The 55,120-nt window shown below is 60.2% G+C and carries 57 protein-coding genes (1 of these 57 cut by a window edge); 23 read left to right on the forward strand and 34 right to left on the reverse strand.

The genetic code is table 11. From position 1 onward, the window contains the following. The first annotated feature begins 49 nt into the window (after nt 1-49). Both RUESEDTHA_RS20255 and RUESEDTHA_RS20260 read left to right on the forward strand, forming a co-directional pair. A complete protein-coding gene (locus tag RUESEDTHA_RS20255) occupies nt 50-967 on the forward strand; it encodes a LysR family transcriptional regulator (protein ID WP_180888406.1) in 918 nt (305 codons plus the stop codon). Between the two features lie 221 nt (nt 968-1,188). Continuing rightward, nucleotides 1,189-2,091 (forward strand): alpha/beta hydrolase, encoded by a 903-nt coding sequence (locus RUESEDTHA_RS20260; protein ID WP_180888407.1) that lies wholly within the window; start codon nt 1,189-1,191, stop codon nt 2,089-2,091. 81 nt (nt 2,092-2,172) lie between these two features. Here the strand turns inward: RUESEDTHA_RS20260 and RUESEDTHA_RS20265 are convergent, their stop codons facing one another. From RUESEDTHA_RS20265 to RUESEDTHA_RS20275, 3 genes are read right to left on the reverse strand one after another with little or no spacing between them, the layout of a single operon-like run. Then, entirely contained in the window at nt 2,173-3,318 is a 1,146-nt protein-coding gene (locus tag RUESEDTHA_RS20265) for a hypothetical protein (protein ID WP_180888408.1), read from the reverse strand. Next, complete coding sequence (locus RUESEDTHA_RS20270) at nt 3,315-3,755, reverse strand: hypothetical protein (RefSeq protein WP_180888409.1); 441 nt, start codon at nt 3,753-3,755, stop codon at nt 3,315-3,317. The genes RUESEDTHA_RS20265 and RUESEDTHA_RS20270 overlap by 4 nt, the downstream gene beginning before the upstream one ends. Then, the gene (locus tag RUESEDTHA_RS20275) at nt 3,752-4,228 is read right to left on the reverse strand and encodes a hypothetical protein (RefSeq protein ID WP_180888410.1); all 477 of its coding nucleotides are present in this window, start codon (nt 4,226-4,228) and stop codon (nt 3,752-3,754) included. The genes RUESEDTHA_RS20270 and RUESEDTHA_RS20275 overlap by 4 nt, the downstream gene beginning before the upstream one ends. A gap of 211 nt (nt 4,229-4,439) precedes the next feature. Here RUESEDTHA_RS20275 and RUESEDTHA_RS20280 point away from each other — a divergent pair, with 211 nt between their 5' ends. Next, complete coding sequence (locus RUESEDTHA_RS20280) at nt 4,440-4,934, forward strand: helix-turn-helix domain-containing protein (protein ID WP_180888411.1); 495 nt, start codon at nt 4,440-4,442, stop codon at nt 4,932-4,934. 9 nt (nt 4,935-4,943) lie between these two features. Here RUESEDTHA_RS20280 and RUESEDTHA_RS20285 read toward each other — a convergent pair whose 3' ends face one another. After that, nucleotides 4,944-5,870 (reverse strand): alpha/beta hydrolase, encoded by a 927-nt coding sequence (locus RUESEDTHA_RS20285; RefSeq protein ID WP_180888412.1) that lies wholly within the window; start codon nt 5,868-5,870, stop codon nt 4,944-4,946. A gap of 183 nt (nt 5,871-6,053) precedes the next feature. On the opposite strand from RUESEDTHA_RS20285, the gene RUESEDTHA_RS20290 reads away from it, so the two are divergent. The 6 genes from RUESEDTHA_RS20290 to RUESEDTHA_RS20315 all read left to right on the forward strand — a co-directional run bounded on the left by RUESEDTHA_RS20290 (nt 6,054) and on the right by RUESEDTHA_RS20315 (nt 12,049). Next, a complete protein-coding gene (locus tag RUESEDTHA_RS20290) occupies nt 6,054-6,968 on the forward strand; it encodes a LysR family transcriptional regulator (RefSeq protein ID WP_180888413.1) in 915 nt (304 codons plus the stop codon). Nucleotides 6,969-7,071: 103 nt separating this feature from the next. Continuing rightward, entirely contained in the window at nt 7,072-7,776 is a 705-nt protein-coding gene (locus RUESEDTHA_RS20295) for an NAD(P)H-dependent oxidoreductase (protein WP_180888414.1), read from the forward strand. Between the two features lie 82 nt (nt 7,777-7,858). Continuing rightward, the gene (locus RUESEDTHA_RS20300; protein ID WP_180888415.1) at nt 7,859-8,824 is read left to right on the forward strand and encodes an LLM class oxidoreductase; all 966 of its coding nucleotides are present in this window, start codon (nt 7,859-7,861) and stop codon (nt 8,822-8,824) included. A gap of 24 nt (nt 8,825-8,848) precedes the next feature. Beyond that, nucleotides 8,849-9,424: a DUF1330 domain-containing protein gene (locus RUESEDTHA_RS20305; RefSeq protein WP_180888416.1), complete on the forward strand. Its 576-nt coding sequence runs from the start codon at nt 8,849-8,851 to the stop codon at nt 9,422-9,424. Beyond that, the gene (locus RUESEDTHA_RS20310; protein WP_180888417.1) at nt 9,411-10,055 is read left to right on the forward strand and encodes a peroxiredoxin-like family protein; all 645 of its coding nucleotides are present in this window, start codon (nt 9,411-9,413) and stop codon (nt 10,053-10,055) included. The genes RUESEDTHA_RS20305 and RUESEDTHA_RS20310 overlap by 14 nt, the downstream gene beginning before the upstream one ends. A gap of 134 nt (nt 10,056-10,189) precedes the next feature. Continuing rightward, the gene (locus RUESEDTHA_RS20315; RefSeq protein WP_180888418.1) at nt 10,190-12,049 is read left to right on the forward strand and encodes a sigma-54-dependent Fis family transcriptional regulator; all 1,860 of its coding nucleotides are present in this window, start codon (nt 10,190-10,192) and stop codon (nt 12,047-12,049) included. Nucleotides 12,050-12,139: 90 nt separating this feature from the next. Here RUESEDTHA_RS20315 and RUESEDTHA_RS20320 read toward each other — a convergent pair whose 3' ends face one another. The 10 genes from RUESEDTHA_RS20320 to RUESEDTHA_RS20365 all read right to left on the reverse strand — a co-directional run bounded on the left by RUESEDTHA_RS20320 (nt 12,140) and on the right by RUESEDTHA_RS20365 (nt 20,321). Further along, entirely contained in the window at nt 12,140-12,502 is a 363-nt protein-coding gene (locus tag RUESEDTHA_RS20320; RefSeq protein ID WP_180888419.1) for a putative quinol monooxygenase, read from the reverse strand. Nucleotides 12,503-12,557: 55 nt separating this feature from the next. Next, on the reverse strand, nt 12,558-13,235 hold the full coding sequence (locus tag RUESEDTHA_RS20325; protein ID WP_180888420.1) for a hypothetical protein: 678 nt from the start codon (nt 13,233-13,235) through the stop codon (nt 12,558-12,560). Further along, nucleotides 13,232-13,912, reverse strand: a complete 681-nt coding sequence (locus RUESEDTHA_RS20330; protein ID WP_180888421.1) for a 2-oxo acid dehydrogenase subunit E2 — start codon at nt 13,910-13,912, stop codon at nt 13,232-13,234. The genes RUESEDTHA_RS20325 and RUESEDTHA_RS20330 overlap by 4 nt, the downstream gene beginning before the upstream one ends. Continuing rightward, a complete protein-coding gene (locus tag RUESEDTHA_RS20335) occupies nt 13,909-14,142 on the reverse strand; it encodes a biotin/lipoyl-containing protein (protein ID WP_180888422.1) in 234 nt (77 codons plus the stop codon). The genes RUESEDTHA_RS20330 and RUESEDTHA_RS20335 overlap by 4 nt, the downstream gene beginning before the upstream one ends. Before the next feature lie 62 nt (nt 14,143-14,204). Further along, nucleotides 14,205-15,224: an alpha-ketoacid dehydrogenase subunit beta gene (locus tag RUESEDTHA_RS20340; RefSeq protein ID WP_180888423.1), complete on the reverse strand. Its 1,020-nt coding sequence runs from the start codon at nt 15,222-15,224 to the stop codon at nt 14,205-14,207. A 17-nt stretch (nt 15,225-15,241) separates the two neighbouring features. Next, entirely contained in the window at nt 15,242-16,228 is a 987-nt protein-coding gene (locus RUESEDTHA_RS20345; protein ID WP_255431845.1) for a thiamine pyrophosphate-dependent dehydrogenase E1 component subunit alpha, read from the reverse strand. 327 nt (nt 16,229-16,555) lie between these two features. After that, on the reverse strand, nt 16,556-17,368 hold the full coding sequence (locus tag RUESEDTHA_RS20350; protein WP_255431846.1) for an IclR family transcriptional regulator: 813 nt from the start codon (nt 17,366-17,368) through the stop codon (nt 16,556-16,558). 31 nt (nt 17,369-17,399) lie between these two features. Then, nucleotides 17,400-18,737, reverse strand: a complete 1,338-nt coding sequence (locus tag RUESEDTHA_RS20355; protein ID WP_180888425.1) for a TRAP transporter large permease — start codon at nt 18,735-18,737, stop codon at nt 17,400-17,402. Beyond that, nucleotides 18,734-19,240 (reverse strand): TRAP transporter small permease, encoded by a 507-nt coding sequence (locus RUESEDTHA_RS20360; protein WP_180888426.1) that lies wholly within the window; start codon nt 19,238-19,240, stop codon nt 18,734-18,736. The genes RUESEDTHA_RS20355 and RUESEDTHA_RS20360 overlap by 4 nt, the downstream gene beginning before the upstream one ends. 31 nt (nt 19,241-19,271) lie before the next feature. Then, nucleotides 19,272-20,321, reverse strand: a complete 1,050-nt coding sequence (locus tag RUESEDTHA_RS20365) for a C4-dicarboxylate TRAP transporter substrate-binding protein (RefSeq protein ID WP_180888427.1) — start codon at nt 20,319-20,321, stop codon at nt 19,272-19,274. Nucleotides 20,322-20,440: 119 nt separating this feature from the next. Between RUESEDTHA_RS20365 and RUESEDTHA_RS20370 the strand changes: the two genes are divergently transcribed. The 8 genes from RUESEDTHA_RS20370 to RUESEDTHA_RS20405 all read left to right on the forward strand — a co-directional run bounded on the left by RUESEDTHA_RS20370 (nt 20,441) and on the right by RUESEDTHA_RS20405 (nt 27,599). After that, the gene (locus RUESEDTHA_RS20370) at nt 20,441-20,896 is read left to right on the forward strand and encodes a hypothetical protein (protein ID WP_180888428.1); all 456 of its coding nucleotides are present in this window, start codon (nt 20,441-20,443) and stop codon (nt 20,894-20,896) included. A 35-nt stretch (nt 20,897-20,931) separates the two neighbouring features. Continuing rightward, complete coding sequence (locus RUESEDTHA_RS20375) at nt 20,932-21,741, forward strand: enoyl-CoA hydratase/isomerase family protein (protein ID WP_180888429.1); 810 nt, start codon at nt 20,932-20,934, stop codon at nt 21,739-21,741. Between the two features lie 31 nt (nt 21,742-21,772). Further along, complete coding sequence (locus RUESEDTHA_RS20380) at nt 21,773-22,675, forward strand: alpha/beta hydrolase (RefSeq protein ID WP_219635917.1); 903 nt, start codon at nt 21,773-21,775, stop codon at nt 22,673-22,675. Nucleotides 22,676-22,685: 10 nt separating this feature from the next. After that, nucleotides 22,686-23,417, forward strand: coding sequence for an alpha/beta fold hydrolase (locus tag RUESEDTHA_RS20385; RefSeq protein WP_180888431.1), 732 nt, complete (start codon nt 22,686-22,688; stop codon nt 23,415-23,417). A gap of 37 nt (nt 23,418-23,454) precedes the next feature. Beyond that, on the forward strand, nt 23,455-25,005 hold the full coding sequence (locus RUESEDTHA_RS20390; protein WP_180888432.1) for an AMP-binding protein: 1,551 nt from the start codon (nt 23,455-23,457) through the stop codon (nt 25,003-25,005). Between the two features lie 203 nt (nt 25,006-25,208). Continuing rightward, entirely contained in the window at nt 25,209-26,210 is a 1,002-nt protein-coding gene (locus tag RUESEDTHA_RS20395; protein ID WP_180888433.1) for a zinc-binding alcohol dehydrogenase family protein, read from the forward strand. A gap of 48 nt (nt 26,211-26,258) precedes the next feature. Then, nucleotides 26,259-27,041, forward strand: coding sequence for an SDR family NAD(P)-dependent oxidoreductase (locus RUESEDTHA_RS20400; RefSeq protein WP_180888434.1), 783 nt, complete (start codon nt 26,259-26,261; stop codon nt 27,039-27,041). Nucleotides 27,042-27,053: 12 nt separating this feature from the next. Further along, nucleotides 27,054-27,599, forward strand: a complete 546-nt coding sequence (locus RUESEDTHA_RS20405) for a thioredoxin family protein (protein WP_180888435.1) — start codon at nt 27,054-27,056, stop codon at nt 27,597-27,599. Here RUESEDTHA_RS20405 and RUESEDTHA_RS20410 read toward each other — a convergent pair. Beyond that, complete coding sequence (locus RUESEDTHA_RS20410) at nt 27,586-27,948, reverse strand: helix-turn-helix domain-containing protein (protein WP_180888436.1); 363 nt, start codon at nt 27,946-27,948, stop codon at nt 27,586-27,588. The genes RUESEDTHA_RS20405 and RUESEDTHA_RS20410 overlap by 14 nt on opposite strands. A gap of 100 nt (nt 27,949-28,048) precedes the next feature. Here RUESEDTHA_RS20410 and RUESEDTHA_RS20415 point away from each other — a divergent pair, with 100 nt between their 5' ends. From RUESEDTHA_RS20415 to RUESEDTHA_RS20425, 3 genes are all read left to right on the forward strand, one after another. Continuing rightward, the gene (locus tag RUESEDTHA_RS20415; RefSeq protein WP_180888437.1) at nt 28,049-29,179 is read left to right on the forward strand and encodes an NADH:flavin oxidoreductase; all 1,131 of its coding nucleotides are present in this window, start codon (nt 28,049-28,051) and stop codon (nt 29,177-29,179) included. Nucleotides 29,180-29,197: 18 nt separating this feature from the next. Beyond that, the gene (locus tag RUESEDTHA_RS20420; protein ID WP_180888438.1) at nt 29,198-30,526 is read left to right on the forward strand and encodes an MATE family efflux transporter; all 1,329 of its coding nucleotides are present in this window, start codon (nt 29,198-29,200) and stop codon (nt 30,524-30,526) included. A 205-nt stretch (nt 30,527-30,731) separates the two neighbouring features. Continuing rightward, on the forward strand, nt 30,732-31,736 hold the full coding sequence (locus tag RUESEDTHA_RS20425; protein ID WP_180888439.1) for an NAD(P)-dependent alcohol dehydrogenase: 1,005 nt from the start codon (nt 30,732-30,734) through the stop codon (nt 31,734-31,736). Nucleotides 31,737-31,774: 38 nt separating this feature from the next. Here the strand turns inward: RUESEDTHA_RS20425 and RUESEDTHA_RS20430 are convergent, their stop codons facing one another. From RUESEDTHA_RS20430 to RUESEDTHA_RS20470, 9 genes are all read right to left on the reverse strand, one after another. Then, a complete protein-coding gene (locus RUESEDTHA_RS20430) occupies nt 31,775-32,236 on the reverse strand; it encodes a GFA family protein (protein WP_180888440.1) in 462 nt (153 codons plus the stop codon). Nucleotides 32,237-32,267: 31 nt separating this feature from the next. Continuing rightward, entirely contained in the window at nt 32,268-33,494 is a 1,227-nt protein-coding gene (locus RUESEDTHA_RS20435) for an NADH:flavin oxidoreductase/NADH oxidase family protein (RefSeq protein WP_180888441.1), read from the reverse strand. Nucleotides 33,495-33,538: 44 nt separating this feature from the next. Further along, complete coding sequence (locus RUESEDTHA_RS20440) at nt 33,539-34,150, reverse strand: glutathione S-transferase family protein (protein WP_180888442.1); 612 nt, start codon at nt 34,148-34,150, stop codon at nt 33,539-33,541. Nucleotides 34,151-34,240: 90 nt separating this feature from the next. After that, on the reverse strand, nt 34,241-35,131 hold the full coding sequence (locus RUESEDTHA_RS20445) for a bile acid:sodium symporter family protein (protein ID WP_180888443.1): 891 nt from the start codon (nt 35,129-35,131) through the stop codon (nt 34,241-34,243). 59 nt (nt 35,132-35,190) lie between these two features. Next, entirely contained in the window at nt 35,191-37,122 is a 1,932-nt protein-coding gene (locus RUESEDTHA_RS20450) for an acyl-CoA synthetase (protein ID WP_219635919.1), read from the reverse strand. 31 nt (nt 37,123-37,153) lie between these two features. Continuing rightward, nucleotides 37,154-38,806: an FAD-dependent oxidoreductase gene (locus tag RUESEDTHA_RS20455; protein WP_180888444.1), complete on the reverse strand. Its 1,653-nt coding sequence runs from the start codon at nt 38,804-38,806 to the stop codon at nt 37,154-37,156. After that, on the reverse strand, nt 38,803-40,272 hold the full coding sequence (locus tag RUESEDTHA_RS20460) for a coniferyl aldehyde dehydrogenase (RefSeq protein ID WP_180888445.1): 1,470 nt from the start codon (nt 40,270-40,272) through the stop codon (nt 38,803-38,805). The genes RUESEDTHA_RS20455 and RUESEDTHA_RS20460 overlap by 4 nt, the downstream gene beginning before the upstream one ends. 29 nt (nt 40,273-40,301) lie before the next feature. Next, entirely contained in the window at nt 40,302-40,718 is a 417-nt protein-coding gene (locus tag RUESEDTHA_RS20465) for a 4-oxalocrotonate tautomerase (RefSeq protein ID WP_180888446.1), read from the reverse strand. Between the two features lie 12 nt (nt 40,719-40,730). After that, nucleotides 40,731-41,180 (reverse strand): hypothetical protein, encoded by a 450-nt coding sequence (locus RUESEDTHA_RS20470; RefSeq protein ID WP_180888447.1) that lies wholly within the window; start codon nt 41,178-41,180, stop codon nt 40,731-40,733. A 102-nt stretch (nt 41,181-41,282) separates the two neighbouring features. Between RUESEDTHA_RS20470 and RUESEDTHA_RS20475 the strand changes: the two genes are divergently transcribed. Further along, the gene (locus RUESEDTHA_RS20475; protein WP_180888448.1) at nt 41,283-42,320 is read left to right on the forward strand and encodes an AraC family transcriptional regulator; all 1,038 of its coding nucleotides are present in this window, start codon (nt 41,283-41,285) and stop codon (nt 42,318-42,320) included. Between the two features lie 8 nt (nt 42,321-42,328). Here RUESEDTHA_RS20475 and RUESEDTHA_RS20480 read toward each other — a convergent pair whose 3' ends face one another. The 10 genes from RUESEDTHA_RS20480 to RUESEDTHA_RS20525 form a co-directional block, all read right to left on the reverse strand. Continuing rightward, nucleotides 42,329-42,805: a thioesterase family protein gene (locus RUESEDTHA_RS20480; RefSeq protein ID WP_180888449.1), complete on the reverse strand. Its 477-nt coding sequence runs from the start codon at nt 42,803-42,805 to the stop codon at nt 42,329-42,331. 30 nt (nt 42,806-42,835) lie between these two features. After that, the gene (locus tag RUESEDTHA_RS20485; protein ID WP_180888450.1) at nt 42,836-43,621 is read right to left on the reverse strand and encodes an enoyl-CoA hydratase; all 786 of its coding nucleotides are present in this window, start codon (nt 43,619-43,621) and stop codon (nt 42,836-42,838) included. Beyond that, nucleotides 43,622-45,514, reverse strand: coding sequence for an acyl-CoA synthetase (locus tag RUESEDTHA_RS20490; RefSeq protein WP_180888451.1), 1,893 nt, complete (start codon nt 45,512-45,514; stop codon nt 43,622-43,624). It lies immediately after the preceding gene. A 69-nt stretch (nt 45,515-45,583) separates the two neighbouring features. Further along, entirely contained in the window at nt 45,584-47,764 is a 2,181-nt protein-coding gene (locus tag RUESEDTHA_RS20495; protein WP_180888452.1) for a 3-hydroxyacyl-CoA dehydrogenase NAD-binding domain-containing protein, read from the reverse strand. 23 nt (nt 47,765-47,787) lie between these two features. Further along, the gene (locus tag RUESEDTHA_RS20500; RefSeq protein ID WP_180888453.1) at nt 47,788-48,999 is read right to left on the reverse strand and encodes an acetyl-CoA C-acetyltransferase; all 1,212 of its coding nucleotides are present in this window, start codon (nt 48,997-48,999) and stop codon (nt 47,788-47,790) included. 39 nt (nt 49,000-49,038) lie between these two features. Beyond that, on the reverse strand, nt 49,039-50,817 hold the full coding sequence (locus RUESEDTHA_RS20505; RefSeq protein WP_180888454.1) for an acyl-CoA dehydrogenase C-terminal domain-containing protein: 1,779 nt from the start codon (nt 50,815-50,817) through the stop codon (nt 49,039-49,041). Between the two features lie 104 nt (nt 50,818-50,921). Then, nucleotides 50,922-51,899: a nitronate monooxygenase family protein gene (locus RUESEDTHA_RS20510; protein ID WP_180888455.1), complete on the reverse strand. Its 978-nt coding sequence runs from the start codon at nt 51,897-51,899 to the stop codon at nt 50,922-50,924. 95 nt (nt 51,900-51,994) lie between these two features. Further along, nucleotides 51,995-52,417, reverse strand: a complete 423-nt coding sequence (locus RUESEDTHA_RS20515; protein WP_180888456.1) for a nuclear transport factor 2 family protein — start codon at nt 52,415-52,417, stop codon at nt 51,995-51,997. After that, nucleotides 52,414-53,037 (reverse strand): 2-hydroxychromene-2-carboxylate isomerase, encoded by a 624-nt coding sequence (locus RUESEDTHA_RS20520; protein WP_180888457.1) that lies wholly within the window; start codon nt 53,035-53,037, stop codon nt 52,414-52,416. The genes RUESEDTHA_RS20515 and RUESEDTHA_RS20520 overlap by 4 nt, the downstream gene beginning before the upstream one ends. A gap of 10 nt (nt 53,038-53,047) precedes the next feature. Continuing rightward, on the reverse strand, nt 53,048-53,785 hold the full coding sequence (locus RUESEDTHA_RS20525; protein ID WP_180888458.1) for an SDR family oxidoreductase: 738 nt from the start codon (nt 53,783-53,785) through the stop codon (nt 53,048-53,050). Nucleotides 53,786-54,000: 215 nt separating this feature from the next. Between RUESEDTHA_RS20525 and RUESEDTHA_RS20530 the strand changes: the two genes are divergently transcribed. Then, complete coding sequence (locus RUESEDTHA_RS20530; protein WP_180888459.1) at nt 54,001-54,546, forward strand: helix-turn-helix domain-containing protein; 546 nt, start codon at nt 54,001-54,003, stop codon at nt 54,544-54,546. Between the two features lies 1 nt (nt 54,547). Then, a protein-coding gene (locus RUESEDTHA_RS20535) for a nitronate monooxygenase family protein (protein WP_180888460.1) crosses the window boundary here: on the forward strand, nt 54,548-55,120 show its 5' portion. Its footprint extends 405 nt past the window's final position; 573 of the gene's 978 nt are visible here — the first part of the coding sequence; the start codon lies at nt 54,548-54,550; its stop codon lies off the right edge, out of view.

The following is a 55,120-nucleotide window of genomic DNA, read 5'->3' on the forward strand; positions in this document are numbered from 1 at the left end:
CAAACAAATCCAATGACTAATCGAGTCACATGATATAAACAAAATTAATATGAGACCCATCTCCGACATCCGTATTCTCAACGCTTTCGTCGCTGTCGCTCAGGAAGGCAACATCTCACGCGCCGCTAAAAGATTGCACCTGACGCAGCCTGCGGTCAGCCTTCAATTGAAGCGGCTGGCCGAAGATACCGGTCTTGAGCTGTTTCATCGCACCTCCAAGGGTGTGGAGCTGACGCGCGACGGAGAAGCCCTTGTTGCCAAGGCGGAAAAAGTTCAGTCCGCCCTGTCCGAATTCGGCCTGACTGCGCGACGGATCAACGGTAATGTGCGCGGCTCTTTGCGGTTAGGAACCATTGTCGACCCGGATTTCATCCGTCTTGGCACGTTTTTGGCGGCCTTGCTTGACGGGTATCCAGACCTGCAGACAAAACTGGTGCATGGTATAAGTGGCGACGTCGTGAACCGCCTGATCAACGGGCAGGTGGATGTGGGTTTTTTTCTGGGCGAGCTGGATGACTTTGAACCCAACCGGGAAGAGGATGCTGAACCGATTTTCTTTCAACGGGAACTGACCAAGTTTACCTATCGGGTTATTGCGCCTGCTGGTTGGGGCAAGCGTCTGGTTGGGAAAGACTGGACAGCCCTTGCTGCGCTGCCCTGGATTGGAACGCCCGAAAACTCGGTCCACAATCGTCTGCTAACTCGGGTTTACAAAGATCTTGGTTGCCAACCCGAACCGGTGTGCCTGGTGGATCAGGAACCCTCGATGCTGGCGATGGTTCGTTCGGGCATCGGGCTGAGCCTGTGCCGCGAGTCGATTGCGCTTGAGGAAATGCAATCCCGAGGGATTGCGATTTCGGAAAAGGTGAAAATTGAAACCTGCCTGCGGTTCGCGACCCTTGCGGCCCGGAAGGAAGAGCCGAATGTTCAGGCCGCGTTTGACGCCCTAAGCACGGCCTGGAACTAGCCGGCTAGAACCGACGCCCCACAATTTCGCCCCAGATCCGGAACAAAGAGCGCTCGCGCCGCTCTTAACCTTGCTCAACATGTCATGCAGGTCACCGGATATCCCGCGTGAAACGTCCCGTAACTTACCTACAAACCGCTGGTGGATGTGGCCAACTCCGGGTACGAAGGCGGCGATCAGTTGGTACTGATTTGCTACCAAAATGTTTCAACGGAGTGGAAATGACGATGCAAGAGGTAATGGTCCCGGTTGGCGACGGCGTCGAGCTGCACACATGGGTTTTCAAGCCCGAAGGGTTCGACGGCCCCCGGCCCGCAATCTCCATGGCGCATGGCTTTGGCGGTGTGAAATATCGCGGGTTGCGCAACTATGCTGAAAAATTCGCGGCGGCAGGTTTTGTTGTCACCGTACACGACCACCGCGGCTTTGGCCTGAGTGGCGGCGTAGTACGCGGTGATATCGACCCGTGGCAACAGATAGCCGACTGGAAGCGCGTGATCTCGTATGTCGAAACGATCGACGGGGTGGATACGGCGCGTATCGGCCTGTGGGGATCCAGCTATGCGGGCGGGCACGCGATCGTGCTGGGCGCGACCGACCGACGGCTAAAAGCGATCGTATCGCAGGTGCCGACAATCAGCGGCTATCTGCAAGGTCAGCGCCGCGTTCCGCCCGAATACCGCGCCGCACTTGAGGAACGGTTCAACGCCGACGAACGCGCGCAGTTCCAGGGCCAGCCCCCCGCGATGCAACTGATGCTGAGCATGGACCCGCAGGTGCCCGCCGCCTACAAGCTGCAAGAGGCGCAGGATTTCAAGGACACGTTCCCCCTGCCCGAGGGTATCCCTTCGGACGAGATGATCACCTTCCAGTCCTCGCGCAAGGCAATGATGTATGAACCGGGCAACTGGATCAAACGCATCTCGCCCACGCCTGTGCTGATGGTTGTGGCGACACGGGATGTCGTGACCCCAACCGATCTGGCGCTGGATGCCTATGAACAACTGCTGGAACCCAAACGCCTGCAAATGTACGACGGCAACCACTTTGAAGCCTATGCCAAGGATTTCGACGTGACCGCAGGGGCCGCGACCGAATGGTTTGTCGAGCACCTGAGGCCTTGAACGTAAAAAAGGCGGGGTCGCCCAGCGACCCCGCCCTGTGATGTCAAAACTCCGCCGGTTCACACTCGGCGGGGTTTTTTGTCAGAAATTCGCGGCGGCCTTGCGGCTGGCGAACATCTTGTGATCCAGCGACCGGCGCAGCCCGGCGGGCAGCAGGCCAAAGATCTTCTCGATCCGGTTGTTGAACAGCAGGCGATGGGTTTCACCGAACAGGATGAACGTGCCGATATGCAGGGCCGAGACATGGCCCAGATCGGGATAGAGATCCTGCATCCGCGCGATCACCTCATCCGAGGTCGCGGAACTGTCCAGAACGTCCTCATAGGCGTCGATATAGTCCAGCGAGAACTCCAGCACGCCCTGCGCCGTCATTGACGGGCTTTCGGCGCGCACCACATGGCCGGGGATGACCACATTCAGATCCATCTGCATCCACTCGCGGATCTGCTGTTTCCAGCGCGCGCGGCTGTCGGGGGTCGAGCCGCCCATCATGATATGGCCCTGCCAGTAACAGATATCGGTCGGCAGCAGCGCCTTGAGGTCGGGGATGTAGATGACCGTATGCGGCTCATCAGGTTCACCGATGCCGACATCGCCGAACTGATCGTGCCACAGCTGAATCTCATGCCCTTCCAGCATCAGCTTGCCCGCGTCCAGCGCCTCGAACGGGACCGAGGGCACGGCTGCGTTGTCGCCATAGCGCGCCCGCGCCATCTTGTCGTCCGCCTCCATCCGCAGATGTTGCAGCGCGACCACGTTCGGGGCACCGACAAACTTTGCATCGGGGAACCGTTTGATCAGCACCGCCGCGCCCTGCGAATGGTCCAGATGCGCGTGGTCCAGATAGACATAAGTCAGCTTCAGCCCGGTTTCCTCGATCATGTCCGCAAGCCGTTCGGCCGCGAATTTGGTGGGCTGTGCGGTGACGCAGATCACCTCATGCGTGCCCATGATCAGGCTGGACGACACGTTGATCTCTTCGGGTTGCGAGATGAAGTGGCGCAGCCGCAGGGGGCTGCCGGACCCGGTCGATTCATAGGTGCGAAAGGCGGGGCCATCCAGCGATTTGGGGATCGAGGCATCGGCGGGCTGACTGCCGCCCTTGACCCAGACAGCCAGAGCGACCAGCGCCAGCAGCAGGGCCAGAACGATGGCAAAGGCGGTTTTCGACAGCAGGAACAGGCCCACCAGAACCGCCAGAGCGATCAGAGGTTTCACGAATTTCATGACAATGCGCCTTTCATCTGTTGCAGTGTCAGGCCAAGCGCCGCGCCAATGGCGGCCCCGGCCAGCGTTTGCGGGATCGACGGTGCAAAAACCAGCGGCGACAGATCTCCGCCAAGGCACAGACCCATCACGTCGAAATTTTGGATCACATTGGCGCCCCAAAGCGCGTTGAGCCCACCCAGCAGCGCGGCCCCCGATGGGCCGGGCCACACCAGCAGCATCAGCATCACAAAGATCGCCCCCTGACCCAGCCCGGCCACGATCAGATACCAACCGGTATTCGCAATCGCCCCGCGCAGCGACATCGCGGCATAGGGCATCGCATCGGGCAGCAGCGCCAGTTCGATCCCGGCCTTGGCGATGAACCCCAACAGGGCTAGCGCCATCAGGCCGGGCAGCGTGACCTGCCGCGGCTGCGTCAGGATCAGCGCGGTCACAGGCGCAGCGCCTTCAGCATGGCGCGACCGCGCTGGGTGAACAGCAGCGAGGCAATCAGCAGCGACCCAAAGAACGAGATCACAAGGTTCTTGGCCACAAACAGCAGCCCCATCTCGCGCGCGCCGTAATAGCCGGTATTCAGCGCGATCTCGTAACAGAAATAACCGCAGGCCGCATAAGGCACAAAGGCTGCAAGCGTGCCAGGCAGGATCGCCTTTTGGTCCTCAAACCGGTCAACCACGAACAGGTTCAGCGCGATACCAGCCGCGCCACCCATACCGATGCCGCAGAAAACACCCCAGAACATCATGACCGAGACCGGCTTGCCCGGGTAAAGCAGGACCCCCTGAACGAACAGGAACATGGTTTCCGCAAACAGCCCGCCGATGATCCCCAGAAGGATAGGCCGCATATATTTCTGACGCAGTTGGGCCAGATTGATGGTGATGTCGGTCTGAGCTTGGGCAATCATGCCTGTTCTCCTCGCAAGTTTCTGCCGGACCCTTGGGTCCATAGATTCGATAGTTGTCCCGTGCGTTTAATCTGCTCGTTATTTGGTAGCAATATGCTACTAAATAACGTTGCGGCAGAGTTGACATCCGACGCGTTTGCCTATGTCATACCGGTCAGACGAATGCGGGCTTTTTGCGCCCCAGCCAGACCTGTTTCGAAAAGGGATCAAGATGACCGCTGCCACCCCCCTGCCCCTGTCCGAGCGCAATTGCAGCTGGGCCCGGTCGCTGGACATCTTCGGCGACAAGTGGAGCATGATGATCATCCGCGAGGCGTTTGGCGGAGCCTCGAAATATACCGAGTTTCAGCGCAATACCGGGGTGGCCCGCAACATCCTGACCTCCCGGCTCGAGTCGCTCTGCGACCACGGCATATTTCAGCGCGTTCCCCAACGCGAAGGCAGTTCGCGCGTGCGTTATGTGCTGACTTCCAAAGGTCAGGGACTGTTCCCGATCATAGTGGCCTTGGGCCAGTGGGGCGACAAATGGATTTTCGGTACGCAGGGCGAACCGGTTCAGATCGTGGACAAGACCAGCAGCGCACCGGTGCAACAAGTGGCCGTGTTCTCTCGGGACGGTCAACAGGTGAGCCCGCAGGATGTAACCGTGACCCCCGGCCCCGGAGCTTCGGACACCACGCGCGCTTACCTGGAGAAACGCGGCTGAACGCCGCCTTTAGCCTGAAGGGTTTTGCAAATACCGACGCAGAAACCGCGCCGTGCTGTTGAGGAACTGCACCGAGCCTGACCAGTCGGGGGCCATCACCTCGAACACATGCGGTGCGCCTTCTAAGTAAAGCGAGTCAACCGACACCCCGGCCCGTTCCAGCCGGGTGGCATAGTCGCGGGTTTCATCCGCGAACAGGTCGTAGGTGCCGCCGCCGATCCACGTGGGAGGCAGGCCCGACAGATCTTGACGGCGCGCGGGTGCGGCATAGGGGGGCACCCCGTCAGCCCCTGCCCCAAGCGGATGCAGATAGGCATTCCACGCCACGCGATTGCAACGGTTGTTCCAAATCCTGTACCGCTCTGCATCCCGGCCGAGATCTGCGGCGGTGCGATCGTCCAGCATGGGATAGTGTAGAACCTGCGCCACCGGTTGCTGGCCGCCCTCATCATGCAGGCGCTGCACCAGACCGGCGGCCAGACCACCACCCGCGCTTTGACCCAGAATGGCGATGCGCGCCGAGTCGATATCCGGTGCGTCCAGCATCCAGCGCCACGCCGCGTGAACATCATCCAGCGCGGCGGGAAACGGATGCTCGGGTGCCCAGCGATATTGAACTGTGACCACTGCCGCCTTGAGCCGTCGGGCAAAGCCCGAAACCACGTCATTCACCTGCTCGGTCGCCCCGGCGATGAAGCCGCCGCCATGGATCCACAAGATACCCGCACCCGATGCACCCTCGATGGGCCGGAACACACGCAGCGACAAGTCGCCCAACATGACTTCCTCAACCGTGACACCGGGGCCGGTTTTTGTTGGGGTGGCCTTGTTATACATCATCCGCCCCAACGGAATCGTCCGAGGACCGTAATAGGGAAATACCGGCACCATTCGAAACGCATCGCGCAGTTCGGGGTTCAGATTGTCAGCTGTCATATGTACGGTCTTCCTATTCGCCGTGGGTCGGCATTTGGTAGCAAATTACAACCAATTTCCCAAACTGCAATGGAGATTGGGCAAGTATTGCAACTAATGCCGCAACGTTGCGCACAGCCTCGACGCCGACTGAACCCCGCCTACCATTGAACCACCGGCAGATTGTGTATTAATGCCGAAGCCATGTCCTTCGATCTGAAAAACCTTCATCTTTTTGTCCGGGTTGCCACGCTGGGCGCGATCGGTCGCGCCGGGGCCGAGTTCGGGTTTTCGCCCACAAACACCTCGCAGCGGATTCAGGCGCTTGAGGATGAGTTGGATGTTAAACTGTTGAACCGCACCACCCGCGCCGTGTCCCTGACCCCGGACGGAGAGCTGTTTCTGGATCACGCCCGCCGCATTCTGGAAGATATCGAGGACGCGCGCACCGCTTTGTCGCACAATTCGGCCTCGGTTTCGGGGCGTCTGCGGGTCACGGCTTCGGCCTCGTTCGGACGGTCGCATATCGTGCCTTTCGTGCCGGAGTTTCTGCGGCTCTATCCGGATGTGCAGCTTGACCTGCATCTGACGGATACGGTGGTCGACATCATTGAACAGGGGTTCGATCTGGCCTTTCGCATCGGTGATCTGGCCCCGTCCAGCCTGCTGGCGCAAAAGCTGGACGACGATCCACGCATGTTGGTGGCCGCACCCGATTATCTCGCGCGGATGGGCACGCCCGAGACACCACAGGACTTGGCCCGCCACGCCTGCCTGACCATGAAGCAGCGTGATATCTGGCACCTGATCGACGCGTCCGAGCATGTCCATGACGTCCGCGTTTCCGGCCCGGTGACGGTCAGCCTGGGGGATGCGGTGGTCGATTGGACGCTTGCGGGTGTCGGTATCGGCAATGCCTCTCTGTGGCACACGGGCCATCACATCCGTGCAGGACGGCTGGTGCCGGTTTTGCCTGAACTGCGCGCATGGCCCGCCTCGCGCATCTGGGCGGTGCGCCCGCCGGGCCGCTTGATGCATGCCCGGGTCAAAGCATTCCTCGACTTCATGCGCGACCGCATCGTCGAGACCAACAAAACCTGTTACGCTGATCTAATTTGACGCATTCTTTTATTCCACGGGATAATCTTTCCCGCACGCCGCAGATAGTCTCAGCGACCGTGCCGAAATAGATCGGGCTCATCACGAACGGAGCCCGAGACCCATGAAAGACACAATCGAAAACACCGAAATCCAAAGCCAGATTGTCGACGCATTCAACTTCCGTCACGCGACGAAAGTGTTCGACGACACCCGCAAGATCAGCGACAGCGAATTCGACACCATTCTTGAGGCCGCGCGCCTGTCGCCGACCTCGTTCGGGACCGAGCCGTTTCAACTGCTGGTCGTTCAATCCCCTGAAAAGCGCGAACTGTTCCGCGACTTTACCTGGGGCGCGAATGGCGCGACCAACGGCACGGCCGGTCAACTTGGCACCTCAAGCCACTATGTCATCGTGCTGGCCCATACCGGTGCCACCATGAAAGCAGGGTCCGAGTATCTGGCCAAGCACAACCGCGAGATCAAGCAATTCCCCGAAGAAGTCATCGAGTTCATGAACGGTGCATTCACCAAGTTCCAGGAAAGCGATTTCAAACTGGAAACGGATGCGCAGATTGCGGAATGGTCGGCCCGTCAGGCCTATATCGTGCTGGGCAACATGATGACTGCCGGTGCGCTGATGGGCATTGATTCCTGCCCCATCGAAGGGTTCGAGATGGACAAGACCGAAGCGGTCCTGCGCGACCATTTCGGCATCGACACCGCGGTTTACAAACCCGCCGTCATGGTGGCGTTCGGCTACCGCGCCGATGGCCCGATGTTCCCCAAAACGCGCCGCGCGATGGAAGACATCGTTACCTGGGCCTGATCACCCGACCCTGCGGCGGCACCACTGGTGTCGCCGCAACACCTTGCCCCCCTTGCTGCGCAGTGCACGAAGGCGTGACCCCATGCTGAAACAACCGGACCCGGCTTTTGATCCGATCAATGCAGGCTTTGATGCGGTGTTTGCACCGGGCAGGCTGACCCTTGGGCTGGTTGCGCCAATCGAAACCTATGCCCATGGCCCCGTTCCCACGCTGGACGACCACGCGGCGCGGATTCAACTGGCCGAACAATTGGGCTTTGCCGCAGTCTGGCTGCGCGACGTGCCCTTCACCGTGCCCTCGTTCGGGGATGCGGGGCAGGTCTTTGATCCCTTTGTTTATCTGGGCTATCTGGCGGCGCAGACCAACCGGATCGCCCTTGGCGTGGCCAGCATCATCCTGCCGCTGCGCCATCCGGCGCATGTTGCCAAAGCCGCCGCCAGCGTCGATCAGCTGTCCGGTGGGCGGCTGGTGCTGGGCATCGCCTCGGGCGACCGCCCCGAGGAATACCCCGCCCTGAACCAACCCTTCGCCCAAAGGTCCGAGGGGTTCCGCGACAGCTATGACTATATCCGCGCCATGGCGCAGCCCCACCCGCAGTTTCACAACGCGCGGGGCAGCGTGACGGCAGGGATGGACATGCTGCCCAAGCCGGTGGGCACGCGGCTGCCGCTGCTGACCACGGGGCTCAGCCAGCAATCGCCGGACTGGTTCGCGCAGCATTCCGACGGCTGGATCACCTTCCCGCGCCCGGCCCCGCAACAGGCCCGGCTGATCGCCCAATACCGCGAAGCCATCGCCGCCCATGGCGGGCGCGACAAACCGGTGATGGAGCCGCTTTACGTCGATCTGGCCGCCGATCCTGACACTCCGCCGCGCCCGATCCATCTGGGCCTGCATCTGGGGTTGAACGCCCTGCGCGCCTATCTGCGCACCCGGCAGCAGATCGGGGTCAACCATATCGCCCTGAACCTGCGCTTTAACGGGGCCGATATCCCCGACACTTTGACTAGGCTGGCCGACACGCTGCTGCCCGAGTTTTCCGCTTAATACCCGATCCAAGGACCCAAGGACATGAAACTGAAACTGCTGATCACATCCATGATGCTGGCTCTGGGCCTGTCCATACACGCCAAAGCGCAAGAGGCCGAAAGCCCCGTCTATATGGTCGCCAGCCTGCGAGTCGATGACATGAAACCGTTCCTGAACGGCTATGTCTTTCCCGTCACTCCGATGCTGGAACAGGCCGGGGCCGAGATTCTGGTGGCCACCCCACAGGTCCAGTTGCTGGAAGGCCACTATAGCGCCAACTGGAGCGTCATCGTCCGCTTTCCCAGTCAGGCCGCGGCGGATGGCTGGTATCAGTCGCCCGAATATCAGGCCATGATCCCCCTGCGGCAGGGCCTGACGGACACCGACGTCTCGACCCTGTTTTTCGCGCCCCAGTTTCTGATGCCCGGCCAAAAAAAATTGCGCGCAGGGGATTATACAGAATTCCGGGATTGTGATTGTCCAATCCGCCTCGTTATCATCCCCGGCCCGATCGTTATCTGTACTGTAGCCGTTGCGCAAAGGGCCCGCCCGACCAGCGGCGCAAGACGTTCAAATCTGACCCCCGACCGAAAGGTTATGACCAATGTCGCTACATGAAAACATCGCCGCCCTGAAATCGCAGTTCGTTAAGCAATTGCCCCAGAAAACACTTGAAACCATGGCCCGCGCCACCGAAGAGCTGGCCGCTTCAGGCATTCTGGAGAAAACGATCAAACTGGGCGACACCCTGCCCGCCTTTACCCTGACAAACCAGGACGGTGAGGCCACAAGCTCAGCCGATCTGCTGAAAGACGGGCCTCTGGTCATCAGTGTCTATCGCGGCCAGTGGTGCCCCTATTGCAACCTCGAACTTGAGGCGCTGGAACGTAGTGCTGCCCAATTCCGCGCGGCGGGTGCGAACGTAGTCATCATCTCGCCCCAGACCACCGAGAAATCGAAGGTCACGAAATCGGAAAGATCACTGTCATTCGACGTGCTGTCCGACCTTGGCAACAGCTACAGCCGCGAACTGGGGCTGGTGTTCGGACTGTCAGAGGAATTGCAGGCGCTTTACAAGGGTCTGGGCATCGACCTGCCCGCCTTTAACGGTGACGAAAGCTGGGAACTGCCGATGCCCGCGCGTCTGGTGATTGATGGCACAGGCAAGGTCGTCTACGCCGATATCAACCCCGACTATACCCTCCGCCCCGAGCCCGAAGACACGCTGGCCGCGCTCAAGGCGCTTTGAGAAACCGATGACCCCGTCGGCAACTGGACCGGCCCATTCGGGCCGATCCAACCCTGCGGCAAGGGCCGCAAAAACCTTTATGCAAATCGGCAAGCCACCAGCCGTTTGCTTAGCATGACCCAGGGAGGGGGATCGTGTTCAATACCCAAGACAAAGCCACCCCAGATGCGGCAATCAAAGCGTCGTGGGAGCGTTGCAAAGATCAGTTTAATCTGACCCCGAGCACGTCCCGCCCTATCCTGCGCCTGCGCTCAGCCGAGGTTGCACCCCGACTTGAGGAATTTACCGAACGCTCGGGCGGGCGGCTTGGGATTATCAGCGAACTTTCGAATATCGCAGCCAATGCAGGGCACTGTCTGGTTGTCACCGATCAGGACGGCGTTCTGGTGCGGCTGGAAGGCATCGGGCAGGATCAGACCGAGTTTGAACATAACGGCATCGCGCTGGGGTCATGCTGGGACGAACGCATTGCGGGCACCAATGGCGTCAGTATGGCACTGGCGCAGGGAGCCGCCTTTACCGTCAGCGGTCAGGATCACTTTTTCACCTCGCTGCGGCATTTCGCCTGTACCGCCCTGCCATTGTTTGACGCCGAAAATACGGCTCTGGGTGCGATCAGCCTGTCGATGGTCGACCGGCGCAACACGGCGGATTATCTGTTTGCAACGCAGCTTCTAGGCGCGGCAGCCGATCGGATTCAGCGTGCCCTGTTCGAACGGCGCTTTGCCGAGTCGATGATCGTGTCGGTGGCGTCCTCAAACCAGCGCGATCTTCTGAAACGGGACGAGCTGGTGGCCGTGAACGAGGCAGGCGTGATCCTGGGCTCGACCGCCTCGGCCCATCTGCTGGCCGGTCAGAGCGAACCGGGCCAGTTGAAGGGCAAAGCGTTCGAACTGATGTTCGGCACCGAAGCGCAAAGCCTCGAAGCCGTCCCCGGCCGGGTCTTGAGTGTGCCGCGCGGAAACCACCCGGCGCTGAGGGTTTCGGCGCGCGCGCCGCAGGGCAAAACCGACACGACCACCGGCTGGAGGCGTCCTGCCGATGCCCCGGCGCTGCGTCCGAAACGACAGCGAATGGCCTCGTCCCTGCGTCAACTGATTTTGGGCAGTGAGAAGATGGAGGTGCAGTGCACCCGGGCGCTGACGCTGTACCGGCGCGCCCTGCCCTTTGTGATCGAAGGGGAATCGGGCACCGGTAAATCTAGCCTGATCCGCGCCCTGCAAACGACTCAGGCGGCCAAGGCCGCACGGATTCTGACCATAGATTGCGCCGCTCTGGACGATGGCGATGACGACCGCGCGTTTTTTCAGACCCTTCTGGAACAGGCCCGCGTGTCCGGTGTGCTTGGCGTGGGCGACCGGGGCCATGTGGTGCTGGTGCTGGAAAACGTGGATGAAATGCCGGATTACGCGCAGGCGGGGTCACGCAGTCTGATGGCCGAGATCGAGGAACGGCATCTGCAACCCGACGACCCTCGGTCACTGCGGGTGATCGCAACCAGCCGCAGGTCACTGCGGGATGCCGTAGCCCGAGGGGCGTTTCGGGATGACCTGTATTATCTGCTGGCGACCTCGACGATCCGCCTGCCGTCCCTGCGCGAGCGTGAAAAGCCGGGCCTGCTGGCCCAGACAATCGCGTCGGACCTGTCGGAGTCCGGTGCCGAGATCACCGATGAAGCGCTGTCCCTGATCACCCAATGCGACTGGCCGGGAAATCTGCGTGAATTGCGCAATGCGTTGCAACAGGCGCTGATTAACGGCGACGGGCGGCGGATTTCGGCGCTGGATCTGCGGGAAACGGTTCGCCCCCGTGACCCTGCGCCCGACTCTGGTGCCCCGACCAGCCCGCGCATCGCCTATGACGAGCGCACGATGATCCTGGATGCGCTGACCGGAACACGCTGGAATATCGCGCAGGCGGCCCGCAATCTTGGCATGGGCCGAGCCACCATTCATCGCAAGATGAAAAAGTTCGGGATCACGCGGCCCACCTAGCTGAGACCAAAAGCGGCAATGTTGGGCGACCTGCGCATTCCCAACATCACCGCATTCGTCGACGGGCGGGCCCTTACGAACCGGTCCCCATCAGAAGCGGTTGAAACCGCCCTGCTCGGTCACGTAAATGGGCGCAATCCCTTCCAGAACGCCTTTGATGAACGGGGTGGCGTTGTCGGAGACGATAGCTTCGCTGCTGTCGATCAGGCCCAGAAAGCGCGCGGCATAGTTTTCTGCAAAACCCTTGACGTGCAGATCACCATTTTCGGCATCGGCATAGCGTTCCAGAATGTGCCAGAACCGACCATTTTCGGAGCGGTACCATTCATAGACCAGCGTACCGGGCTCTTGCTTGGTGCGCGCGACCAGTTCCTTCATCAACCCCTCGAAATCCGCTGCATTTTCTGGGGGTACACCCACTTTCAGGTGGATGTGAATTGTTTCGTTTGACATGGTTTCCTCCTTTTGATGTCAGACCGCCCTCCTCCCGGCGGTGAAAATAGTGTGGTCAGGCGGCCTCGTTCTGATTGTCGATTGCGCAGAGGCTGTCCTCAGCCGCCGTCAGCAGGGCCGCAGCCAGATCGGGTGTGGGGGCCAGTTTTGTGTGAACCTCGGGGTCAACCGAGGCAAAGCCCAAAGCTGCGCCAAAGGCGCTGACCGCCTCTGCACCGGGGCGCAGATCGCCCCCGGTCAGGATCAGCGCATGGGCCAGAACGCGGGTTCTGCCCGACCCCAGGGGCCGCCAGCGTTGCGCCGTGCCGACAACCTTGCGCCCGTCCAGCGACAGGTTCCAGTCGCCGTCGCAGAAACTGTGCGGGGTCGGCCCGGCGGTCAGATGCCGACCGGCGGGGCCGGCACCCTGACGGATGATTCCCGCGATCAGGCGGTATCCGTCTGCAATGGTGAAGCCGCGCGCGACGGTAAAGGCCAGCGCCAGGTTCAGAACGCCCGGCCCCTGCGGCACCGCCCCGCCGCCTGTCGGGCGGGTGTGTACCGGCCAGCCGCAGCGGTCGGATGCGGCGACCGCCGCAGCAAAACCGGGTTTGGCCCGATAGGCTTCGGGACAGACAAGCGCCGGGTGCGCCGCCTGCCAAACGCCCGCAGCAGGGCCATGAGCGGCCATCAGGTCAGCTTCGAAAGCCAGCCCTTCGGACACATCCTGAACCTGTCGCGCAGCGGTTATCATTTGCCCATACCTTCGATTTCGTCACAGATCGAGGTCAGCAGATCCCCGGCGGGCGCGCCGTCAAGGGCGCGGTGATCGAAGGTCAGCGACAAGCCCACATGCGGGCGCAGGTCTATCCCTCCATCGGCACCGCGAACCAGTTTGTCGACCATCCGGCCAATGCCCAGAATGCAAATCTGAGGCGCGTTGATGATGGGGGTGAAATGTTCAACCCGTGTCAGGCCGAGATTGCTGATGGAAAAGGTTCCGCCGGTCATTTCGGTGACGCTCAGCTTGTTGGTTTTGGCCCGCGCCGCCAGATCCTGCCGCGCTGCGCGCAGCTGGGACACATCCATCTCGCCCGCCCGGAAAATTGCGGGGGCCACCAGCAAGTTGCCCGGCAGGGCGATGGCGACGGACAGATCAACCGCCTGTGACAGCTTGATCTCGCGCCCTTCGACGCGGCCATTGGCATCGGGGTTGGCCTTGACCGCGCGGATCGTGGCCAGCATCAGCAGATCTTCGACCGACGCCTTGACGCCCTGCCCTGCCAGCCGGTCCTTTTCGGCCAGCAGAGCGGTGGCGTCGGCGCTGCCGTGGTGGGTCAGCTGCGCCGCAGTGTGCAGGCTTTTGACCATGCCATCGGCAATCATGCCGCGCACGCCCTTCAGAGGGACGGTTTTGACCGCGTCGCTCATTCGATCGACCCGATGACCGCGCCTTTGGGAACAACCGCGTCGGCCTCTTCCTTGATCCGAACAGTGCCCGCAGCCGGAGCCAGGATTTCATACTGAACCTTGGCCGTCATGATTTCAGCGATCAGCGCGCCCTCATCCACGGTGGAGCCGTCATCGACCAGCCACCCGGTGATGACCGTTTCTTCGTCTTCTTCCCAAAGGTCCGAGGGAACAACAATATCAGTAGCCATTTGGCATTCCTTTTTTGCGGGATCCCCCAAAGGCGATCCCTGTCTTGGTTGGTAAACGTGCGTCAGGCCGCCTTCATCTCGTCCCAGGCGGCGACGATCTTGTCGGGATTGGGCAGGCAGTGCTGCTCAAGCACACGCGCAAAGGGGATCGGAACATCAGGGAACGCGATCCGCTTGGGCGCGGCTTTCAGAACCGAGATGTCATGCTCGGTCACGGTGGCGATGATTTCGCCCGAAACGCCATAGCTCATGTAGTCTTCGTCCACCACGATCAGCCGCCCGGTCTTGGCGACCGAGGCACGGATGGTGTCGCGGTCCAGCGGCACAAGGCTGACAAGGTCGATCACCTCGGCCTCGACGCCCTGCTGTTCCAGCTTGGCCGCCGCCTTCAGCGCATTGTGGACGCCCATGCCAAGGCTGACGATGGTTACGTCCTTGCCCGGACGCACGACCTTGGCCTTGCCGATCTCGACCGTATAGGTTTCCTCGGGGACGTGGACTGTGGCACCGGCCTCGGTTCCCAGCCAGCCCATGCCCTGAAGGCTTTTGTGATACATGTAGACAACAGGGCTGTCGTCGCGTATCGCCGCAGTCATCAGCCCCTTGGCGTCATAGGCGTTCGAGGGCGCCACGACCTTCATCCCCGGCAGGTGCGCAAAGGTGCCATAGACACATTGCGAGTGCTGCCCCGCGTCGGAATAACCGCCGCCCGTTGATGTCATCAACACCATGGGCACCTTGAAATTCCCACCCGAGAAATAGGTGTTCTTGGCCATCAAATTGTAGATCGCATCAAAGCAGACGCCGAAGAAATCCACGAACATCAGCTCGACCACCGGGCGCATTCCGTCCTGCGCGGCCCCCACGGCGGCCCCGATAAAGGCGGTTTCCGAAATCGGAGTGTCGCGGATACGCTCGGGGCCGAATTCGTCCAGCAGGCCGCGCGTGTTGCCATAGACACCGCCAAGGGCACCTATATCTTCGCCCATGACAAAAACCGAAGGGTCGATCTGCATTTCCTGCTGCATGGCCTCGGCCATGGCGCGGGCGATGGTCAGTTTTCTTTCGTTGGGTTTGTTCATTTTATCCTCCCTCGGGCTCAGGCAAAGACGGCGGTCAGCGCGTCTTCGGGGGCCGGGTCTTCGCTGTTGCGTGCAAATGTGATGGCCGCTTCGACGCGGGCTGCGCTTTCGGCTTCGATCGCATCCAATTCGGCCTCGGTCGCGGCACCTTCTGCCAGCATACGCGCGCGCATTTTGGGGATCGGATCCTTGGCAAACAGATCGTCCTTTTCACCTTCGGGGCGGTATCCTTCGGCATCACCCATAAAGTGACCGGCCAGACGATAGGTTTCGACCTCCAGCAGCGTCGGACCTTCCCCGGCGCGGGCGCGGGCGATGGCCTCGCCTGCGGCCTCGTAGATGGCATAGGGGTCGTTGCCCTCGATGCGCATACCCTTGATGCCATAGGCCGCCGCGCGGTCAGCATTGTTGGCAATCGCGGTCGAGGCTTCCTTGGGCACCGAAATCCCCCACGAGTTGTCCTCGATCACGCAGACAAAGGGCAGGTTCCAGACCGCGGCCAGGTTCATCGCCTCGTGCCATGCGCCCTGGTTCACCGCGCCTTCGCCCAGAAAGGCGACGGCCACGCCGGGTTTGCCCTGCATCTTGCGCGACAGGGCCGCACCCACGGCGGGGCCCATGCCCTGCGCAATGATGCCCGAGCAGGCAAAGTTCACATCCGCGTCGAAAATATGCATGTGGCCGCCCCGGCCCCCGGACAGGCCGGTTTTCTTGCCGAAAATCTCGGCCGCCATCTTGTCGAGATCCACCCCTTTGGCGATGGCCTGATGGTGCGGGCGGTGTGTCGCGGTCACGATGTCTTCGGGGTTCAGATGTGCACAGACCCCGACGGCCACGGGTTCCTGCCCGTCGCTCAGGTGCATCTCGCCCGGAATGGGGCCATTGGCCATGTTGAAGACAGGTGACTTGCCGTCAAAGTAAATCTTGGCGATGGCCTCTTCGAACCGGCGGCTCGTGACCATGTTGTGATACATCCAATGCTGGTCTTCGCGTGTCGGCGTCATGTGTTCCTCCCGTCTTGGCGGTCGCGGCGGGTTGCCGCAATTCCTGCCCCGCAAAGGAAAGGGGTTTTAAAACAGCATCAACGCTGCTTTGTGCCGTTCAGAGGACCGAACCTGTTAACTGTTTCAGCCTGATACAGATTGAGACAGTTTGAGACACAGGGCTGAAATTCACGGAAAACCACAGACCGGAAATCTGAATGTCCGATCGGGTGCAACCAAGTGGTGCCGAGCATCTAACGACTCATGCCAAAAATGGATATCGCGCATAAGGAAGGGTGGAGACACCAGAGCAAGATTGCTCTGAAGAAACCCAATCTAAGGGATTCATCAAACGGATTGGTGCGAGGCACTAAGGTCAAGAAAGTTGAGCGACTGATGTTCTCCGTCCAGTTCGCGCAGCATCTTCGGACCAACAAATTCCGAAAGTTCGGCATCCGACCGCGCGTTACGCCCCACGACACAGGAAATAGCCACCTGTTGCGCGAGATCGCGGGAATACAGCGTAGTAGCGACGGCCTTGATGATCGTGTTGAAGTACCCCTCGGTCGGGGCGAAATGGAAGCCGTGATTAAAGATATCCTCTGCGGCTTTCGCGCGCAGGGATCGAATTTGGTCTTCGGGTGTTTTGTATTCTTCAACCAGATCGGGCAGAAGGGTTTCGAATTCTGCGTCTTCCATCGTAGCCATAAAAGCATGACCCGAGGATGAGCCGACCAGCGGCAGCCGGTGGCCCACGTCAAACGTGCGGCCCACGCGCCCTGTCGGGCGCACGGCGCTGATGATCATCAGCGCGTTGTCTTCGCGCGCCAGCATCAGAACCAACGAATTGGTGTCATCCGCAATTTTCTGAAAGCACTCGCGATTTTGCTGCACGAAGGGCATCGCATCATTGGCAACCTGCCCCAGTGCCAGTAGCCCCGGACCCGGGCGGAACTTGTCATTGCGGCTGGCATGGGCCAGAAACCCCAGTTCCAGCAGGGTAAAGGTCAGACGGGAAATCGTCGATTTGGGGATACCGGTCCTCTCGGACAGTTCCTGATTGCTTAGCCCGTGATCCCCGAACTGGAATGCCCGCAAGACGCGCATACCCCGTTCCAGTGTGGACGAGTATTTTTGTGGACTACGCTTGCCGGACCCCAATTATCTGCCCTTTTTCATCTGGTACCTGCCCTTACATGGAATAGGGGATCAACAATGACAATATCGGGAACGCAACCAAAAGCACAAGAACCACGATGTCCGAGGCCAGAAATCGCAGGACTCCGGCGAATATCCTGTCAACGGTGATGGACTTGTCGATCACCCCGCCAATGACGAACACGTTCAGGCCCACGGGCGGTGTGATCAAACCGATCTCAAGCAGTTTGACAACCACGACGCCGAACCAGATCAGATCCAGATTGTAATCCTCGACCAGCGGGATCAGAACTGGAAGGGTCAGAACCAGAATGCCGATCGGGTCCAGAAACATGCCCAACAACAGATAGATGACGACAACCATTGCCAGCAGTGCCAGTTGCGACAGATCGACAGATGTGGCCAGTTGTACGATGGCCCCTGATATGCCTGTAAGCGAGACAAAGCCCACGAACATCTTAGCACAGGCCGCCAGCAGAAAGATCGTGCCCGCTTGCGCGCAGGTGCTGAGCATCGAGTCTTTCAGCCCCTGCCATGTCAGAGTGCGCTGAACGACCCCGATTGCGATTGCAAAGATCAGGCTGACCGCTGCCGCCTCAGTCGCGGTGAAGACACCGCCATAGATGCCTCCGATGATGATGACGAACAGAAACACCGCAGGCCAGGCGCCAATCAGCGCGGCCATGCGTTGCTGGCGCGGAATTTCTTCCTGAAAAACAGGTGCAATTTCGGGATTGCGGCGAACCCACAAAGTGACAGCCAAAACATAACCAATCAGCGTCAGGAGGCCCGGGATGATCCCGGCCAAAAAAAGCTGGCTGATCGAAGTTTCTGTGAAGATGCCATAGATTATGAACAGGACCGAGGGTGGGATCAACGACCCAAGCGTACCACCCGCAGCAACGCTGCCGGTTGCCAGACGCGGGTCATACCCGGCCTTCAGCATCTCGGGTGAGCAGATGCGCCCCATGGTCGAAGCACAGGCTAGCGACGAGCCGGTGATGGCCGAGAACCCTCCGCATCCGATAATCGACGCCACCGCCAAACCGCCCGGAAGTCGGGTTAGCCAGACACGCGCGGCATAATATATCTTGGTAGTGATCTGCGCGTGATAGGACACATGCCCCAGCGCGATGAACAAGGGCACCATCGACAGGTCAAAACTGTGCAGGATTTCGAAGGCGCCGGAATAGATCAGCGTTCCAGTCGCGTCAAAAGCGCGTTCCGCACGATCCAGCCCAAAGCGCGCCAGAAACGTAATGAAGGTGGCGACCGTTGCAACCAGCCCCAGAGCAAAGGCAATTGGCACCCGGATCGCAAGCAAGAACAGTGCGGATGCAAAGGCACCCAGGCCAATTGTCACGCCTGTCATGCTACGGCCTCATTCAGGATTTCATCAAGTTTGTTTGCCCGTATCCGGCGGATATCGCCGAACAGCATCGCCCAAAGCCGCACCCAGCACAGGCCCAGACCGGCGACGAAGAAGGCACGGCCCGGCCATTTCGGCAGGTTGAACTCACCTTCAAATATGCTGCCCCGTTCGATCACCTTGATCAGATCCTGAATGCTGAACCATAGCAAAGGGGTCAGGGCCAGCAGACCAATGAATGTTCCGAACACGAACAGCGATGCTTTGACTTTACCGGGCAGCCGATTGGTGAATACATCAACCGAGATATGTTGACGCTCTCTGGTTCCGAAGGCCAGTGGCAGCATGATCGCTGCCACCACCAGCTCTGGTATGATGACCGTGGTATCGGGAAGGGCACTGTTCCACACGAACCGGGCAACGACGTTTCCGAAAATCATGACAGCCATGACAACCAGAATGGCCGAAGCAACCGTGTAGGCACTGTTTTCCAATCGTGTGAGCATCTCTCCCCTCCTTTTCGCGCGTGGCGCCGAATTACTGACCGCGCGTCCAGGGATAGCCCTGGCTGTCGCGTTCCTGTTCGTATTTGGCAATCAGGCCCCGGTACTTCTCAAGCAGCGCTTCACCGTCCAACCCGTCGCGATCCGCGCGCGCGACCCATTCCTGCACGTAAGGTTCGGCCGCGACCTTGAGCTTGTCGAACTCTGCACCGGTGATTTCGGACACGGGAACGTTGTTTTCAGCCATCGTGTCCAGCACCGCTTGTTCGGCCTTGGCCACGGCTTCGCCAAACACCTCGGGGAATTGCGCACCAAAACTCAGCAATTTTTCCTGATCTTCGGGCGACAGATCGTCAAAGGCCCATTTGCTCATGAAAATGCCCTGCGCACCCGGCTGACCCCAGTTCAGGATCGTGTACGAGTTGACCTGCTCATCCCATTTCAATGCCTTGACGATATAGGTGTAGCCCAGCGTGCAGTCGATCAGCCCGCTGTCCAGACCCTGATACGCCTTGTAGATGCTCAGGCTGACATTGTTTGCACCCAGATCGGTCAGCGCCTTGCCAAAAGCTCCAAAGGCGCGAATCTTCAGGCCCTCCAGATCCTCGACTTTTTCGACGGTGACATCCTTACAGGCCAGATTGACCGCCGTTGGGGTCAGAGGCGCAATGAACACAAGGCCCTGATCCGCCAGACGCTCTTGCACCTCGGGCGTAGTGCGCACGAATTCTTCCATCGCGCGCAGTCCTACCCAGGTATCGGCGTTTCCGATCGGAAGGTCGGCCACCTGGATCGAAACCAGCTCGCTTGGAAAATACGCGCCCAGAATAAATCCAAAGTCCGCAACACCGTTCGAAATTGCGTTGACCGAATCCTTGGCACCGAACAATGCCCCGCCCCAATGGGGTTCAACGTAGATGTCCAGATGTTCGCTCATCTGCGAAAACAGCCAGTTCTTGGCAAAGGCCGATGGCCCGCGATCAGGTCCGTTGTCCCCATAGGTAAGCGACGTTTCAGCCCCGGCTGCTTGGGCCAGAAGACCCAGCGACAACGCGACACCAGCGGCAAAGTTACGAGAGCCCATGTTCTCCTCCATTTAACATTATGTCCTAGTATGTAGATTTAAAAACCATCTATTGCAATTATTATTTTACTATATAGGATAATGTACTATAAATAGCTTCGCTAGAGGAGGGCAGAATCATGGCTGACAGGGAAAAAACGCTTGGCGAAATTGAGCATTGGTTCTTTGACGTGTACCTGCCGCACTGGGTTTCTATCGGCGCGGATGATGCGCGCGACCCAGCCGAAGTGCTGAATTATTGGACCCCGCCGCTGCATGTTTCGACCACGGCTCTGAATGACTGCCTGACCGAAGGGCGACAGGTCATGGACCTTCTGACCAACATGCAGGCACCGCTGAAACAGGCGGGCTATACCCATACCAACGTGCTGGACCGGAAAATCACCGCCTATAACGGGCATTCGGGGTCAATCGACGTGATCTGGTCGCGATGCGGACCCGGTGACGTGGAAATTCAACGCCGTGCGGCGCATTTCGAAATCCATCGTCGCGACGGCAACTGGCACATCGTGGCCTTTGCGGGCGACGCCACCGACAAGGATCGCCTGGACGAAATCTGGGCCACGGCAAGCTGACGCACTCGACGCCGATCAATCAAAGGACAAACCTCATGGCAGAAACACTTAGCAGTGGATTTGTGACATCTCATGCGCGCGATGGCGTCGGTATTCTGACGTTGAATCGCCCACCGCAGAACCGAGTCACTCTCAAGGCATTCGAAGATCTGGTCGCGGGATGCCGCACGCATATTCACAACGGGTGTCGCGCAATCATGTTTCGCGCTGACGGGCCGGATTTCTGTCTGGGTGGCGATTTCCGAACCTGGAAGGTGCTGGACACCCACGAAAAGCGGCGCGAGCGATTCATGACCTCGAACGCTCTGCTGAATATGATCGAATCGCTGCCGGTGCCCACGGTAACTTGTGTCCACGGGCGCGCCTATGGTGGCGGGTTCGAACTGGCGCTGCATACCGATCTGATCATCGCTGCTGAATCGGCCAGCTTCCGGTTCAGCGAACTGACACTGGGCGTGATGCCGCTGGCCGGGGGCGTGCAGCGCCTGGCCGAAAGGGCGGGGCGCACGGTGGCCGCACGTATGGTGATGCTCAGCGAAGAGGTTTCGGCCCCTGACGCTCTGGCCATGAACCTGATCACGAAAGTCCTGCCCGACGCCACCCATGCCGATGAATGCTTCCGGCTGTGCCGCGAACTGGGGCAGGGTCCAACCCGCGCGCAGGCCATGACCAAAAACCTGCTGGCGGCCTGGTCCACCGGCGGTGTCCGCCTTGCAGACGAGGTGATGCTGGAACATGTCGCCAACATTTTGGTGACCGAAGACGCCAAACGCGGCATCACTTCGGCGACTGAAGCGTTTGAAAAAGGGCATGAGCGCCCGCCGGTCGACTGGACCGGAAACTGAGCTGCGCAACCCGCGGGAGGAGGCGAAAACTATGACGATGCAAGAGGTAATGGTGCCAGTTAGCGATGGCATCGAACTGCACACGTGGGTGTTCCGCCCCCAAGGGTTCGAAGGTCCCCGTCCAGCGATCACCATGGCGCATGGCTTTGGCGGTGTGAAGTATCGGGGCCTCAGGAACTATGCCGAACGGTTTGCGGCAGCAGGGTTTGTGGTTACGGTGCATGACCATCGTGGTTTCGGGCTAAGCGGCGGCGCGGTCCGGGGCGACATCGATCCTTGGCAGCAGATCTCCGACTGGCGACGGATAATCACCTATGCCGAAACGTTAGACGGTGTGGATACAGACCGCATCGGGCTCTGGGGGTCCAGCTATGCGGGCGGACACTCGATCGTGCTGGGGGCAACTGACCGGCGATTGAAGGCTGTTGTGGCGCAGGTGCCGACGATCAGCGGTTTCCGGCAAGGCCAGCGTCGCGTGCCCGGCGATGCCCGTCCCGCGCTTGAGGATCGGTTCAACGCCGATGAACGCGCGCAATTCCACGGCTCATCCCCGGTCACGCAACTGATGCTCAGCACCGACCCCAATGTGCCGGCCGCCTACAAATCGCAGGACTCGCAGGAATTCAAAGACGCTTTTCCCCTGCCCGAAGGGGTTCCGGCGAACGACGTCATCACGTTGCAATCCACCCGCCGTGCAATGATGTACGAGCCGGGCAACTGGATCACCCGGGTCTCACCCACCCCGCTGATGATGGTGGTCGGCACGCATGACACCGTGACGCCCACCGACATGCAGCTTGCGGCATACGAGCAATTGCTGGAACCCAAACGACTGCAAATCTTCTCGGGCGGTCATTATGACGCCTATGCACGCGAGTTGGATGTAACCTGTGGCGCGGCGACCGAATGGTTTGTCCAGCACCTGAAACCCTAAGGAGGCCCCCATGCCCCAACAGCAAAAGGGAACACTGGTTCTGATCCACGGGTTCCGCGACGGACCCGCCGCATGGGACCAAGTGATTGAAGGGCTTGATCTTCCGGGATGGCGACCGTTGGCCGTCGGGTTGGCCCCGTCAGGGGCCGCGACCTCGGCTGAGACATTGGCTGATTACGCCGATCAAATGGTCCGGGCCGTTGGCGAGACCGATGGGCCTGTTGTACTGGTTGGGCACAGTATGGGCGCGCAAGTGGCGGAATTGGCTGCGGCCCGACTGGGCGCTGGGGCGCTAGGGCTGGTTCTGGCCACCCCAGCTAACCTGCGCGGGCACAACTTGCCGCCCGAGATGATGGACAGGTTCCGCGCCTCAACCCAATCCGCCAATCCCGAAGGGCTGGCGCAGGGGCGGCTTGCATTGTCGGTCAATCTGGACGCCGCCGCGATGGACACACTCGTGACCGCCGCCCGCAACACTCCGGCAGATTTCGCACTCGAACAGTTGTTGGCTTGGACCGGTGGTCATCCCGATGGTCAGGTTCCGTCTACCGTTACAATCCCGGCGCTAGTGCTGGCGGCCGAGGGCGATCCGTTTTTCACGGTCGACACGCTGGCAGGGACTGTCGTGCCCCGGTTTTCCAACGCCCGTTTCGATGTTATCCCAGCAGCCGGACACTGGCCGCATCTGGAAAACCCCGACCGGTTCGCAGCCTGTGTCACCGATTTCGTGCAGGGGCTTTAACCCCTCTGCCCGTTGATTTGCCCCGGAGGAGAGGCCAATGACGTATCGTCCAACTCACGCCCAAGAGATCGAGATCCCCGATCTGACCATCACGCAGCGGGTCTTTGCGGATCTGGCGCAGCGCCCGGACGACACCGTCCTGATCGACGGGCTGACCAATGCAAGCCTCAGCGCTGCGTCCTTTATCCAAGCGGTCAAACAACTGGCTGGCGGCTTGACCTCACAGGGGTTCGGCGCGGGCCAAACTGTTGCTCTGATGGCCCCCAACTCCCCTGAATATTGCATCGTGTTTCATGCCGTTGGATGGGCGGGCGGAACGATCACCACGATCAATCCGACTTACACGGCGTCCGAAGTGCACTATCAGTTGATGGATTCCGGCGCCGATCTTCTGATTGCCGATACCGCTTGTCTGGACGTCGCCAAAGAGGGGTCGGGGGGCACCGGCGTCCGGCAGATCGTCACCATCGGCGACGCGCCGGACACCCCGTCACTGCACAGCTTTCAGGGCGCGCCGCTGGATCAGCAAGCCCCCGTCGATCTGGACAATCACAACGCCGTTCTGCCTTATTCCTCGGGCACGACCGGCCTGCCCAAAGGGGTGCGCCTGTCGCATCGCAATCTTGTGGGCAATGTGGACCAATCGGCCATCGGCTTTGGCCTGCAGCGGGGCGAGGTCATCGCCGGGTTCCTGCCATTCTTCCATATCTACGGCATGAACGTGCTGATGAACATGCATCTGGCGCATGGCGGAACGCTTGTGACCCTGCCGCGCTTTGATCTGGAACGGGTTCTGAAGATTACACAACAGCACAAGTCCCGACGCCTTTGGGTCGTGCCGCCGGTCGCGTTGATGTTATCGCAACACCCGATGGTAGATGATTATGACATAAGCTCGGTTGAACTTCTGATGTCCGGGGCCGCGCCAATGGGGCCGGAACTGTCGGACGCGGTCGAAAAGCGGCTGAACTGTACCGTTTTGCAAGGGTTCGGCATGACCGAACTGGGGCCGGTCTCGCACGCGACCCCGATCAGCGGGCCGCGCGCTGGGTCATCAGGTATTTTGCTGCCGAACACGCTGTGCCGGATCGTCGATCCCGAGACCGGCGAGGATATGCCAGCCGGTCAGGAAGGCGAGATGTGGATCAAAGGTCCACAGGTCATGATCGGTTATCTCAACAACGACGCCGCGACCCGTGAAACCCTGACATCGGATGGATGGCTCAAGACCGGCGACATCGCCGTGGTCGATCAGGACGGGTACATGTTCATCGTCGACCGCCTGAAAGAGCTGATCAAATACAACGGATTTCAGGTCGCACCGGCAGAGTTGGAAGCCACCCTTCTGACCCACCCTGGCGTACAGGATGCCGCGGTTATCGGACGCCCTGACCCTGTCGCCGGTGAATTGCCGGTGGGTTTTGTCGTGACCAATGATGCCAACCCTTCAGACGACGAACTTATGGCCCACGTCGCAGCGACGTTGGCGCATTACAAACACATCCATCACGTCATTCGAGTGGACGAAATCCCCAAGTCGGCCTCGGGTAAAATCCTGCGCCGTATGCTTCGGCAACAGCTTGACTAAAGGTTCGGGGAAGCAGCACACGAGTGTTTCCCCACCCGACAAAACCGGGTGATTTTCGGTCTCGCAACTTACCGCCCTATGACACAATGTAGGACGCTTTATACCGAAATCCCAAATAATGTTTGCCGGTATCCGCGATTTACTTGGGTGCGGTCATACCTATTTTCGGCTGCAACAGAGCAATTCCAAAAAGGACACCCCCGATGAGAGCCGTAGGATACACCAAGACCGGTCCCGTCACTGCCGCAGACGCGCTGATTGATTTTGAAGCCGATGCCCCAACCCCCGGCCCGCGCGATCTGCTGGTCGCGGTCAAGGGCGTCTCGGTCAACCCCGTCGATGTCAAGCTGCGCGCCGGGATGGAGCCGGGCGATGCCCCCAAGGTGCTGGGCTTTGATGCCGCCGGGGTGGTTCAGGCCGTCGGCGCGGATGTGACCGGCTACAAGGTCGGGGATGAGGTCTTCTATGCCGGTGATTTCACCCGTCCGGGCACCAATTCCGAGCTGCACGTGGTGGATGAACGGATCGTGGGCCGCAAGCCCGCCTCGCTTGGTTTTGCCGAGGCTGCGGGCCATCCGCTGACCGCGATCACCGCCTGGGAAATCCTGTTCGACAGCTTTGCCCTGACCGAGGGCAGCGGCGCGGGCGAAACACTGCTGATCATCGGCGGTGCGGGTGGTGTCGGCTCGATCCTGATCCAGCTGGCCAAAGTGCTGACCGGGCTGACCGTGATCGCCACCGCCTCGCGCCCCGAAACGGTCGAGTGGGTCAAAAAGATGGGCGCCGATCATGTCATCAACCACCGTGAAAGCCTGCCCGAACAGGTTGCGGCGCTGGGTCTGCACCCGAAATACATCGCCGGTCTGACCGGTTCGGACGAACATTTCCCCGCTTTGGTCGAGGTCGCGAAGCCGCGCGGCCATATCGCCCTGATCGACGACCCGGAAGAGCTGAACATCCTGCCCGCCAAGCTCAAGGCCCTCAGCATCAGCTGGGAGTTCATGTTCACCCGCTCGATGTTCCAGACCGAGGATATGGACGCACAGCGCGATCTGCTGAACCGGGTTGCGGACCTGCTGGACGCGGGCAAGCTGCAGTCGACCGTGACGGCCAATCTGGGCAAGGTCAGTGCGCAATCTCTGATCGAGGCGCACCGCATTCAGGAAAGCGGCCGGGTCATCGGCAAGAACGTTCTGGATGTCTGAACCGGTGCGGGCGGGCCTGGTCCCGCCCCCGACCGAAAGGATGAAGCAATGTCAAAGACCATTCTGATCACCGGCTCGACCGATGGCCTTGGGTTTGAAACCGCTCGGGCGCTTATAACGCAGGGCCAAACCGTGTTGCTGCATGGGCGCAGCGCGGCCAAGGTAAAGGCGGCTCAGGTTGCCCTGCCCGACGCGCAGGGCGGATATGTGGCGGACCTGTCCGATCCCGACCAGGTTCACGCTCTGGCCCGGCAGGTGGCTGCCGACCATCCCCGGATCGACGTGCTGATCAACAATGCCGGCGTCATGGCCGCGCCCAATCCTGTGACGGCGCGCGGTCTGGATATCCGCTTTGCCGTCAACACGCTAGCCCCCGCGCTTCTGACTCAGGGCCTGCTACCGGCTCTGGGTGCGCAGGCACGGGTGATCAGCCTATCCTCGGCGGCGCAGGCCCCGGTATCGCTGGACGCGCTACATGGTCACGCGCAGGTATCGGAAAAAGAGGCCTATGCCCAAAGCAAGTTGGCCCTGACCATGTGGTCGGCGCATATGGCGGCGACGCACCCGCAAGGCCCGGTCTTTGTGGCGGTCAACCCCGGGTCATTTCTGGGCACTCGCATGGTGCGTGAAGGCTATGGCATTCCGGGCGGCGATGTCGGCATTGGCGTCGATATCCTGACGCGCGTGGCGGTGTCGGATGAATTCGCCACAGCCTCGGGCCGATATTACGACAATGATGCCCGGCGCTTTACCGATCCGCACCCGGATGCGCTGAACCCCACACGCAACGCTGAACTGGCCGCCGCCGTCGACACGCTTTTGGCTGACTGAAAGGACCCCAACATGCTGCTGGATACCCCGATCTGCGATTTCGGTTGGAAAGCCCCGGATTTCACCCTGAAGGACCCCAACGGGCGCAGCTTTGCCATGCGGGATCGTCTGGGCGACAAGGGTCTGCTGATTGCCTTTATCTGCAACCACTGCCCCTATGTGCAGGCCATCGGCGAACGTCTGGCCGAGGACACCCGTACCCTGATGGACGAGGGGATTAACGTGCTGGCCGTGATGTCGAACGACTATCGCTATGTTCCCATCGACAGCCCGCCCAACATGCTGAAATTCGCCGATCATTTCGGGTTCGACTTTCCCTATCTGGTGGATGAGGATCAGGCCGTCGGCAAAGCCTATGGCGCGGTCTGCACCCCCGATTTTTTTGGCCTGAACAAGGACGGAGAGTTGCAGTATCGCGGCCGTCTGGACGACGCGCGCATGGACGGAACCCCAAACCGTACCCGCGAACTGGTCGAGGCGATGCGCCTGATCGCCCGCACCGGTGCCGGGCCGCAACAACAGGTGCCCTCGATGGGCTGTTCGATCAAGTGGACTTGAGGTCGAACTTCTGCCGCGCCTCGGATACGGCCTCGGTATGCTCATACGCCCATTCCAACATCGCCTTGAGCGGTTTGGACAGGGCGCGGCCCATATCAGTGATGCCATATTCGACTGCCACGGGCGAAGTATCCAGAACCCGCCGCGACACCAGCCCGTTACGCTCAAGCCGCCGCAAAGTCTGGGTCAGGCTTTTCTGCGAAATACCGGCGCAGCGTCGTTTCAACTCGTTAAACCGGCAATCGCCATGCGACAGGACGTACAGGATCATCAGCGACCACTTGTCCGTCAGTTCAGCAAACAGGGCCCGGCTGGGGCAGAACTGATCAAGTTGAATGAACTCATCCATGGCGGTTACCTCGTGGTGACCTGGTGCGCTTAACGTGCGTAATTGACACTAGGTTTATAATATATACCTCTTCGCGCATCAACCTACTCGGAGCAGTCTCATGTTGGATAATTCCACCCCCGCAAACACCGATGTTCTGTTTCAGCCGCTGTCAGTTGGTTCGCTGGAACTGAAAAACCGCATTGTCATGGCCCCCATGACGCGGAACATGGCCCCCGAGGGCGTGCCCAACGCGGCCAATGCCGAATACTACAAACGCCGCGCTGAAAACGCGGTGGGGCTGATCATCTCCGAAGGCACGGTGATCAACCGCCCCGCCTCGCGGAATGAGCAGCACATCCCCTTCTTTCACGGCGACGATGCGCTGTCCGGTTGGAAAGGCGTGATCGACGCAGTCCATTCGGCGGGCGGCAAGATGGGTCCGCAGATCTGGCACACCGGTGCCACGCGTGGGTCGGGCGACTGGACGCCCGAGGCAGATGTCGAAAGCCCCTCGGGCCTGTTGGCACCTGACAAGCCGCGCGGCCAGCAGATGACCGAAGAAGATATCGCCGACACGATCGCCGCCTTTGCCCAGGCCGCGCTGGATGCAAAGACGCTGGGCTTTGATATGGCCGAGCTGCACGGCGCGCATGGCTATCTGATTGATGAATTCTTCTGGTCGGGCACCAACCAGCGCGACGATGCCTGGGGCGGCGCGACCTTGCCGGAACGGTCGCGTTTTGCCGTCGAGATGGTCCGCGCGGTGCGGGCCGCCGTCGGCCCCGATTTCCCCATCGCCCTGCGCATCAGCCAGTGGAAACAACAAGATTACGCCGTCCGTCTGGCCCCCACCCCGCAAGAGCTGGAGGCCTGGGTTGCGCCGCTGTCCGAGGCGGGCGTCGATATTTTCCACGGCTCGCAGCGCCGGTTTTGGGAACCCGAATTCCCCGAGATCGACGGCGAGCAGGGTCTGAATTTTGCCGGCTGGCTGAAGAAGATAACCGGCAAGACTGTGATCAGCGTCGGCTCGGTCGGGCTGGAGGGTGATTTCTTTGGTGCCTTCGCCGGTAAGGGGTCCGGCACCGCCGAGATCACCGATCTGATCCGCCGCATGGAGAATGACGAGTTTGACCTGATCGGCGTTGGCCGCGCTCTGCTGAGCGACCCGGCCTGGGCCGCGAAAATCGCGCGCGGTGCCGGGGATGAGCTGAAAGGCTATGACCCTGCCGATCTGTTCAAGCTGGGCTAGAAAAGGCTACCCCGTCCCATGATCCAGAACCCGATGCTGACCGCGCCGGTGCTGCCGCAGATGATGCGGCTGGCTGCGCCCAACCTGCTGGCGATGGTGTTCACCACCGGTGCCGCGGTGGCCGAGACCTATTTCTTTGGCCTTCTGGGGCTTGAGCAACTGGCCGGCCACGCCGTGATCTTTCCGCTGATCATGTTGCAACACATGATGGCGGCGGGGTCTCTGGGCGGCAGTGTGTCGTCCGCGGTCAGCCGGGCACTGGGCGCGCGCGATCTGAGCCGGGCGCAGGCGGTTGGCCTGCACGGGCTGCTGATCGGCGCGGGCGTGGGCAGTGCAATTGCGCTGGTTCTGCTGCTGATCGGTGCGCCCTTTCTGCGGCTGCTGGGCGCATCGGGGGCGGTGCTGGATCACGCGATGGCCTATTTCAAGGTGGTGATGTTCGCGCTGCCGGGGATCTGGATCATGAACGGCGTGATCTCGGCCCTGCGGGGTACGGGGCAGATGGCCATTCCCTCCTATCTGACTATTGGAGTTGCGGTGGGTCAGGTTGCGCTCAGCCTGTTTCTGGGCTTTGGGCTGGGCTTTGGCATCGCCGGAATCGCCTGGGGAATGGTCATTGCCTTCAACCTAGGCGCAGTTGGGGCGATCGTGCTGCTGATGGGCGGGCCACAGGCGACGCGGCTGCGTTTTGACCCGTCGCTGCTGGACCGCACCATCTTTGCCGAGCTGTTCCGCACCGGTGGACTGGCCTGCCTGTCGCCAGTTCAGGCCACGCTGACCGCCATGTTCCTGACAGCCTATCTGTCGGCGCATGGGGCGGCCACGATTGCCGGGTATGGTATCGGCGCGCGGCTGGAGTTTCTGCTGATACCGGTTGCGTTCTCTATCGGGGTGGGATCAGTGCCGATGGTCGGCATGGCCGTCGGCGCGCGGGATTTCACCCGGGCCAAGGCTGTGGGCTGGGCAGGCGGATTGATGGGCGGCGGCATTCTGGGTCTTGTCGGGATAACCGTAGCGCTATTTCCACAGCTTTGGACCGGCCTGTTCACGAACGATCCTCAGGTTCTGGCGGTCTCGGCCAATTATTTCCGCTGGGCGGGTCCTGGCTATGCGTTTCTGGGGTTCGGCCTGTGCCTGTACTTTGCCTTTCAGGGCGCGGGTCAGGTCATCTGGCCCATCTTGGCCGGGACCGTGCGGCTGGCAATCGTGATCGGTGCAGGCTGTGCGCTGAACCGGGCTGCTACCCCTGTTGGGCTTTTGTTCTGTGTTGTGTTCGCGGGCATGGCTGCCTTTGGCGGCTTGACCGCATGGCGTTTTCATCGGCTGGGCTGGCCTGGAAAACCCTGACCTTCGTGCTTGAGTGCCGCTGATTGACCCACCCCGGAAATGGTGGTTTTTCAGGCATCTTCAACGTATGAATCGCAAAAATTATGCGTTGCGCAAAACGCCATAAAATTACTTAAAGTCAATAAGTTATATTTCATCTACAGCCGTTGATTACCTACGGATTGACCCTATTTGACCTGCATCCTTTCAACCTATGAGACACACAATGATCCAAGCATATGCAGTGCATGAACCGGGCGGTGAATTCCAACCATTCGAATATGATCCAGGCCCTCTGGCCGCGGGCGATGTCGAGATTGACGTCGAATATTGCGGCATCTGTCACAGCGACCTGAGCATGGCCAACAACGAATGGGGCGCAACCGCCTATCCCTTTGTTCCGGGTCACGAGGTCGCAGGCCACATCGCGGCCGTCGGCGCAGGCGTCACCGGCCTGAAACCGGGCGACCGGGTCGGGCTGGGCTGGCAGGCGGCCTTCTGCAACGAATGCCACGAATGCAAATCCGGCGATCACAACATGTGCGCCGATGTGAACGGCACCCTGTTTGGCCGCCATGGCGGTTTTGCCGACAAGGTCCGCGCGCAGGCCGAAGCCGTAGTGAAACTGCCCGAGGATCTGGGGGCCGACGTCGCCGGTCCGCTGTTCTGCGGCGGTGTGACCGTCTATAACCCGCTCAAGCAGTTCGACATCAAACCGACCGACCGCGTGGGTGTGATCGGCATCGGCGGTCTGGGCCATATGGCGCTGCAATTCCTGAACGCTTGGGGCTGCGAAGTAACGGCCTTCACCTCGTCCGAGGCCAAAAAGCAAGAGGCGCTGGAGCTGGGCGCGCATCACACGCTGGACACCCACGACTCGGATGCGCTGGCCGACGCCGCGCGCAGCTTTGACCTGATCCTGTCCACCGTGAACGTGCCGCTGGACTGGGCCGGATACCTCAACACGCTGAAACCGCGCGGCCGGTTGCATCTGGTGGGTGCCGTGACCGAGCCGATCAACCTGTCGGTCTTTTCGCTGATGGGCAAGCAGGCGTCGATCTCATCCTCGCCCGTCGGCAGCCCCGCCACCATCGCCGAGATGCTGGACTTTGCCGCCCGCCACGACATCGCCCCCAAGGTCGAGATGTTTGACATCAAGGACGTGAACGCCGCGATGGACCGGCTGGCCAATGGCAGCCCGCGCTACCGGGTCGTGCTGAAGGTCAAGTAACAACGTCGGGTCACGGGCTTTGCGGCCCGTGGCCCAGCTTAGCGCCTCCTGAATAGGGCTTTGATCAGCACCGAGGCGAAGGTCATCTGGCTGCGCAGATATCCGCTGCGTTTTGGCAGATCATCCGCCGCATCCGACTGGCGGCACTCGTAAAAAATATGGAAACTCGGGTCCGGCAGGGCCGCAGGATCGGTGATCCGACTGACCGGAACCAACGTCAGCCTGGGAAAGAGCGGCATGTTCAGCCGCTCGATCGACGGCGCTCCGCAAGTGGCGCAGCGCCCGCGTTGCAGGATAGGGGGCGCTTTCAGCGACTGGTAGGAAACCCCATCCTCGGAATTCAGATCGACCGCGCGACTGGGCACCACAACGATATCGCCATAAGGCGCGTCGTTGAACTGTTGACAGATCGAGCAATGGCAGATCGCTCGAAACAGTGGTTTCTCATGCAGATCAAAACGAACCTCGCCGCACGTGCAATGGCCGGTCAGAGTGGTCATGGTGCCCTCTTGTGTCTCGCGGCGCGCTGGATCAGGCACGCACCCGTTTGACAGCCTTACCATTTTTCCAGAAACGGTACATCACCTTCAGCGCGGGCCAGACGCCATCGGCCTTGGTCTGCGAGGATTTGCCATGGGCAAGGCGTTCGATCTGCATCGTGTACCAGCTGATCTCCATGATCGCCATCTGGTCGATCTTCTTGATCCCCGACCTGATCGGCGCCACGGTCGAGACATAGCTGGGATTACGCATCACATGGGTGGCAAACATAGGGTCGACGGCAAAGGGCCGCGCCACACCGGCCATGTCGATGGCCCCGCTGGACAACGCCTCGGCAATACCTGCGGCCGAGCGGAACCCGCCCGTCACCATCAACGGGGTCGAGATTTGGGTTTTGACCTTTTCGGCATATTCCAGGAAATACGCCTCGCGCTTGCGGGTGCTGTCGCGAACCTCACCCTTGCCCTTGCGGTTGACCGGGTTTTCCCAACTGCCGCCCGACACCTCGATCAGGTCGATCCCCAGCGCGTCCAGCGCCTTGGCGACGTTGATCGAATCCTCTTCGGTAAAGCCGCCCTTCTGGAAATCGGACGAGTTGATCTTGATGGCGATGTTGAACCCCTTGCCGGTACGCGCACGGGTGCGCTTGTAGATTTCTTCAACAAAGCGAAAGCGGTTTTCAAAGCTGCCGCCCCATTTGTCGTCCCGGCGGTTGTGATGGGGCGACAGGAACTGGCCGATCAGATAGCCGTGCGCGCCGTGCAGTTGCACCCCGGTGAACCCAGCCTGCTCCAGACGGGCGGCGGCCTCGGCGAACTGGTCGATGATGGCTTCGATCTCTGCGTCGTTCAGCGTGCGCGGCGGCACGAACATGTCGTTCTCAATCGGCACGGCCGACGGTGCCACGGGCGTGTCATTGACCATTTTGGGCGACTGCTTGCCGGGGTGGTTCAACTGCGGCCAGATATGCGTATTGGTGCGCTTGCCGGTCTCCGCCCATTTGCGCAACAAGTCCATATTGGTCTCCAGCAGCGCATCCACCACCAGAGGCTCGTTCATATGGCGGCCATCGACCATCATATTGCCGGTGATCAGCAGCCCCGCGCCGCTGTCGGCCCAGACATTGTAGACCGCGATATGATCCTGCGTGACCTTGCCGTCCGCCGTTGCCAGCGCCTCGTTCATCGACGCTTTGCAGATACGGTTGCGCAGCACTGTGCCCGATCTGAGAGTGAGTTCTTCTGTCATGGCCGCCATTTTCTGATCCTTGCCTTTTGTGTTTCTTGTGCGCCCAAGCGCCGTTAATCGCCGCCGCCCGCCACGACCGCTCGCTGATAGGCAGGGCGGTCCTGCATCGCCTGTACACAGGCGGCCAGTTTCGGAAATTGCGCTGCGCGCCCGCCCCGCATCACGCTGATCGCCGGAAAGCTAAGCATGATGTCCACAGCCGACAGATCATCCAGCACGAAATGCCCCGAGGGCCGTAGGCTGTCTTCCATGAATTGCAGGTGTTTCACCGTCTCGGACTGAATGCGCGGATGCAGCGGTGCGCCCGCCTCGCCCAGCAGGCCGACATAGATATGCAGCAACAGCGGCGTCATGACCGAGCCTTCGGCGAAATGCATCAGCTCCAGATGCTCCAGATAGGCCGCGCTGTCTGAGGGCGGCACCATCTGGGGACCGAACCGCGCGCACAGATACTCGACAATCGCGCCGGATTCACCAAGACGCTGGCCGTCCACCTCGATCACCGGGGCCTTGCCCAGCGGATGCACATCCAGCAGCTCTGGCGGGGCCAGCCGGGTCTGCGCGTCGCGCTCATAGCGCACAACCTCATAGGGTTGGCCCAGTTCCTCAAGCAGCCACAAGATACGCAATGAACGTGATTGCGCGAGGTGGTGAACTTTGATCATGTTTTCTGCCTCATTTCTAGTGAACTGCCCCAGTCTCGGGTCCGGGCGGGCTAGGACATTCTGTCCGCGCCCGCCCGTTGCGCGCCCGGTCTATTCCGCGGGCACCGACCGCCTGTCGGCATCCGTAAAGCGGAACAGGAAGATGAACGAGATCGCCACCAGATACATCGTCACCGAATACATCGCCGAGGGCATCGCCAGTTCATTGCTGGTAGCCGAGATACCGCCCATCAGAACCGTGGCCAGTGTGATCCCCAGCGGCGAGTTCTGAATGCTGGCTTCGACCCCAACCGTCTTGCCTTCGCGACCTGTCAGGCCGAACGCACGGCTGAGGATCAAACCAACCAGCATCATGCCGATGGGCAGGATGAACAGGCTGGGCCCGAGGACCGGCATCAGCTCAACGATAATCGCGCGGTTGCCGTAGAAAACACCGCCCACGATGACGACCCAGAAAATGATCGCGATGATCTCAACCGGGCGTTCGATGGCAATCGCCAGTTTCGGCAGGAAATGGCGCACCAAAACACCCAGCGTCACCGGCACCGTGGTCAGCAGGAATGTGAAGAACGCAATATCAATAAATGAGAAATCTGGCGCGGCCTCACCCATGAAATGCAGCACCGCCCACGTCACCAGCGGCGGCACTGTGATAAAAGACAGCACGCTGACCACCGCCGTCAGCGACACCGACATCGCCACATCGCCGCAGGACAGCTTGGTGATGATGTTGCTGGTCACGCCGCCGGGGCAAAAGCTTAGGATCATAAGACCCGCAGCCATGATCGGGGGCAGGTTCAGCAGGGTTGCCACGGCAAACGCCATCAGCGGCAGGATCACCACCTGACAAACCGCCCCCACGGCAAAGGCCGTCTTGCGCGAAAACACGCGCTGGAAATCGGCGATGCTCAGCCCCAGTCCCAGCGAAAACATGATAAAGGCCTGCGCGGTCGGGATGACCACATTGATTGCAAAATCCACGAACTTCCTCCCGTTTTTGATTTTGGTGGCCCGCCTCCTCAGTACGGGCCGGTTCTGAGTCAGTCGATGAAATCGACGTTAAAGGTGTAGCGGCCAAGCAAGTGGCGCATATCATCGGTTCCACAGTGCACGCGCAGCCGTGCGACGATGCCACGTTTGGCATCCTGCACGACCTCAAGGGTTTCGATCTCATGACCTGCGGCTTTGGCCTCGGCGCGGATCGTGCGCTCGACCTCCATCATGTTCAGTGTGACCTTGTGGATCTTGCCCACAGCCGTAACGGGCAGCTCCTCTAGCCGGATGAGTTCTTTGGGCACGGCGGCGCGTTCAGGCACATGCTGGTGCGCAAAGTCGAACAGCTCCTGCGTCGGGATGTCGTCACCCTGAAAATACAGCACCGGCAGTTCCCCGGCCTTGACATCGGGCCGCCCGACCGCCGCCGCCATGGTGATGCCGGGATGGGCGTGCATGGCCTCTTCGATGATCTTGGGGTCGATATTGTGGCCGCCGCGAATGATCAGCTCTTTCTTGCGGCCGGTCATCCAGAAATAGCCATCCGCATCCTGCCGCGCCAGATCGCCGGTGTTGAACCAGCGCTGGCCGCCCTGTTCCAGGAAAATCCCCGTATTCTGACTGTCGATCAGATAGCCCTCGAACACGTTGGGCCCCGAGATCATAATCACGCCGACCTCATCCGTTTCGGCCCAGCGGACAAACTCATCCCGGTCGTCGAAAATGGCGCAGCGCATGTCCTGATGCGGCAGGTGCAACCCGATGGAGCCGATCCGCCGCCGGTCAGGATGCGTCGGGTTCAGGGACGAGGCCACGGCCCCCTCGGTCAGCCCATACCCTTCGACAATCGGCACGCCGGTCTTTTCGACAAATTCGTTAAACAGCTCGACCGGCATGGGTGCCGCGCCGCAGGCCCCGAATACAAGCGAGCTGATGTCCAGCCCCTCGCGCGGCACCTCAAGCAGGGCCGAATAGACGGTGGGCACCCCCGAGAACGTGGCCACCTTGTAGCGATCCACGACGCGCCAGAAATTCGCCACCACCCCGTCGCCGCGATAGCCCTGCGGCGTAGCCAGCACCACATGCGCCCCGTTCATGAAGGCCAGCAGCCCGGTGATCAGAATGGCGTTTGAATGAAACAGCGGCAGCCCGCAGAACACAGCCCGGCCCGGTGTGGCCACCTGCGGGTTGAATTGCGCAGCCGACCAGCAATCGAACACCTCGGACCGATGGGTGCGCCGCGCGATCTTGGGCAAGCCGGTGGTGCCTCCGGTACACAACATGGTCGAGATATCGCCGGGCGCGGGCGGCGCGAATTCCAGCCCGTCGGATTTCGCCCCCGCGATCAAAGACGGAAAGCGGATCACAGGCAGTTTGCGCCCACCCACGCGTAGCGATCCGGCGCGCAGCTTGCCCAGCGTGCCGAACACTTTGGCCGCCGCACCATCCATCCAGTCAAACACCGAGCAGGTCACGACATGCTGAATGCTGGGCACCGAATCCAGCGCCTGCACGCATTTCTCCCACAGGTCGGTCTTGGGTGTTTTTTCCAGCGTCACCAGCACCTTGGTATTGGCCGAACGCAGCAGATCCGCGATCTGGTCTGCCTCAAGCAGCGGGTTGATCGCCAGCACCTGACCGGCGGCAGAGCCGCCCCAGATGACAAAATGCGTCTCGGGCAGGTTCGGCAGCACATAGGCCACCACGTCGTCCCGGCCAATCCCCAGCCGCCGCAGAGCATTGGCCGTTTGTGTTACCTTGGCCAGCAGATCGGCATATGTCACCACCTTGGGCCGCGCGAAATCCCTGGCCGACACAAAAAAGCTGATCGCCGGTGCGGCCGGATTGATCGCCGCGCCCTTCTGCAAGGCGGCAAATGTCGTCGCGGGCATGTCTTGCGCCGCAAGTGGGGTCTGTTCGAACGCCTGAATATCCGACAGGGTTTTGAACCCTGCTGCGTCTGTGACCATATCTTTCATGCTCCTCCTCCCTTAACGTCCCATGCGCGCGTCAGGCGTTTACTTTTTGGGTCTTCACCTGAACCGTTTCAGGTTCAGGTACAGGCTGATTTTCGATCTGGCGCACATCGCGCTGCCCGTTTGCGGGGATCTTGCTCATGGCGTGTTCCGCCAGCGCCGTGATGCTAAGCGACGGGTTCACACCCGGATTAGCCGAGATCGCCGAACCGTCGCAGACCAGCATATTGGCATAGTTGAAAACCCGGTTTTCGCTGTCGATCACGCCCGAGTCCGCGTCGGCCCCGATCACTGAACCGCCCAGAATATGCGCGGTGGACGGTGCGCCCAGAACCACCTCGGTAAAGCCGCGCATAGCCTTGCCGCCGACCAACTTTTCCATCCGGCGGGTCAATTCGTTGGCCTCAGGCAGGTCAGCGGTGGGTGCGGTCTGATGAGGTTCGATCTTTGTGGCCAACCGACCAAACCGACCGCGTTTCAGCGTTACCGCGCTGTCCAGATGCTGCATGAACAACAAGATCACCGTACGCCCGCCAAAATCGCGGGTGAACATGGCACGCATCATGTTGACCGGGTCGCGCAGCACATAGCCCGCAAGCGATTTCATCCGCGCGGCAAAGCTTTTGCCGGTGGCCATGGGCAGCGCCAAAAACCGCCACAGCCCCGACTTCGGACCCAGCACAACGGGTTCCAGATGGCTATGCTCATCAGGATGCAGGATCGAGCCGATGGCGACCCCTTCGTTGAACCCCGGATTGTCGCCGGTCGCGGTCACGGTGGACAGCGATTCATTGTTTGTGCGCACATCGTGGCCAAGCATCCGCGACAGGCGCGGCAACGATCCTTTGTCGCGCAACTTCAGTAGCAGCGGCACCGTGCCCATCACCCCGCCCGAGAACACGACGCCCCCGGCCCGGAATACGCGCGCCCTGCCCAGCAAGGTGCGCGTTGCGATGAAATAGCCCTGACTGCCATCCGGCAGACCGGCGGGCCGGACATCCGTCACCTCGGTGTCGGGCAATACCGTGGCCCCCAGCTTCTCAGCCAGATAGAGATAGTTTTTATCCAGTGAATTCTTGGCATTATACCGACAGCCGGTCATGCAATCGCCGCATTGGATACAACCGCGCCGCATCGGGCCTTCACCGTCAAAGAACGGATCAGCAACCGGCGCGCCGGCCTGTTTCGCATCCCCAAAGAAAATACCCACATCCGTCGCACGAAAGGCATCCTCGCGCCCGATATCGCGGGCCAGATCGCGCAAGGCATTGTCGGCCGAGGTCAGCGTCGGGTTCCGCGTTGCCCCCAACATGCGTTGCGCCGTACGGTAATGGGGGGCGAGCGCTGTTTTCCAATCCCGCAGTCCCGCCCATGAGCCTGTGTCATAAAACCCGTCCTTTGGCATCGGCAGCGTCGCGGCATAAACCAGCGATCCGCCGCCCACACCCACGCCCGACATGACGGCCACGTGGCGCAGAAAGGTCAGCTTCATGATCCCGCGCATCCCCAAACGGGGCAACCAAAGCCATCGGCCGGGGCGCGTTGTGCCTTCGGAAAAGTCCGTCTCGGTATACCGGCGCCCCTTTTCAACGACCAGAACGCGGTATCCCTTTTGGCTCAGCCTGTAGGCACTGACCGAACCGCCAAAGCCGCTGCCGACGATGATATAATCGTAGGTATCAGTCATGATCCGGGTCCGATACGCCGACGGCGGAAACGCAACGCCTGCATCTTGCGCAGGGCGTTGAACATGAAGTTGTCCCATGGCGGCGCCACAAAAGCGGTGGCGTTGATCCGGCCCTTGCGCACCACGCCCTTTGCCTTTGAGAAATTGCGGAACCCTTCTTTGCCATGATAGTGCCCCATCCCAGAAGGTCCGATGCCGCCAAAGGGAATATCGTCGGCCATCACGTGACTCATGGTGTCGTTCACGCAAGCGCCACCGGAATGGGTACGGGCCAGCACGTCATCTGCGCGCTTTTTATCCCAATCAAAATAATACAACGCCAGCGGGCGCGGGCGCGCATTCACATAGGCAATCGCCTCCTCAATCGTGTCATAGGGGATCACGGGCAGGATCGGGCCAAAGATCTCTTCGCGCAGAACCAGCATGTCGTCGGTGGCCCCCAGAACCAAGGTCATCGGCATCTTGCGGGTGTTGCCCAGGTCTTCGGCCTGTGGGTTGATGGTGATCAGTTCGGCCCCCTTGTCGGTGGCGTCTTTCAGATACCCATCCAGCCGGGTCTTTTGTCGGTCAGTGATGATTGCGGTAAAATCGCCATTGTCGCGCAGGGACGGATAGGCCCCGCGCATGGTGTCCGCGAAGTCGCTGCAAAACGCGTTCACCTGATCGCGCGGGCACAGGATGTAGTCGGGCGACACGCAAACCTGCCCCGCATTGATCCCCTTGCCGAATGCAATGCGGCTGGCAGCCTCGGCGATCGGGAAATCGGGGTGGATAATCACCGGGGACTTACCGCCCAGTTCCAGCGTGACCGGCGTCAGGTTTTCGGCGGCGGCCTTCATCACGATCTTGCCGACCTGGGTCGAGCCGGTAAACACCAGATGATCAAAGGGCAGCTTGGTGAATTCGCTTGCCACCTCGACCCCGCCGGTGACCACTGTGACCTCATCCGCGGAATAAATTTCCGCGATGATCTCGCGAAGCAGATCGCCCGAGGCGGGGGCGAATTCCGACGCTTTCAGCATCGCTCGGTTGCCCGCCGCAAGGGCACCGACCAAAGGCGACAGGGCCAGAAAAATCGGAAAGTTCCACGGCACCACGATGCCCACCACGCCCACGGGCTGATACTGCACCTCGATCCGTGCGGGCATCAGCGTCAGGGGCGCATGGCGGCGTTGCGGCTTCATCAGGCCGCGCAACCGTTTGCGGTAATAAGCGATCCCATCCAACAGCGGCATGATCTCGGCCAATTCAGTTTCGGCCTCGGCTCGGTTCGAGAAATCCTGACTGACCGCCGCGATGATCCGCGCCCTGTTGTCCAGCAGCGCGTTGTGCAGCTTATCCAGACGCCGGATACGCGTGGCGTGATCCGGTGCGGGGTCGGCCAGATAGGCCTGTTTCTGCGCGATCAGGATGGACTCGAGATCCGGCATTTCGGCTGCGACCGGTTTGAGATGAGATTCCTGCATAACACCCTCCGTTTCGTACGACGTCCGTTTCAGGCCGACGCGATCCCCATTTCGGCATGGACCGCATTCTTGCGTTCCAACCATCCCGCCTCTTCGCCGGGCGGCGGCAGGATCATACCGCCTTCGACAACCCAATGCGGTTCAACCCCAATCAACTTGACGAACACCCGCGCTTGCTCCAGCCCAGCAGCCTCGGCCACGCGGCGATGCATGTCGGCTTGCAACCGTTGGTACAGGTCCGCGTTCCGGTCACCGCCCATACGAACATTGCCGTTCAGGCCCAGCACAGCCCCCCGGCGCATGTGATAGCCGGTCATGAAGATCACATTGACGAATTCCGTCGGCGCACCGGTCAGCCCGCAATGCACATCGGTGATGACCTGCGCGATGTCGAACCGCATCTGTTCCGGCAGGGGTTTGCGCGTCGCAATTGTGTATAAAGGCATGGCTAAACCCCCCTATTGATTAAACTGAGTGATCATGACCCCATGGCGCGCCTTGGACAGCATCGCCCGCGTCAGGGTCTTGGTAAGAAAACTGATCCGGCCATAGGCCGAGAACCGTTCGAAATTGGCCTTGAAAATCTCGCGGTACCGCGATTGGTCGAACGCGCCGAATGATGTCTGGTCAGGGTGCTGCCCCGTCACCTTGCGCCAACTGCGGTCCAGCGTTTCAAGGAAATGCTGGCGCTGATCCTCGGGCAGGCCGTCCGGCACTTCCATCGTCACATTGGACGAGCGCGACCATTCCCGGTCGGTGATCGTGTGATGCGTCGCCGCGACATTCCACAGAACCGTCAGCTTGTGCGGGCCGATATGCTGGGCGTAATGCTGACGCAGCATCGCCTCAAGCTCTTTGATCTGGTCCAGAGTGATCTGGCCTTCCTGAATGGCAATTAGTGATCTCATCGTTGTCCTCCCTCCGTCAATATCGTGCGAGGGGACGGATATGTGGATGACAAGTTCGGACGAATTTTTGACATTTCCGGCCAGTTTGCGTAATATTCAAGCATGGACAGACACCTGCAAAGCCGTTCGCCCGGCAGTATCAGAATCCTGTGCGAGGCCGCGCCAAACTACGGGCTGACACCCGACGCGTGCCTGAAGGGAACGGGGCTGAATCCCTTTGACCTTTATAACGCCGAGACGCGGGTGTCTCTGGCGCAAGAGGTTGATGTAATTGCAAATTTCCTGCGTCACACACCCGCAAATCCGGGTTTGGGGATCGAGATCGGGCGACGCTATCGACCCGAGATTTTTGGCATCTGGGGCTATGCCATCCTCAGTAGTCCGACGATGAAAGCGGCGCTGCGGGTGGCGATTGACTTTGCCAACCTGTCCTTTTTGATCGCGCGGATGGATCTGGACGAAAGCCAGGAACGCCCGATGCTGACGTTTGACGCCACCGGCCTGCCGCCGGATGTCCAGCCCTTTGTTCTGGCGCGCCATCTTACGGTGCTGGCCAATTTCAGCAAACAGTTGCAGCCCTCTGTCCAAATGCGAGGCTTCCGGTTTCTGACCACTCAGACCGACCCCGGTTTTGCCCGTGCCCTGCAAGATGAGCTGGGACTGAACGTGGCGCTGAACAGGGATGTCAACGCCATCATCATGCCTGCCGCGATGCTGGAGATGCCGCTGCCCAAATCCGATCCACGCGCGCTGGAATACTGCCGCCAGCAACTCAGCCAATTGCTGAGCGGCACCGAGCCTGAACACCATAGCTGGGCCGAACGCGTACGCGATGCCATCCTGCCCGAGATTGCCGACAATCCGTCGATGGAATATGCCGCCGGAAAGCTGTCTGTCGCAGAGCGCACTCTGCGCCGCCGCCTGACCGCCGAGAATACCAGCTTTCGCGAAGTTCTGTCCGACGCGCGCCTGTCCATCGGCAAAGAGCTTTTGACCACCGCCAACATGGACGTGAACACCGCAGCCTTGCGGTTGGGTTATTCCGAACCCTCCAGCTTTGTGCGCGCCTTTTCCAAACGTTTTGGGATGTCGCCGGGCAGTTGGAGGCGGCAAAAACTGGACCAACAGAAACAGACCTGACGCTCTGTTCATTCTTGTTCCGGGAACGTGACCGGATAAGCGGTCTTGAAAATCTCGGGCATGCGCGCGGGGCGGCCGTTGGTCAGGTTGGTGCAGACGTAATCCGATTTGGCGCGCAATATCGTCTGGCCATCACGCAGCCGGACCACCTGAAACCGGCGGCTAGCTCGTAGGCGGTGATCGTTGAGCGACACCCAGTTGAACACCACAACTTCGTCTTCCAGACGGGCCGAAGACAGATAGTCAATCTCATGTCGGGCAACGGCCATGCCCCGGTTCAACTCTAGACAGGCTTCTTCGGACAAACCCACATGACGGGTATGCTCCCAAACCGTTGCATCCAGCCATTTCAGATAGACAGTGTTGTTTACGTGGTGAAACCCGTCCAGATCATCGGCGGTCACCCGGAACCGTTTCCAGAACGAACCCGGATGATCGGCAAGGTCCGGAATGTCTGCGTCTGTCACTGTTTCACTCTCAGACATTCCGATCCTTTCTTTCATTTCAGCCGGCTCTTAAACCGCGATCTTGGAAAAGTCAGGCTCGCGCTTTTCCATAAAGGCCCGGGCGGCTTCGGCGAATTCCGGTCCTTGCAGACCCTCAAAGAACTGGCGGAATTCTTCGGCCACACGTTCGGTCAAAGCTTCACCCGATACGTCCCGCAGCAGTGCTCGGGACTTCATCATCGCCCGCAGCGGCTGTTTGCTGAGTGCGGTGACAGCCTGTTCCGCAGCATCGGCCACCTCGGCCTGCGGCAGAACACGGCTGATCAGACCCAACTCATGCGCTTCGGCTGCACCGAACACCCGGCCCAGCAGGATCAGTTCGGCTGCGCGGGGGGCACCCATCAGGCGGGGCAGCAGATACGAAGACCCAGCCTCGGGCACCACGCCCAGATTGACGAAAGGCATACGGAATTTAGTGTCATCCGCCGCATAGATGATATCGCAATGCAGCAACAAAGTGACGCCGATACCAACGGCCAACCCCTCGACCTGCGCCACGATGGGTTTGGGGTAATTGATCAACGACCGAACGAACTGAACCGGGGCTGGTTCCTCGCCTTTTGGCGCATTGAACCCGTTCACATCATTGCCGCTGGAAAACACGCCATCCGCACCGCGCAGCCAAACTGCGCGAATGCTGTGATCTTCGGCCGTGCTATCCAGCGCCTCGACCATTTGCAGATACATCTCGCGTGAGATGGCGTTCTTTTTGCCCGAATTGTCCATGGTCAGGCGCAAAACCGCGCCCAGCCGTTCGACGATGATCTGCCCGTTTTTGGGCGCGTCCTGTGTCATTTACGTAATTCTCCATTTCGGGATAAAGCCCGCCAGCACTTCGCCGACGCGAGCCTCATCATCAGGTGATGCCAATTCTATAGCTGCGACTAGCCCCAGTTTCTTGTCATCCGTAACGTCAACAACTCGGGCTTTCAGACCAGCCTCGGCGAATGTGTGATCAAAGATCCGGGTTACAGCGGCCTTGCGCAGGTCGGGTTTGAAAATTTTGCCCACATTTGTGGTCGGCATCTCGGCCAGAATATCCAGATGTTTCGGCACGGCCGCCTTTTCATGAATATGTTGCTTGGCAAAGGTCATCAGTTCATCCGTGGTGGCGGTTTTGCCTTCGACCAGCTGAACAAAGGCGCAGGGCAGTTCACCCGCGTGTTTGTCGGGCTGGCCCACGGCAGCAACCAGTGCAACGGCTGGATGAGCGGCCAGTGCTTCTTCGATTTCGGCGGGGTCGATGTTGTGACCGCCGCGAATGATCAGATCCTTGCTGCGCCCTGTGATCCAGATGAACCCGTCGCTGTCGATCCGACCCAGATCACCGGTGCGAAGGTACTTGTCCATCACGAACAGGCCTTCGTTCTTGTCGGCCTCGAGATAAGTCTCGCCCGGGACCGCGCCGGGGGAGGCAATGCAGATCTCACCGATTTCATCCACGCCCAACTCGCGACGGGCACTGCCATCCGGAGCAATGTCCAGAATCTTGATGTCGCAATAAGGCGTCGGTACACCGACCGAACCGATTTTGCGGCTGCCGTCAACTGGGTTAACCGAGGCCACACAGGTGTTTTCAGTCATCCCGTAAGCTTCGATAATGGTGATGCCCGTCGCGTCTTCGAACCGGTTAGCCAGTTGCAGCGGCATCGGAGACGAGGCACAGGCCGCAAAGCGCATGGTCGACAGATCGGCGTTCACGGGATGCTGCAACAAAGCGGCCGCGGCGGTGGGAACCATGACAAGGAAATTGGCCTGATACCGCTCGCACAGTTTCCAGAAGTTTTCGAACACGCCCTCGCCCCGGAAGCCTTGCGGCGTGGCCATCACGAAATGGCTGCCGGTCTGCAAAGTCGCCTGAAGGATCGGATGCGCGGCCATGACGTGGAACATGGGCAGCGGGCAGATGATGTTTTCGCCGGGTTGCAGGATTTCCTGCCGCAACGCCCATCCCTGATAGAGGATGCCCGACACCCGGTGCTGTGCCACTTTGGGCGTTCCGGTGGTGCCGCCCGTGTGGAAATAGGCGGCAACGCGATCCTCTTGCGTGTCCTCGAACAACAGACGGTCCGAGGGCTGCGACTTACGCGCCTTGGTCCAGTGCAGGATGCGCGCGTGGTGATGGTTGGGGTTCTTGGGCCGGATCAGCGGCGCGATCCAGGACTTCGGCGGCGTCAGATAATGCAGCAGATCGACCTGCACGATGGTCTTGACGCTGGGCGCAAAGGACACGGCCTTAGCAGCCTTTTGCGCTAGATCGGTCTTGGGAAAGCGGCGCAGGGTGACAACGACCTTGGCATTGGTCTCGCGCAGGATCGCACTGATCTGTTCCGCCTCAAGCAGCGGGTTGATCGGGTTGACGATGCCCACGCACATGGCAGCCAGCGTGGCCACAACCGTTTCATTGCTGTTGGGCAGGATCAGCGCAACGGCGTCATCCTTGCCTACGCCCAGTTCATGAAACAGGTTCGCCATCTGTGTCACCTGCGCCAGCAGCTCCGCATAGGTCAGCGTTTCAACCTTGTCTTTCGGATCTGACGTGATCTGAAACGACAGCGCCTTGTTGTCGGGTGCAGACGCTGCCACCGACGACAGCATGTGATAGATGCTTTTGTGTTCCTGCCGGGCGCTCCACGGCATTTCAGCCTCAAGAGACCGGGCCTTTTGAATGTTAATATTGTCGAGCATCTGAACCTCCCCATTCAACGCGATATCTATAAGAGGCACCGGACAGGACAGCCCGGTGCCCCTGATGATTTAGGCGGCGAACCGTCCGTAGAAGGTTTCACCCTTGTCGGCCATTTCACGCAGCAAAGCGGGGGCCTTGAACCGCTCGCCATGCTGGGCTTCAAGCTGCTCGCACATCTCTACGGCCTTCGAGGCACCGACGATATCCAACCAACCGAACGGGCCACCGGACCAAGGCGCGAAGCCCCAACCCAGTACCGCGCCCACGTCACCTTCGCGGATGTCCAGCAGAACATTTTCTTCCAGCGCGCGGACGGCTTCCAGCACCTGAACCAGCATCAGACGGTTCTGAACATCTTCGACCGAAGGCTGGTTTTCGGCCAGCGGGAATTCGTCGTTGAAGCCCGTCCACAGGTCCAGACGCTTGCCCTTTTCGTCATACTCGTAGAAGCCCGCATTGGCTTTGCGGCCCAGACGCCCCTGCCCTTCAAGGAACGAGATGACCTTGTAGGACAGCGGATCGACACTGTCTTCGCCTTCCTGCTGCATGGTCGCACGGGCGATCTTGCCCAGCAGATCGACGCTGGTCTCATCCATCAGTTGCAGCGACCCGACGGGGAAGCCCAGCAGACGGCCCGCGTTGTTGATCAGCGGCAGCGCAATGCCTTCACCGGCCATGCGGTACGCCTCGTAGCCCGAGGGCACGATGCAGCGGTTGGCGTAGAAATAGCGCGCGTCATTGACCACGATCGGCGTCTTGCGGATCTGGCGCACGAAGTCCAGCGCCTTGGCCACCGCACGGTCGCCGGTTTCCTTGCCCTTGATGATTTCCACCAGCAGCATCTTGTCGACGGGGCTGAAGAAGTGGATGCCGATGAACTGCTCGGGGCGCACCGATGCCTTGGCCAGACCGGTGATCGGCAGCGTCGAGGTGTTGGACGCAAAGATCGCATCCTCGGGGATGATCGCCTCGACCTTTTTGGTCATCTCGGCCTTGACGCCGGGATCTTCGAACACGGCCTCCACGATCAGGTCCACGTCTTTCAGCAGCTCAAGATCGGTCGAAGCGGTGATCTTCGACAGCAGCGCCTCTTTCTTTTCCTCGGTGGATTTGCCACGGGAAATCGCCTTGTCCATCAGATTGGTGGTATAGGCTTTGCCCTTGTCGGCGGCCTCTTGTGTCTGGTCGATCAGGACGACTTCGATCCCGGCCTTGGCCGACACGTTGGCAATGCCCGCGCCCATCATGCCTGCACCCAGAATACCGACCTTTTTCACGGTCTGATCAGGGACGTCGGGGCGGTTCGCGCCTTTTTCCAGCGCACCCTTGTTCAGGAACAGCGTGCGGATCATTGCAGCCGAGGACGGGTTCATCAACAGGTTGTTGAACCAGCGCGCCTCGACCTTCAGGGCGGTGTCGAAAGGCACCAGCGCACCGTTATACGCGGCGTTCAGCAGCGCATCCACAGCCGGGAAAGCGCCCTGAGTCTGACCGCGCGCCATGACCACCGATCCGGCAAAGGTCATGAAACCCTGCGGGTGATAGGGGGCACCGCCGGGCATCTTGTACCCTTTGACATCCCAGGGCTTCAGAATGTCGGCATCGGTTGCATTCAGCACCCATTCGCGCGCCGCCGCAACCGGATCATCCGCGATCTCGTCGATCAGACCGGCCTTCTTGGCAGCATCCGGCGACAGAGTCTTGCCCTGCAACAGGTAAGGCGCCGCCGCCATCAGACCGAACTTGCGGATCAGACGGGTGGTGCCGCCGCCGCCGGGGAACACACCGACCAGAATCTCGGGCAGGCCGATCTTGGCTTTGGGGTTGGGCGCGCAGAAAATGCGGTGTGTGGCCAGAGCCACCTCATACCCCGCACCAAGAGCCGTGCCAGGCAGCGCCGTGGCATAGGGCTTGCCGCCCTTGTTGGTCTTGGGGTCCATGTTGTTGCGTTCCATCGCACGCATGATGTGATGGGCCTTCATGGTGTTTTCGAGCATCTCGTCGGGCTTGCCCGCCCATCTCTCGGCCACACCGGCCAGCATGTTCAGATCGGCGCCTGCGGCAAAGCTGCCGGGCTTGGCCGAGGTCAGAACAACGCCCTTGATCTCATCATCGGCATTGGCCGCATCCACAGCCGCCTTGAGGTCTTCGATGCCCTGTTCGGTCAGGACGTTCATGGATTTCCCGGGCAGATCCCAGGTGATGATGGCCACGCCATCGTCATGTTTGGTCAGGGTAAATTCAGTCATATCTTTTCTCTCCTGATCCGGCGTTACACGCGTTCGATGATTGTGGCCGAGCCCATACCCGCCCCGATACACAATGTTGCCAGTCCGGTTTCCTTGTCGGTGCGCTCCATCTCGTCCAGCAGAGTGCCCAGAATGATGGCCCCCGTGGCCCCCATGGGGTGGCCCATGGCGATCGCGCCGCCGTTGACGTTCAGCTTGTCTATGTCGACGCCGAAATACCGCTGCCAGCGCAACACAACCGAGGCAAAGGCTTCGTTCACCTCGAACAGGTCGATATCGTCAATGGACATGCCTGCACGGGCCAGAATCTTTTCGGTCACGGGCACCGGGCCGGTCAGCATGATGGTCGGGTCCGAGCCGATCTTGGCCGTCGCTTTGAACCGGGCGCGCGGCTTCAGGCCGTATTTCTCGCCGAATTCCTTGTTGCCGATCACGATGCCCGCGGCACCGTCCACGATACCAGACGAGTTGCCCGCATGGTGGATGTGATTGATCTTTTCCAGATGCGGGTATTTCATCAGCGCGATCTTGTCGAAACCGGGCATGGCTTCGCCCTGTTCCTTGAACGAGGGTTTCAGACCGGCCAGATTGTCCACCGTGGTGCCCGGACGCATATGTTCGTCATGATCCAGCATCAGCGCGCCGTTCACGTCACGCACGGCAACCATGGATTTGTCGAACCGGCGCGCCTGCCAAGCGGCCGCGGCACGGTTCTGGCTTTCGACACCGTAGGCATCCGCATCCTCGCGGGAGATACCGTACATCGACGCGATGATGTCCGAGGAAATCCCCTGCGGCACCATATAGGCCGGGATGGCAACAGCCGGGTCCACACCCAGCGCACCACCGTCCGACCCCATGGGCACGCGGCTCATGCTTTCCACGCCGCCCGCGATATAGCCATCGCCGTCGCCGCCTTTGACCTGACTGGCCGCCATGTTCACGGCCTCAAGCCCCGAGGCGCAGAACCGGTTGATCGTCACACCAGGCAGCGCGTCACCAAAATCGGATTCCAGCACAGCAGAGCGGGCGATATTCGCACCCTGTTCGCCAACCTGATGGACATTGCCCCAGATCACGTCCTCGATGCCTTCGGCATCCAAATTGTTACGCTGCTTCAGTTCATCAAGCACAATCGAAGACAGGCGCACGGCCGGTACTTCGTGAAGGCTTCCGTCTTTGCGGCCTTTCCCGCGCGGTGTGCGAACGGCATCATAGATGTAGGCTTCGGTCATTATTTTCTCCTTTTAGGCCTGGCCCAAATTCTGGATTTATCAGAACGCTTCGACGTCCATCTCCATCACGGGGGCCGCAGTTGTCTTGATGCGGGCCAGATGGGTGGCGGTCATTGGCAGATGGCGGGTGTTGTAGAAACGCGCACTTAGCAGCTTGGCGTCGTGGAATGCAGGGTCTTCACTGCCTGCGGCCAGCGCAGCTTGCGACGCAACCGCCTGCAGGCCCCACATGTAACCCAGCAGCACATGACCGAACAAATGCATGAAGTCATACGACCCCGACAGCGTCGCGTTGATGTCTTTCATGCCATTCTGAACAAAGGTCATCGCCGCAGTTTGCAGATCGTTCAGCGCGGCCTTCAGCGGTGCGATCACCTCGGCGCCGATGGTTTCATCATCCTTGTGCTCGGCGATGAAACCGCTGACAAGAGCGATGAAATCACGGAAGGCCTTGCCGTTGTCGGAGGGCAGTTTGCGGGCCACCAGATCCAGGGCCTGAATGCCATTTGCGCCCTCATAGATCTGAGCAATACGCGCGTCGCGCAGACATTGGCTCAGGCCCCATTCCTCGATATAGCCGTGGCCGCCCAAGATCTGCTGGGACTGCACCGCCATGTCAAAGCCCTTATCCGAGCAGAACCCTTTCATGACCGGAGTCAGCAGGCTGATCAGCGCCAGCGCATCAGCGTCGTTGTTGCGATGCGCCTGGTCCAGCTTCATTGACGACCACACACCCAAGGCGCGGCCCGCTTCCACAAAGCTTTTCTGATCCATCAGGTTGCGGCGGATGTCGGGATGCACGATCAGCGGGTCGGCGGGACCTTCGGGGTTTTTCACGCCCGTCACGTCACGGCCCTGAAGGCGGTCCTTGGCATAGGCCAGCGCGTTTTGATAGCCCAGCTCGGCGGCCGAAACCCCCTGTAGGGCGGCGCCGATGCGGGCCTCGTTCATCATGGTGAACATGGCGCGCATACCCTTGTTGACCTCGCCCACCAGATACCCGGTCGCGCCGTCATAGTTCATCACGCAAGTGGCATTGCCGTGAATACCCATCTTCTTTTCCAGATTGCCCACCGACACACCGTTGCGCGCACCCAGCGAGCCGTCCTCGTTCACCAGAAACTTGGGCACGATGAAAAGCGAGATACCCTTGACGTTGTTCGGCTCGCCCGGAATTTTCGCCAGCACCAGATGGATGATGTTCTCGGCCATGTCGTGATCGCCGGACGAGATGAAGATCTTCTGGCCCGACACCTTATAGGTGCCATCTTCCTGAGGTTCCGCCTTGGTGCGAAGCAGTCCCAGATCGGTGCCGCAATGCGGTTCCGTCAGGTTCATGGTGCCGGTCCATTTGCAGCTGACCATGTTGGGCAGATAGGTGTTCTTCTGCTCGTCCGACGCATGAGCCAGCAGGGCCGAGGCCGCCCCATGGGTCAGGCCGGGGTACATGATCAGCGCGTGGTTGGCCGCCGAGAACATCTGGTTCACGGCCGTATGCATGACAAACGGCATGTTCTGGCCGCCGTATTCTTCGGGCATGTCGATGCCCGGCCAGCCGCCGTCGCGCAGCGCATCAAACGCTTCGGAAAAGCCGGTGGGTGTCCGCACGACACCGTTTTCCAGCGTGCAGCCTTCCTGATCGCCGGTCTGGTTCACCGGAGACATCACCTCGGACGCCAGCTTGCCTGCCTCTCCGATCACGGCCGTCGTAAAATCGCGGTCCAGGTCTTCGTAACCCGGAATGTTCTGCGACGACAGATCGAACACGTCCTGCGTCAGATACGCATAATCTTTGGTAGGTGCGGTATAGGAAGGCATAAGATGCGCTTTCTTCTGTTAAGTCTGGAAAGGCCCGGCCGCATCCAAGGCGCGGCCGGGAGTGGAATTCGAATACGGGGAGAAGTACCGAATTCCGTAAAGGCTTAGGCGTTCAGGAAACCACCGAGGCGTTTGTTGATGATGTCGTCGGCCTCGGTCATGATCCGGTCGATCAGCTCCTGACAGGTCGGGATATCGTTGATCAGGCCCGCAACCATGCCGCAGGACCATGCGCCTGCATCCATGTCGCCTTCTTTCATGATGCGGGGATAGACGCCCGCGACTTTGTCCATGATGTCTTCGAAGGTGATCTTGTCGCCAAGTTCCTTTTCCTTCTCGATCAGCGCTTCAACCGCAGGGTTGGTCAGCACGCGTTCGGTGTTGCGCAGCGGGCGCATGACCAGACGGGTGTCCAGTTCGGACGCAGCGACGACAGCCTCTTTGACGTTCTGGTGGACCGGTGCCTCTTTTGTGGCCAGAAAACGCGTGCCCATGTTCATGCCATCAGCGCCCATCGCCATCGACGCCACCAGCGAACGACCATCTGCCTGACCGCCCGACGCGACAAAGGGGATTTCAAGCTCATCTGCGGCGCGCGGCAGCAGGATCATGTTGGGGATGTCGTCTTCGCCCGGGTGGCCGCCGCATTCGAAACCGTCCACGGAAACGGCGTCACAGCCTATCTCTTGCGCCTTGAGAGCGTGGCGCACCGAGGTGCATTTGTGGATCACCTTGATGCCCGCCTCTTTCAGATAGAGCATCACCTGCGACGGGTTGCGGCCTGCGGTTTCCACCGCCTTAACGCCACCCTCGATGATCGCCTTGACGTAGCCCGGATAGTCCGGCGTGTTGACGATCGGCAGGAAGGTCAGGTTCACCGCAATGGGTTTGTCGGTCATGTCGCGGCAGCGCGCGATTTCATTTGCCAGATCCTTGGGCGACCCCAGCGACAGCGCCGTGATCGTGCCCAGACCACCGGCATTGGAAACGGCTGCAGCCATTTCAGCGTAGCCAACCATGTGCATCCCGCCCTGAATGATGGGGTGCTGGATGCCGAACATTTCGGTGATTGCAGTTTTCATTTTTAGTTCCTCTGTCATCGGGGCGCAGCCCCGCCGGTTGTTCTTCGTGTTCACGCGTGGGGGGGCCGCGCAAGGCGGTCCCGCCGAATAAGTGGTCAGGACGCCTTGACCTTGACGCCAGGCATGACATGCCCTGTCTTTTCGGCCATCAGCTCGGCCAACCGAGCCGCAAGGGCGACCGGACGAATGGCGACCTCAAGCTCGGTCAGCTTGCCGGTCTCGTCAAAGCGGATCAGGTCAACCCCTTTCAGATCACGACCGTCGATCTGGGCCGAGAACTCCAGCACCACCGACATTTCATCTTCGTTGATGAACTCGCGGTGATAGCGGAAATTCTCGAAGATGCTCATGACCATGGGCAGGGCCGTCGAAAGCGCGACATAGCCCGTGTAGGGGTTGTGGCCAGAGGGCGAATGCAACAGCGCATCGGGATGCGCCAGATCCTTGAGAAGATCCACATCCACCGTCTCGACGAAACGGTGCCAGTCGCTCAGACCCTTCTGGATTGCCGCGTTCATTGTGCGGCACCCGCCTGCTGGCGAACGATCTCTTCTTCGATCTGGCCCAGACGTTCCTTGCCAAAGAAGATCTCGGACCCCACGAACACGGTCGGAATGCCGAACACCTTGCGGTCAACCGCCGCGCTGGTATTGGCCACCAACCGGTCTTTCACGTCCTGATCCTGCGTGCGGGCCAGCAGACGCTGACCGTCCAGCCCCGCATCAGTCATCGCCTGGGCGAACACCTCCGGGTCGTCCATCTTGAGGCTTTTTTCCCACATGGCAGAGAAGCCTGCCTGGATATAAGCGTCATGAATGCCATCCAGTTCCGCCGCCGCGGCACCGCGCATCAGCAGCAGCGTGTTGACGGGGAAATGCTTGTTGAAGACATAATCCGTAAGGTCGTATTTCTGAACGAAGCGGTTGATCTCGATCCGGTCATAATCCAGCTTGCCCTTGATCTTGGAAAAGGCAAAGGCAGGCGCCATGTTGTTGGTGGCCTTGAAAATACCGCCCAGCAAGCAGGGGATATAGTTGAATTTGACACCGGTGCGCTGTTCGATCTGCGGCACAACCTTGTGGCAGAAATAAGCGTTCGGGCTGCCGAAATCATAGATGAAGTCTACGGTCACACTCATTGGTTTATCCTCACCACTTTTCCGTCCAGGGCCGCAGGTCAAGCTCATGCGTCCAGGCCGTGCGCGGCTGGTGGTGCAGCATGACGTAATTCTGCGCGATGTGATCGGGGTTCAGAATGCCGTCTTTTTCGCGCAGGTCGTCCACATTGGGTACGTTGTCGCGGATAAAGTTGCTATCGATGGCCCCGTCGATGATCGTATGCGCCACGTGGATGTTCTGCGGGCCCATTTCCCGTGCCAGAGATTGCGCAAAGGCGCGCAGCGCATGTTTGGCGCTGGAGAAGGCCGAGAACATCTTGCCGCCGCGCACGCTGGCGGTTGCACCGGTAAAGATGATGGTGCCGCGACCGCGTTCCTGCATCCGTATGGCGGCCTCGCGGCCCATCAGGAAGCCTGCAAAGCACGCCATCTCCCAGACCTTGCGATAGACCCGCGCGGTGGTTTCGGTTGCCTTGAACATGACGTTCGCGCCGATGTTGAAAACGGCGACTTCGATCGGGCCAACCTCGGCTTCGATCTTGTCGAACAGTGCGACCATGACATCTTCGTCGCGCGCATCCGCGGGAAAGGCCCGCGCATCATACCCTTCGTCACGAATGGATTGCGCCAACGCCTCCAGCTCATCGGCATGACGGTCTCGGCGCACAAGACACGTCGTAAGTCCGTCGCGTGCAAATGCCCGCGCGATGGCCGCACCGGTGTCATCACCAGCACCAATGACCAGGCAAACGCCCTTTTTTTCACCCATTTGGATTCTCCGTCAATTCAGTGAGAGCACACGATCAACAGGGCACAGAGGGGAACGCTTAGACACCGCAACGCGGCGTAATGTCTGATTTCCTCCCGTGACCAAAGCCAAACGTCTTGGCAACTCCCAATTTTGGTCCTATTTGTAAACCATGAGCAGTTCGGTTTAGATTTTCAACCGAATTATGCAGCAAAGCAATTGTGACGTTGGGGTACATGGTAGGTAAACACAAACAGACTTGTTCCATCGCAGGGTTCCTGAACCTGTTTGGAGATGCTTGGACCCTGCTGATCGTGCGCGAAGCATTCTATGGAACTACACGGTTTTCGGATTTTCAGCGCCGCACCGGAGCGGCCAAAAACCTGTTGTCGGACCGGCTGTCAAAGCTGGTTGACCATGAAATTCTGGAAAAGGTGGATATCGGCGCGACCGGTGCACACTATGTTTATAACCTCACCGCAAAAGGCCAGAGCCTGAAGCCGCTGCTGGCCTCTATCATCGTCTGGAGCAATGAGCATCTCTACCCGGATGGCCAGGAACCGACACTTGTTCTGAGCCGCGAAACCGGTGAGGTCGTGCACAGTTTTGAGATGAAGTTCGATTCTCTTCAGCCGCATGTGGCACAGGATTTGGATGTGGTCGCAGGCCCCGGAGCAAACGAAGCCACAAGAAAGCGGCTTACGGTTGGACCGTGGCCAGCGTCCCAACGTGGACCCGAAAACGAAACCGAAGAAACACCAGAATTGAAGAAAGAAGCTTAAATTGTCTCTTCCTAGCACTTTGTCTGAAAAACTGCGGCTACCCGTTGTTGCGGCACCCCTTTTTATTATTTCGAACCCGGATCTTGTTATCGAACAATGCAAAGCAGGGATTGTGGGATCCTTCCCGTCGCTCAATGCGCGCGGAGAGGAAAGCTTTGAAAGCTGGCTGATACAGATTACCGAAGCACTGGCCGCCCATGATGCGGAAAATCCTGACAGCCCGGCCGCGCCATTTGCCGTCAACCTGATCGTGCACCGCTCGAACAACCGGCTTGAGGAAGATCTGGCGCTGTGCGTGAAATACAAGGTCCCGCTTATCATCACGTCGCTGGGCGCGCGCCCCGAAATCAACGAGGCGATTCATTCCTATGGCGGCATCGTGCTGCACGATATCATCGACAACAGCTTTGCCAGGAAAGCCATCGACAAAGGGGCCGACGGGATCATTGCCGTCGCCGCCGGTGCCGGGGGCCATGCGGGCACGCAATCGCCGCTGGCCCTGATTCAGGAAATCCGCGAATGGTTCGATGGGCCGCTGCTGCTGTCGGGGGCCATCGGGTCCGGTGCGTCCATT

This window comes from Ruegeria sp. THAF57, from assembly GCF_903914075.1.
Classification (GTDB): Bacteria; Pseudomonadota; Alphaproteobacteria; order Rhodobacterales; family Rhodobacteraceae; genus Ruegeria.

What these genes read in the sequence shown, in the direction of transcription:
- RUESEDTHA_RS20520 (WP_180888457.1), bottom strand. Translation starts at nt 53,037, where the DNA reads ATGAGTGTGACCGTAGACTTCATCTATGATTTCGGCAGCCCGAACGCT.
- RUESEDTHA_RS20490 (WP_180888451.1), bottom strand. Translation starts at nt 45,514, where the DNA reads ATGCTCGACAATATTAACATTCAAAAGGCCCGGTCTCTTGAGGCTGAA.
- RUESEDTHA_RS20425 (WP_180888439.1), top strand. Translation starts at nt 30,732, where the DNA reads ATGATCCAAGCATATGCAGTGCATGAACCGGGCGGTGAATTCCAACCA.
- RUESEDTHA_RS20295 (WP_180888414.1), top strand. Translation starts at nt 7,072, where the DNA reads ATGAAAGACACAATCGAAAACACCGAAATCCAAAGCCAGATTGTCGAC.
- RUESEDTHA_RS20495 (WP_180888452.1), bottom strand. Translation starts at nt 47,764, where the DNA reads ATGACTGAATTTACCCTGACCAAACATGACGATGGCGTGGCCATCATC.
- RUESEDTHA_RS20300 (WP_180888415.1), top strand. Translation starts at nt 7,859, where the DNA reads ATGCTGAAACAACCGGACCCGGCTTTTGATCCGATCAATGCAGGCTTT.
- RUESEDTHA_RS20450 (WP_219635919.1), bottom strand. Translation starts at nt 37,122, where the DNA reads ATGAAAGATATGGTCACAGACGCAGCAGGGTTCAAAACCCTGTCGGAT.
- RUESEDTHA_RS20390 (WP_180888432.1), top strand. Translation starts at nt 23,455, where the DNA reads ATGACGTATCGTCCAACTCACGCCCAAGAGATCGAGATCCCCGATCTG.
- RUESEDTHA_RS20420 (WP_180888438.1), top strand. Translation starts at nt 29,198, where the DNA reads ATGATCCAGAACCCGATGCTGACCGCGCCGGTGCTGCCGCAGATGATG.
- RUESEDTHA_RS20485 (WP_180888450.1), bottom strand. Translation starts at nt 43,621, where the DNA reads ATGACACAGGACGCGCCCAAAAACGGGCAGATCATCGTCGAACGGCTG.
- RUESEDTHA_RS20275 (WP_180888410.1), bottom strand. Translation starts at nt 4,228, where the DNA reads ATGATTGCCCAAGCTCAGACCGACATCACCATCAATCTGGCCCAACTG.
- RUESEDTHA_RS20285 (WP_180888412.1), bottom strand. Translation starts at nt 5,870, where the DNA reads ATGACAGCTGACAATCTGAACCCCGAACTGCGCGATGCGTTTCGAATG.
- RUESEDTHA_RS20465 (WP_180888446.1), bottom strand. Translation starts at nt 40,718, where the DNA reads ATGCCTTTATACACAATTGCGACGCGCAAACCCCTGCCGGAACAGATG.
- RUESEDTHA_RS20365 (WP_180888427.1), bottom strand. Translation starts at nt 20,321, where the DNA reads ATGGGCTCTCGTAACTTTGCCGCTGGTGTCGCGTTGTCGCTGGGTCTT.
- RUESEDTHA_RS20255 (WP_180888406.1), top strand. Translation starts at nt 50, where the DNA reads ATGAGACCCATCTCCGACATCCGTATTCTCAACGCTTTCGTCGCTGTC.
- RUESEDTHA_RS20395 (WP_180888433.1), top strand. Translation starts at nt 25,209, where the DNA reads ATGAGAGCCGTAGGATACACCAAGACCGGTCCCGTCACTGCCGCAGAC.
- RUESEDTHA_RS20380 (WP_219635917.1), top strand. Translation starts at nt 21,773, where the DNA reads ATGACGATGCAAGAGGTAATGGTGCCAGTTAGCGATGGCATCGAACTG.
- RUESEDTHA_RS20410 (WP_180888436.1), bottom strand. Translation starts at nt 27,948, where the DNA reads ATGGATGAGTTCATTCAACTTGATCAGTTCTGCCCCAGCCGGGCCCTG.
- RUESEDTHA_RS20305 (WP_180888416.1), top strand. Translation starts at nt 8,849, where the DNA reads ATGAAACTGAAACTGCTGATCACATCCATGATGCTGGCTCTGGGCCTG.
- RUESEDTHA_RS20505 (WP_180888454.1), bottom strand. Translation starts at nt 50,817, where the DNA reads ATGCCTTCCTATACCGCACCTACCAAAGATTATGCGTATCTGACGCAG.
- RUESEDTHA_RS20530 (WP_180888459.1), top strand. Translation starts at nt 54,001, where the DNA reads ATGGTAGGTAAACACAAACAGACTTGTTCCATCGCAGGGTTCCTGAAC.
- RUESEDTHA_RS20260 (WP_180888407.1), top strand. Translation starts at nt 1,189, where the DNA reads ATGACGATGCAAGAGGTAATGGTCCCGGTTGGCGACGGCGTCGAGCTG.
- RUESEDTHA_RS20280 (WP_180888411.1), top strand. Translation starts at nt 4,440, where the DNA reads ATGACCGCTGCCACCCCCCTGCCCCTGTCCGAGCGCAATTGCAGCTGG.
- RUESEDTHA_RS20515 (WP_180888456.1), bottom strand. Translation starts at nt 52,417, where the DNA reads ATGAACGCGGCAATCCAGAAGGGTCTGAGCGACTGGCACCGTTTCGTC.
- RUESEDTHA_RS20360 (WP_180888426.1), bottom strand. Translation starts at nt 19,240, where the DNA reads ATGCTCACACGATTGGAAAACAGTGCCTACACGGTTGCTTCGGCCATT.
- RUESEDTHA_RS20310 (WP_180888417.1), top strand. Translation starts at nt 9,411, where the DNA reads ATGTCGCTACATGAAAACATCGCCGCCCTGAAATCGCAGTTCGTTAAG.
- RUESEDTHA_RS20265 (WP_180888408.1), bottom strand. Translation starts at nt 3,318, where the DNA reads ATGAAATTCGTGAAACCTCTGATCGCTCTGGCGGTTCTGGTGGGCCTG.
- RUESEDTHA_RS20330 (WP_180888421.1), bottom strand. Translation starts at nt 13,912, where the DNA reads ATGAGCGACGCGGTCAAAACCGTCCCTCTGAAGGGCGTGCGCGGCATG.
- RUESEDTHA_RS20475 (WP_180888448.1), top strand. Translation starts at nt 41,283, where the DNA reads ATGGACAGACACCTGCAAAGCCGTTCGCCCGGCAGTATCAGAATCCTG.
- RUESEDTHA_RS20345 (WP_255431845.1), bottom strand. Translation starts at nt 16,228, where the DNA reads ATGACGCCGACACGCGAAGACCAGCATTGGATGTATCACAACATGGTC.
- RUESEDTHA_RS20510 (WP_180888455.1), bottom strand. Translation starts at nt 51,899, where the DNA reads ATGAAAACTGCAATCACCGAAATGTTCGGCATCCAGCACCCCATCATT.
- RUESEDTHA_RS20480 (WP_180888449.1), bottom strand. Translation starts at nt 42,805, where the DNA reads ATGTCTGAGAGTGAAACAGTGACAGACGCAGACATTCCGGACCTTGCC.
- RUESEDTHA_RS20460 (WP_180888445.1), bottom strand. Translation starts at nt 40,272, where the DNA reads ATGCAGGAATCTCATCTCAAACCGGTCGCAGCCGAAATGCCGGATCTC.
- RUESEDTHA_RS20525 (WP_180888458.1), bottom strand. Translation starts at nt 53,785, where the DNA reads ATGGGTGAAAAAAAGGGCGTTTGCCTGGTCATTGGTGCTGGTGATGAC.
- RUESEDTHA_RS20370 (WP_180888428.1), top strand. Translation starts at nt 20,441, where the DNA reads ATGGCTGACAGGGAAAAAACGCTTGGCGAAATTGAGCATTGGTTCTTT.
- RUESEDTHA_RS20455 (WP_180888444.1), bottom strand. Translation starts at nt 38,806, where the DNA reads ATGACTGATACCTACGATTATATCATCGTCGGCAGCGGCTTTGGCGGT.
- RUESEDTHA_RS20375 (WP_180888429.1), top strand. Translation starts at nt 20,932, where the DNA reads ATGGCAGAAACACTTAGCAGTGGATTTGTGACATCTCATGCGCGCGAT.
- RUESEDTHA_RS20290 (WP_180888413.1), top strand. Translation starts at nt 6,054, where the DNA reads ATGTCCTTCGATCTGAAAAACCTTCATCTTTTTGTCCGGGTTGCCACG.
- RUESEDTHA_RS20320 (WP_180888419.1), bottom strand. Translation starts at nt 12,502, where the DNA reads ATGTCAAACGAAACAATTCACATCCACCTGAAAGTGGGTGTACCCCCA.
- RUESEDTHA_RS20430 (WP_180888440.1), bottom strand. Translation starts at nt 32,236, where the DNA reads ATGACCACTCTGACCGGCCATTGCACGTGCGGCGAGGTTCGTTTTGAT.
- RUESEDTHA_RS20470 (WP_180888447.1), bottom strand. Translation starts at nt 41,180, where the DNA reads ATGAGATCACTAATTGCCATTCAGGAAGGCCAGATCACTCTGGACCAG.
- RUESEDTHA_RS20500 (WP_180888453.1), bottom strand. Translation starts at nt 48,999, where the DNA reads ATGACCGAAGCCTACATCTATGATGCCGTTCGCACACCGCGCGGGAAA.
- RUESEDTHA_RS20325 (WP_180888420.1), bottom strand. Translation starts at nt 13,235, where the DNA reads ATGATAACCGCTGCGCGACAGGTTCAGGATGTGTCCGAAGGGCTGGCT.
- RUESEDTHA_RS20405 (WP_180888435.1), top strand. Translation starts at nt 27,054, where the DNA reads ATGCTGCTGGATACCCCGATCTGCGATTTCGGTTGGAAAGCCCCGGAT.
- RUESEDTHA_RS20340 (WP_180888423.1), bottom strand. Translation starts at nt 15,224, where the DNA reads ATGAACAAACCCAACGAAAGAAAACTGACCATCGCCCGCGCCATGGCC.
- RUESEDTHA_RS20440 (WP_180888442.1), bottom strand. Translation starts at nt 34,150, where the DNA reads ATGATCAAAGTTCACCACCTCGCGCAATCACGTTCATTGCGTATCTTG.
- RUESEDTHA_RS20335 (WP_180888422.1), bottom strand. Translation starts at nt 14,142, where the DNA reads ATGGCTACTGATATTGTTGTTCCCTCGGACCTTTGGGAAGAAGACGAA.
- RUESEDTHA_RS20400 (WP_180888434.1), top strand. Translation starts at nt 26,259, where the DNA reads ATGTCAAAGACCATTCTGATCACCGGCTCGACCGATGGCCTTGGGTTT.
- RUESEDTHA_RS20415 (WP_180888437.1), top strand. Translation starts at nt 28,049, where the DNA reads ATGTTGGATAATTCCACCCCCGCAAACACCGATGTTCTGTTTCAGCCG.
- RUESEDTHA_RS20435 (WP_180888441.1), bottom strand. Translation starts at nt 33,494, where the DNA reads ATGGCGGCCATGACAGAAGAACTCACTCTCAGATCGGGCACAGTGCTG.
- RUESEDTHA_RS20385 (WP_180888431.1), top strand. Translation starts at nt 22,686, where the DNA reads ATGCCCCAACAGCAAAAGGGAACACTGGTTCTGATCCACGGGTTCCGC.
- RUESEDTHA_RS20355 (WP_180888425.1), bottom strand. Translation starts at nt 18,737, where the DNA reads ATGACAGGCGTGACAATTGGCCTGGGTGCCTTTGCATCCGCACTGTTC.